The sequence below is a fragment of the Kitasatospora humi genome (genome assembly GCF_020907985.1).
Lineage (GTDB): Bacteria > Actinomycetota > Actinomycetes > Streptomycetales > Streptomycetaceae > Kitasatospora > Kitasatospora humi.
The window spans coordinates 1-53,836 of sequence record NZ_JAJJPA010000032.1; the positions used below are offsets into that span (position 1 = coordinate 1).

The 53,836-nt window shown below is 71.3% G+C and carries 63 protein-coding genes (1 of these 63 cut by a window edge); 5 read left to right on the forward strand and 58 right to left on the reverse strand.

The window, feature by feature from the left end; translation table 11 throughout:
* Nucleotides 1-445 precede the first annotated feature (445 nt).
* The 9 genes from LN042_RS25295 to LN042_RS25335 all read right to left on the reverse strand — a co-directional run bounded on the left by LN042_RS25295 (nt 446) and on the right by LN042_RS25335 (nt 13,919).
* Nucleotides 446-2,287, reverse strand: a complete 1,842-nt coding sequence (locus LN042_RS25295; RefSeq protein ID WP_230053647.1) for a GMC oxidoreductase — start codon at nt 2,285-2,287, stop codon at nt 446-448.
* On the reverse strand, nt 2,284-3,903 hold the full coding sequence (locus LN042_RS25300) for a succinic semialdehyde dehydrogenase (protein WP_230053648.1): 1,620 nt from the start codon (nt 3,901-3,903) through the stop codon (nt 2,284-2,286). Before LN042_RS25300 ends, LN042_RS25295 begins: the two co-directional genes overlap by 4 nt.
* A 61-nt stretch (nt 3,904-3,964) precedes the next feature.
* Entirely contained in the window at nt 3,965-5,797 is a 1,833-nt protein-coding gene (locus tag LN042_RS25305) for a serine/threonine-protein kinase (RefSeq protein WP_230053649.1), read from the reverse strand.
* Between the two features lie 195 nt (nt 5,798-5,992).
* A complete protein-coding gene (locus LN042_RS25310; RefSeq protein ID WP_230053651.1) occupies nt 5,993-7,132 on the reverse strand; it encodes a protein kinase domain-containing protein in 1,140 nt (379 codons plus the stop codon).
* 22 nt (nt 7,133-7,154) lie between these two features.
* Nucleotides 7,155-9,224: a serine/threonine-protein kinase gene (locus tag LN042_RS25315; RefSeq protein ID WP_230053652.1), complete on the reverse strand. Its 2,070-nt coding sequence runs from the start codon at nt 9,222-9,224 to the stop codon at nt 7,155-7,157.
* Nucleotides 9,225-9,418: 194 nt separating this feature from the next.
* Nucleotides 9,419-10,549 (reverse strand): GuaB3 family IMP dehydrogenase-related protein, encoded by a 1,131-nt coding sequence (locus LN042_RS25320; RefSeq protein WP_230053654.1) that lies wholly within the window; start codon nt 10,547-10,549, stop codon nt 9,419-9,421.
* 106 nt (nt 10,550-10,655) lie between these two features.
* On the reverse strand, nt 10,656-12,158 hold the full coding sequence (gene guaB, locus LN042_RS25325) for an IMP dehydrogenase (RefSeq protein WP_230053655.1): 1,503 nt from the start codon (nt 12,156-12,158) through the stop codon (nt 10,656-10,658).
* 231 nt (nt 12,159-12,389) lie between these two features.
* Entirely contained in the window at nt 12,390-13,061 is a 672-nt protein-coding gene (gene shbA / locus LN042_RS25330; RefSeq protein WP_230053656.1) for an RNA polymerase sigma factor ShbA, read from the reverse strand.
* Nucleotides 13,062-13,307: 246 nt separating this feature from the next.
* The gene (locus LN042_RS25335) at nt 13,308-13,919 is read right to left on the reverse strand and encodes a response regulator transcription factor (RefSeq protein WP_014136228.1); all 612 of its coding nucleotides are present in this window, start codon (nt 13,917-13,919) and stop codon (nt 13,308-13,310) included.
* Between the two features lie 422 nt (nt 13,920-14,341).
* On the opposite strand from LN042_RS25335, the gene LN042_RS25340 reads away from it, so the two are divergent.
* Nucleotides 14,342-14,656, forward strand: a complete 315-nt coding sequence (locus tag LN042_RS25340) for a WhiB family transcriptional regulator (RefSeq protein ID WP_230053657.1) — start codon at nt 14,342-14,344, stop codon at nt 14,654-14,656.
* Nucleotides 14,657-14,718: 62 nt separating this feature from the next.
* Here the strand turns inward: LN042_RS25340 and LN042_RS25345 are convergent, their stop codons facing one another.
* The 3 genes from LN042_RS25345 to groES form a co-directional block, all read right to left on the reverse strand.
* The gene (locus LN042_RS25345; RefSeq protein WP_230053658.1) at nt 14,719-15,717 is read right to left on the reverse strand and encodes a LysR family transcriptional regulator; all 999 of its coding nucleotides are present in this window, start codon (nt 15,715-15,717) and stop codon (nt 14,719-14,721) included.
* 231 nt (nt 15,718-15,948) lie between these two features.
* Nucleotides 15,949-17,580: a chaperonin GroEL gene (gene groL, locus LN042_RS25350; RefSeq protein WP_230053659.1), complete on the reverse strand. Its 1,632-nt coding sequence runs from the start codon at nt 17,578-17,580 to the stop codon at nt 15,949-15,951.
* Between the two features lie 132 nt (nt 17,581-17,712).
* A complete protein-coding gene (gene groES, locus LN042_RS25355; protein ID WP_230053660.1) occupies nt 17,713-18,018 on the reverse strand; it encodes a co-chaperone GroES in 306 nt (101 codons plus the stop codon).
* 229 nt (nt 18,019-18,247) lie between these two features.
* Here groES and LN042_RS25360 point away from each other — a divergent pair, with 229 nt between their 5' ends.
* Nucleotides 18,248-19,423, forward strand: a complete 1,176-nt coding sequence (locus LN042_RS25360; protein WP_230053663.1) for a class I SAM-dependent methyltransferase — start codon at nt 18,248-18,250, stop codon at nt 19,421-19,423.
* Between the two features lie 26 nt (nt 19,424-19,449).
* Nucleotides 19,450-20,049 (forward strand): Uma2 family endonuclease, encoded by a 600-nt coding sequence (locus tag LN042_RS25365; protein ID WP_230053664.1) that lies wholly within the window; start codon nt 19,450-19,452, stop codon nt 20,047-20,049.
* A gap of 7 nt (nt 20,050-20,056) precedes the next feature.
* On the opposite strand, the gene LN042_RS25370 is transcribed toward LN042_RS25365, so the two are convergent.
* The 5 genes from LN042_RS25370 to tsaB are packed head-to-tail and all read right to left on the reverse strand — an operon-like array spanning nt 20,057 to nt 23,488.
* Nucleotides 20,057-20,956 (reverse strand): polysaccharide deacetylase family protein, encoded by a 900-nt coding sequence (locus LN042_RS25370; RefSeq protein ID WP_230053665.1) that lies wholly within the window; start codon nt 20,954-20,956, stop codon nt 20,057-20,059.
* Nucleotides 20,957-20,981: 25 nt separating this feature from the next.
* The gene (locus LN042_RS25375) at nt 20,982-21,248 is read right to left on the reverse strand and encodes a hypothetical protein (protein ID WP_230053666.1); all 267 of its coding nucleotides are present in this window, start codon (nt 21,246-21,248) and stop codon (nt 20,982-20,984) included.
* 8 nt (nt 21,249-21,256) lie between these two features.
* The gene (gene tsaD, locus LN042_RS25380) at nt 21,257-22,351 is read right to left on the reverse strand and encodes a tRNA (adenosine(37)-N6)-threonylcarbamoyltransferase complex transferase subunit TsaD (RefSeq protein ID WP_230053667.1); all 1,095 of its coding nucleotides are present in this window, start codon (nt 22,349-22,351) and stop codon (nt 21,257-21,259) included.
* Entirely contained in the window at nt 22,344-22,838 is a 495-nt protein-coding gene (gene rimI, locus LN042_RS25385; protein WP_372495815.1) for a ribosomal protein S18-alanine N-acetyltransferase, read from the reverse strand. Before rimI ends, tsaD begins: the two co-directional genes overlap by 8 nt.
* A complete protein-coding gene (tsaB, locus tag LN042_RS25390; RefSeq protein ID WP_230053668.1) occupies nt 22,835-23,488 on the reverse strand; it encodes a tRNA (adenosine(37)-N6)-threonylcarbamoyltransferase complex dimerization subunit type 1 TsaB in 654 nt (217 codons plus the stop codon). The genes rimI and tsaB overlap by 4 nt, the downstream gene beginning before the upstream one ends.
* Nucleotides 23,489-23,639: 151 nt before the next feature.
* On the opposite strand from tsaB, the gene LN042_RS25395 reads away from it, so the two are divergent.
* On the forward strand, nt 23,640-24,212 hold the full coding sequence (locus tag LN042_RS25395) for a hypothetical protein (protein ID WP_372495816.1): 573 nt from the start codon (nt 23,640-23,642) through the stop codon (nt 24,210-24,212).
* Here LN042_RS25395 and LN042_RS25400 read toward each other — a convergent pair.
* From LN042_RS25400 to glmS, 7 genes are all read right to left on the reverse strand, one after another.
* The gene (locus LN042_RS25400) at nt 24,158-24,346 is read right to left on the reverse strand and encodes a hypothetical protein (RefSeq protein ID WP_230053670.1); all 189 of its coding nucleotides are present in this window, start codon (nt 24,344-24,346) and stop codon (nt 24,158-24,160) included. The genes LN042_RS25395 and LN042_RS25400 overlap by 55 nt on opposite strands.
* A gap of 157 nt (nt 24,347-24,503) precedes the next feature.
* On the reverse strand, nt 24,504-25,007 hold the full coding sequence (gene tsaE, locus LN042_RS25405; RefSeq protein WP_230053672.1) for a tRNA (adenosine(37)-N6)-threonylcarbamoyltransferase complex ATPase subunit type 1 TsaE: 504 nt from the start codon (nt 25,005-25,007) through the stop codon (nt 24,504-24,506).
* Nucleotides 25,008-25,153: 146 nt separating this feature from the next.
* Complete coding sequence (locus tag LN042_RS25410; protein WP_230053673.1) at nt 25,154-26,284, reverse strand: alpha/beta fold hydrolase; 1,131 nt, start codon at nt 26,282-26,284, stop codon at nt 25,154-25,156.
* 7 nt (nt 26,285-26,291) lie between these two features.
* Complete coding sequence (gene alr, locus LN042_RS25415; RefSeq protein WP_230053674.1) at nt 26,292-27,476, reverse strand: alanine racemase; 1,185 nt, start codon at nt 27,474-27,476, stop codon at nt 26,292-26,294.
* A 5-nt stretch (nt 27,477-27,481) separates the two neighbouring features.
* Complete coding sequence (locus tag LN042_RS25420) at nt 27,482-28,996, reverse strand: NAD(P)H-hydrate dehydratase (RefSeq protein WP_230053675.1); 1,515 nt, start codon at nt 28,994-28,996, stop codon at nt 27,482-27,484.
* A gap of 9 nt (nt 28,997-29,005) precedes the next feature.
* Nucleotides 29,006-29,374 carry a holo-ACP synthase gene (locus tag LN042_RS25425; protein ID WP_230053676.1) on the reverse strand — a complete coding sequence of 123 codons (369 nt, stop codon included), beginning with the start codon at nt 29,372-29,374 and terminating at the stop codon, nt 29,006-29,008.
* 19 nt (nt 29,375-29,393) lie between these two features.
* Nucleotides 29,394-31,250, reverse strand: a complete 1,857-nt coding sequence (glmS, locus tag LN042_RS25430) for a glutamine--fructose-6-phosphate transaminase (isomerizing) (RefSeq protein WP_230053677.1) — start codon at nt 31,248-31,250, stop codon at nt 29,394-29,396.
* Nucleotides 31,251-31,371: 121 nt separating this feature from the next.
* Here glmS and coaA point away from each other — a divergent pair, with 121 nt between their 5' ends.
* The gene (coaA, locus tag LN042_RS25435) at nt 31,372-32,370 is read left to right on the forward strand and encodes a type I pantothenate kinase (protein WP_230053678.1); all 999 of its coding nucleotides are present in this window, start codon (nt 31,372-31,374) and stop codon (nt 32,368-32,370) included.
* An 83-nt stretch (nt 32,371-32,453) separates the two neighbouring features.
* Here coaA and glmM read toward each other — a convergent pair whose 3' ends face one another.
* The 34 genes from glmM to rplD form a co-directional block, all read right to left on the reverse strand.
* The gene (glmM, locus tag LN042_RS25440; RefSeq protein WP_230053679.1) at nt 32,454-33,821 is read right to left on the reverse strand and encodes a phosphoglucosamine mutase; all 1,368 of its coding nucleotides are present in this window, start codon (nt 33,819-33,821) and stop codon (nt 32,454-32,456) included.
* A 179-nt stretch (nt 33,822-34,000) separates the two neighbouring features.
* Nucleotides 34,001-34,513: a 30S ribosomal protein S9 gene (gene rpsI, locus LN042_RS25445; protein WP_141635554.1), complete on the reverse strand. Its 513-nt coding sequence runs from the start codon at nt 34,511-34,513 to the stop codon at nt 34,001-34,003.
* A 42-nt stretch (nt 34,514-34,555) separates the two neighbouring features.
* Entirely contained in the window at nt 34,556-34,999 is a 444-nt protein-coding gene (rplM, locus tag LN042_RS25450; protein ID WP_230053680.1) for a 50S ribosomal protein L13, read from the reverse strand.
* A 209-nt stretch (nt 35,000-35,208) separates the two neighbouring features.
* Nucleotides 35,209-36,867: an ABC-F family ATP-binding cassette domain-containing protein gene (locus LN042_RS25455; RefSeq protein ID WP_230053685.1), complete on the reverse strand. Its 1,659-nt coding sequence runs from the start codon at nt 36,865-36,867 to the stop codon at nt 35,209-35,211.
* A 43-nt stretch (nt 36,868-36,910) separates the two neighbouring features.
* Complete coding sequence (truA, locus tag LN042_RS25460) at nt 36,911-37,813, reverse strand: tRNA pseudouridine(38-40) synthase TruA (RefSeq protein ID WP_230053686.1); 903 nt, start codon at nt 37,811-37,813, stop codon at nt 36,911-36,913.
* A gap of 86 nt (nt 37,814-37,899) precedes the next feature.
* Nucleotides 37,900-38,397: a 50S ribosomal protein L17 gene (gene rplQ, locus LN042_RS25465; protein ID WP_230053687.1), complete on the reverse strand. Its 498-nt coding sequence runs from the start codon at nt 38,395-38,397 to the stop codon at nt 37,900-37,902.
* Between the two features lie 126 nt (nt 38,398-38,523).
* Complete coding sequence (locus LN042_RS25470) at nt 38,524-39,546, reverse strand: DNA-directed RNA polymerase subunit alpha (protein WP_101381400.1); 1,023 nt, start codon at nt 39,544-39,546, stop codon at nt 38,524-38,526.
* Between the two features lie 121 nt (nt 39,547-39,667).
* Nucleotides 39,668-40,075, reverse strand: coding sequence for a 30S ribosomal protein S11 (gene rpsK, locus LN042_RS25475; RefSeq protein ID WP_014136257.1), 408 nt, complete (start codon nt 40,073-40,075; stop codon nt 39,668-39,670).
* A gap of 72 nt (nt 40,076-40,147) precedes the next feature.
* Entirely contained in the window at nt 40,148-40,528 is a 381-nt protein-coding gene (gene rpsM / locus LN042_RS25480) for a 30S ribosomal protein S13 (RefSeq protein ID WP_230053688.1), read from the reverse strand.
* Between the two features lie 178 nt (nt 40,529-40,706).
* Nucleotides 40,707-40,820 (reverse strand): 50S ribosomal protein L36, encoded by a 114-nt coding sequence (gene rpmJ, locus LN042_RS25485; RefSeq protein WP_003956441.1) that lies wholly within the window; start codon nt 40,818-40,820, stop codon nt 40,707-40,709.
* Between the two features lie 58 nt (nt 40,821-40,878).
* Nucleotides 40,879-41,100: a translation initiation factor IF-1 gene (infA, locus tag LN042_RS25490; protein ID WP_003956442.1), complete on the reverse strand. Its 222-nt coding sequence runs from the start codon at nt 41,098-41,100 to the stop codon at nt 40,879-40,881.
* Nucleotides 41,101-41,258: 158 nt separating this feature from the next.
* The gene (gene mscL / locus LN042_RS25495; protein ID WP_230053689.1) at nt 41,259-41,684 is read right to left on the reverse strand and encodes a large conductance mechanosensitive channel protein MscL; all 426 of its coding nucleotides are present in this window, start codon (nt 41,682-41,684) and stop codon (nt 41,259-41,261) included.
* A 53-nt stretch (nt 41,685-41,737) separates the two neighbouring features.
* Nucleotides 41,738-42,577, reverse strand: a complete 840-nt coding sequence (gene map / locus LN042_RS25500) for a type I methionyl aminopeptidase (RefSeq protein ID WP_230053690.1) — start codon at nt 42,575-42,577, stop codon at nt 41,738-41,740.
* A 159-nt stretch (nt 42,578-42,736) separates the two neighbouring features.
* Nucleotides 42,737-43,396: an adenylate kinase gene (locus LN042_RS25505; protein ID WP_230053691.1), complete on the reverse strand. Its 660-nt coding sequence runs from the start codon at nt 43,394-43,396 to the stop codon at nt 42,737-42,739.
* On the reverse strand, nt 43,396-44,703 hold the full coding sequence (secY, locus tag LN042_RS25510) for a preprotein translocase subunit SecY (protein ID WP_230053693.1): 1,308 nt from the start codon (nt 44,701-44,703) through the stop codon (nt 43,396-43,398). The genes LN042_RS25505 and secY overlap by 1 nt, the downstream gene beginning before the upstream one ends.
* A 330-nt stretch (nt 44,704-45,033) precedes the next feature.
* The gene (rplO, locus tag LN042_RS25515) at nt 45,034-45,486 is read right to left on the reverse strand and encodes a 50S ribosomal protein L15 (protein ID WP_249801470.1); all 453 of its coding nucleotides are present in this window, start codon (nt 45,484-45,486) and stop codon (nt 45,034-45,036) included.
* Between the two features lie 2 nt (nt 45,487-45,488).
* Nucleotides 45,489-45,671, reverse strand: a complete 183-nt coding sequence (gene rpmD, locus LN042_RS25520; protein ID WP_030300409.1) for a 50S ribosomal protein L30 — start codon at nt 45,669-45,671, stop codon at nt 45,489-45,491.
* Nucleotides 45,671-46,318, reverse strand: coding sequence for a 30S ribosomal protein S5 (gene rpsE / locus LN042_RS25525; RefSeq protein WP_230053694.1), 648 nt, complete (start codon nt 46,316-46,318; stop codon nt 45,671-45,673). Before rpsE ends, rpmD begins: the two co-directional genes overlap by 1 nt.
* A gap of 48 nt (nt 46,319-46,366) precedes the next feature.
* Nucleotides 46,367-46,750 (reverse strand): 50S ribosomal protein L18, encoded by a 384-nt coding sequence (gene rplR / locus LN042_RS25530; RefSeq protein ID WP_230053695.1) that lies wholly within the window; start codon nt 46,748-46,750, stop codon nt 46,367-46,369.
* Between the two features lie 3 nt (nt 46,751-46,753).
* On the reverse strand, nt 46,754-47,293 hold the full coding sequence (gene rplF / locus LN042_RS25535; protein ID WP_230053697.1) for a 50S ribosomal protein L6: 540 nt from the start codon (nt 47,291-47,293) through the stop codon (nt 46,754-46,756).
* A gap of 22 nt (nt 47,294-47,315) precedes the next feature.
* Nucleotides 47,316-47,723, reverse strand: a complete 408-nt coding sequence (rpsH, locus tag LN042_RS25540) for a 30S ribosomal protein S8 (RefSeq protein WP_230053698.1) — start codon at nt 47,721-47,723, stop codon at nt 47,316-47,318.
* Between the two features lie 274 nt (nt 47,724-47,997).
* Nucleotides 47,998-48,183 (reverse strand): type Z 30S ribosomal protein S14, encoded by a 186-nt coding sequence (locus LN042_RS25545; protein WP_030393303.1) that lies wholly within the window; start codon nt 48,181-48,183, stop codon nt 47,998-48,000.
* 3 nt (nt 48,184-48,186) lie between these two features.
* The gene (gene rplE / locus LN042_RS25550; RefSeq protein ID WP_230053699.1) at nt 48,187-48,756 is read right to left on the reverse strand and encodes a 50S ribosomal protein L5; all 570 of its coding nucleotides are present in this window, start codon (nt 48,754-48,756) and stop codon (nt 48,187-48,189) included.
* Entirely contained in the window at nt 48,756-49,067 is a 312-nt protein-coding gene (gene rplX, locus LN042_RS25555) for a 50S ribosomal protein L24 (protein WP_230053726.1), read from the reverse strand. The genes rplE and rplX overlap by 1 nt, the downstream gene beginning before the upstream one ends.
* A 15-nt stretch (nt 49,068-49,082) precedes the next feature.
* The gene (gene rplN, locus LN042_RS25560; protein ID WP_030232481.1) at nt 49,083-49,454 is read right to left on the reverse strand and encodes a 50S ribosomal protein L14; all 372 of its coding nucleotides are present in this window, start codon (nt 49,452-49,454) and stop codon (nt 49,083-49,085) included.
* 99 nt (nt 49,455-49,553) lie between these two features.
* Complete coding sequence (gene rpsQ / locus LN042_RS25565; RefSeq protein WP_030280777.1) at nt 49,554-49,826, reverse strand: 30S ribosomal protein S17; 273 nt, start codon at nt 49,824-49,826, stop codon at nt 49,554-49,556.
* Nucleotides 49,826-50,050 (reverse strand): 50S ribosomal protein L29, encoded by a 225-nt coding sequence (rpmC, locus tag LN042_RS25570; protein ID WP_101381388.1) that lies wholly within the window; start codon nt 50,048-50,050, stop codon nt 49,826-49,828. The genes rpsQ and rpmC overlap by 1 nt, the downstream gene beginning before the upstream one ends.
* The gene (gene rplP, locus LN042_RS25575) at nt 50,050-50,469 is read right to left on the reverse strand and encodes a 50S ribosomal protein L16 (RefSeq protein WP_101381387.1); all 420 of its coding nucleotides are present in this window, start codon (nt 50,467-50,469) and stop codon (nt 50,050-50,052) included. The genes rpmC and rplP overlap by 1 nt, the downstream gene beginning before the upstream one ends.
* Nucleotides 50,470-50,474: 5 nt before the next feature.
* Entirely contained in the window at nt 50,475-51,302 is an 828-nt protein-coding gene (gene rpsC / locus LN042_RS25580; RefSeq protein WP_230053701.1) for a 30S ribosomal protein S3, read from the reverse strand.
* Complete coding sequence (rplV, locus tag LN042_RS25585; RefSeq protein WP_101381385.1) at nt 51,302-51,649, reverse strand: 50S ribosomal protein L22; 348 nt, start codon at nt 51,647-51,649, stop codon at nt 51,302-51,304. Before rplV ends, rpsC begins: the two co-directional genes overlap by 1 nt.
* Before the next feature lie 58 nt (nt 51,650-51,707).
* Entirely contained in the window at nt 51,708-51,989 is a 282-nt protein-coding gene (gene rpsS / locus LN042_RS25590) for a 30S ribosomal protein S19 (RefSeq protein WP_030280772.1), read from the reverse strand.
* A gap of 11 nt (nt 51,990-52,000) precedes the next feature.
* Nucleotides 52,001-52,837, reverse strand: coding sequence for a 50S ribosomal protein L2 (gene rplB, locus LN042_RS25595; RefSeq protein WP_230053702.1), 837 nt, complete (start codon nt 52,835-52,837; stop codon nt 52,001-52,003).
* Between the two features lie 35 nt (nt 52,838-52,872).
* The gene (rplW, locus tag LN042_RS25600; protein ID WP_230053703.1) at nt 52,873-53,190 is read right to left on the reverse strand and encodes a 50S ribosomal protein L23; all 318 of its coding nucleotides are present in this window, start codon (nt 53,188-53,190) and stop codon (nt 52,873-52,875) included.
* Nucleotides 53,190-53,836, reverse strand: the 3' portion of a protein-coding gene (gene rplD, locus LN042_RS25605; protein WP_230053704.1) for a 50S ribosomal protein L4. 31 nt of this gene lie beyond the right edge of the window; 647 of the gene's 678 nt are visible here — the last part of the coding sequence; its start codon lies beyond the right edge, outside the window; its stop codon occupies nt 53,190-53,192. Before rplD ends, rplW begins: the two co-directional genes overlap by 1 nt.

Below are 53,836 nucleotides of genomic sequence, written 5' to 3' on the forward strand. Positions count from 1 at the left end.
TACTTTGGGTTACCGATGAGTAGAGAAACGGCCGGGCGCTGACAACCTGTCAACAAGTGCCGTGGCAGAAAACGAACTGTGCCGAAGTACGCCGAACCGGTTGCAGAGCACGGCCTGTGTCCACCACGATGCAGGGAGACGAGGTTCTCCGGTGACCAGGACCGGCCGGTGACCCCGATGACTTGCTGCCCCTGCCCACCGGTGGTGACAGTGGGTGTTTGCTGACGTTCCGTGATGATGTCACTCGGCGCAACCGCCGCCCGGCCACCTCCGGGCGCCGCCGGTCCGGCGGGCGGAGCGGGCGCAGCAGTGGAACCAACCGAATAGCGGCGGTGCTCCTCCCCCGGTGCCGCCCAGCCGGCACCGGCGCTGCCCTGACGCCGCGTGCTGAGCGACAAAGGGCCCCGTTCCCCCGCGGGGCCCTTTGCCTTGCCCGGTCGCTCCGCTACTCGGACCCCGCCCCCTCGTCGGACGCCGCCCCCTCGGACGCCGCCCCCTCGGACGCCGCCTTCCTGGGCACCGACGGCACCGGCAGCAGCAGCTCACCGAAGGCACCGGCCGGCACCGCGGGCCGCACCGGGGCGACCGCCGCGACCCGGCGGTACGCCTCGCCCTGGGCCGGGCGGGGGTCCGCCTCGCCCTTGTTCGGCCACATCGACATGGCCCGCTCGGCCTGCGCGGTGATCGTCAGCGACGGGTTGACGCCGAGGTTGGCGGAGATCGCCGACCCGTCCACCACGCTGATCCCGGGGTGGCCGTAGAGCCGGTGGTACGGGTCGACCACGCCGTGCTCGGGGCCGTCGGCGATCGGGCAGCCGCCGATGAAGTGCGCGGTCATCGGAATGTCGAAGAGCTCGCCGACGGTGCTGCCGGCGAAGCCGTTGATCTCGGCGGCGAGCGCCTTCGCGCCCTCCTCGGCGGCCGGGAGCCAGGTCGGGTTGGGCTCGCCGTGCCCCTGGCTGGACGTCAGCTTGCCCTTGCCCAGTCCCTTCCGCTTGAGCGAGACGGTGATCGAGTTGTCCACCGACTGCATCACCAGGCCGATGATCGTCCGTTCCGACCACTTGTAGTTGCTCAGCGAACGGGCGAACAGTCCCGGGTGCTTGACCGCCTCGGCGCCCGCCCGCAGCCAGCGCGGGCCCTTGCCGCCGCCGGGCACCTGGAGGATGGAGAGGAACCCCATGGCGTTGGAGCCCTTGCCGTAGCGCACCGGCTCGATGTGGGTGTTCTCGTCCGGGTGGATCGACGAGGTGATCGCCACGCCCTTGGTGAAGTCCACCGGTCCGCCGTAGCGCCGCGAGGTGGTCTGGGCACCCACCAGCGCCTCGGAGTTGGTGCGGGTCAGCTCGCCGAGCTTGTCCGAGATCCGCGGCAGCCGGCCCTGCTCGCGCATCCGGTGCAGCAGGGTCTGGGTGCCGTAGGTGCCGGCCGCGACCACCACCTTGGCGGCGGTCAGGGTGCGGGCGCCGGCCTTGCGGGCCGCCGCCGAGCGGGCGTTGGTGCGGCGCACGTCGACGGCGAAGCCCGCGGTCCCGTCGGCTCCGGCGATCTCGCGGATCCGGGCCACCGTGGTCAGCGGGTGGATCTCGGCGCCGTTGGCCTCGGCCAGGTGGAGGTAGTTCTCGGTGAGCGTGTTCTTGGCGCCGTGCCGGCAGCCCGTCATGCACTCCCCGCACTCCGTGCAGGCCTTGCGACGCGGGCCCGCACCGCCGAAGTACGGGTCCTCGACCTCCGTGCCGGGCGCGGCCTTGGCGCTGCCGTCGGCGTCCTGCCCGTCGCCGAAGAAGACGCCCACCGGGGCCAGGTGGAAGCTGTCGGCGACGCCCATCCGCTCGGCGGCGCCCTTCAGGTGCACGTCCGAGGGGGTGAGCGTGGGGTTGGTCCGCACACCGAGCATCCGCTGCGCCTGGTCGTAGAACGGCGCGAGCTCCGCCTCCCAGTCGGTGATGTGCTGCCACTGCCGGTCCTCGAAGAAGGCCTTCGGCGGCACGTACAGGGTGTTGGCGTAGTTGAGCGAGCCGCCGCCCACGCCGGCCCCGCCGAGCACCAGCACGTTGGCCAGCAGGTGGATCCGCTGGATGCCGTAGAGCCCGAGGGCCGGCGCCCACAGGTAGTTCTTCACGTCCCAGGAGGTGGTGGGCAGTTCGTCGCGGCGGAACCTGCGGCCGGCTTCCAGGACCGCCACCCGGTAGCCCTTCTCGGTCAGCCGCAGCGCCGACACCGAGCCGCCGAAACCCGAACCGACCACGATCACGTCGTAGTCGAACGCCTTGCTGTCGTCGGTCACTTGAATCCCAGCGCTTTCAGGGCCCGCAGGCTCCGGGTGAACAGGGCCGCGAACTTCTCGTCGTCCAACCCGAAGGCCGGCGCCAGCGGCATCACCCGCTGGCTGGCGATGGTCTGCGCCTCGGTGTAGCGCAGGATGCCCTCGGCGCCGTGCCGGCGGCCCAGGCCGGATTCGCCCATCCCGCCCATCGGCGAGGCGACCGAGCCGTAGGCCGCGGCATAGGCCTCGTTGACGTTGACCGTGCCGGTGCGCAGCCGGGCCGCGACCGCCCGGCCGCGCCGCAGGTCCCTGGTCCAGACGCTGGAGTTCAGGCCGTACGGGGTGGCGTTGGCCGTCGTGACCGCCTCGTCCTCGGTGTCGAAGCGGTACACCGAGACCACCGGGCCGAAGGTCTCCTCGGCGCAGACCGCCATCTGGTCGGTCACCCCGTCCAGGATGGTCGGCTCGAAGAAGAGCGGGCCGATGTCCGGCCGGGCCCGGCCACCGGCCAGCACCGTGGCACCGGCCTTGACCGCCTCCTCGACGTGCCGGGTCACGGTGTCCAGCTGCCGCTGGGAGACCAGCGAGCCCATGTCGGCGCCGTAGGCCAGGCCGCCGCCGAGGCGCAGCGCCCGCGTCCGGGCCGCGAACCGCTCCAGGAAGGCGTCGGCGACCGAGCGGTGCACCAGCAGCCGCTCGATCGAGATGCACAGCTGACCGGCGGAGGAGAAGCAGGCCCGCACCGCGCCCTCGGCGGCCTTGTCCAGGTCGGCGTCGGCCAGCACCAGCATGGCGTTCTTGCCGCCGAGCTCCAGCGAGGCGCCGACCAGCCGGGCGGCGGCCCGCTGCGCCACCTCCCGGCCGGTGCGGGTGGATCCGGTGAACGAGACGTAGTCGGCGCGCTCCACCACGGCCGGGCCGATCACCGGGCCCTCGCCCACCACGATCTGCCACAGCTCGGCCGGCAGCCCGGCCTCCACCAGCAGTTCCCGGGCCCAGAGCGCGGTCAGCGCGGTCTGGGTGTCGGGCTTGGTGACCACCGCGTTGCCCGCCACCAGGGCTGGCAGCGCGTCACTGACGGAAAGCTCCAGCGGGTAGTTCCACGGGGAGATCTGACCGACCACGCCCTTCGGCCGGCGGCCCTCCACGGTGTGGGTGAGCACCGGGACGGCGCCGCCGCGGCGGCGGTCCTTCAGGTACCCGGCGGCGGCGCGACCGTAGTGGCGGGCCGCCATCGCGGCGGCCAGCACCTCTTCGAAGGCGTGCAGCCTGGCCTTGCCGGTCTCCGCCTGGACCAGGTCGAGCACCTCGTCCTGCCGCTTGAGCAACAGGTCGTGGAAGCGCAGCAGCACGGCGGCACGCGCCCGCACCGGCCGCGCGGCCCAAGCCTGCTGGGCACCGCGGGCCAGCCGGTAGGCGGTCTCGACATCGGCCACCGTGGACTGGGGCAGCTCGGCCAGCGGTTCACCGGTGAGCGGCGCCACGGTCCACTCCCGCGCGGCGTCACCGGCGGCGGTGATGCCCCGGGCCAGGCGGGTGACCAGGGACTGGGGAACCGCCGAGGCAACCGTTCGACCGGCGCCCGGGGCCACGGGATTGCGGCCGGCGCCGCTGTTTTCTGCCGTGATGTCCGTCATGTGCGCAGCCTAGGCCTTCGCCCGCGTGTTGTGTACCCGTCGGTAACACCTGCTTGGGGTTTCAGCTCGGCGCCACCACGGCGAAGTAGGTGAGGAGCGTCATGAACCGCCGCTCGGTGAGCGTTGTCTCGTCGGACGAGGTGCTCGGACCGGAGACCAGCAACGCGTAGGCGGTGCCGTCCGAGTTCATGAACTCCTCCTCGAACGCCTTGCGCGGGCCCTTGTTCGGGTCCTTGAGGTTGGTGAAGGTGAAGACCCAGCGGGCCGCGTCGTGCCCGTTCATGGTGGCCTGCGCCAGGCTCTCCACCTTGTAGTCCTTGATGGTGGGGTTCTGGCTCAGTTCCGTGGAGAGCTCGGTCAGGTGTTGCAGCGGGGTCTCCGCCTGGCCCACGTTCTTCGCCACCTGGATCAGGTGCCGCTGGCCGTCGGCGCTGTAGTAGCCGTTGTTGGTGTCGTTGGTGGTGCGCCGCCAGGTCCCGCCGTCCACCGGCAGCGGGAAGCGCATGCCGAGCTCGTCCGTCTGCCAGCGGTAGCCGACGGGCGCCGGGCCGGGCGCCGCGTCGGTGCCGGGCACGACGGGACCCACCGACGGGGTGCCCAGGGTGGCGGAGCTCGGCCCGCCGGTGCCGGACGCGGCGGGGGACGTCGGGTCGGCCACCGGGGTGCCGTGGTGCGGGCCGTACATCTGCACCGCGACGGCCGTGCCGCCGGCCAGCACGGCGACGGCCAGGCCGGCCAGCACCGGGCGCAGGGCACGCCGTCGGCGGCGCGGCCGGACGGGGGCGGGCGCCGGGGGGACGGGCGGCACCGGGCCGGGTGCTGCGGGGCCGGCGGCCGGCACCGGGCCGGGCGTCACGGGAGCCGCCGCCACGACCTGGGCGGGTACCACCGGCGTGGTGGGCGCCGTCCCGGTGGGGGTGGCGGGCGCCTGCGGCTCGGGCTCGTCCGCCTCGGCCGCCGGCCGCCGGTCCACCACCGGGACCGCCTGGGTGGGCACCCGCTGCGGCTGCACCGGGAGGCCGATGCCGATGGTCTGACCATCGGTCACCGCGCGTAGCATGAGCATCGCTTCGTCCGCGGTCGGCCGGTCCTCCGGCGCCTTGGCCATCAGCGCGGCCAGCACCGGACCCAGCGCACCCGCCTTGATCGGCGCGGGCAACGGCTCGTCCACCACCGCGGCCAGGGTGGAGAGCGGATTGTCGCGGCGGAACGGCGAGCGGCCCTCGACCGCCGCGTACAGCATGGCACCCAGGCCCCACAGGTCGGACGCCGGACCGAACCGCTCGCCCCTGGCCCGCTCGGGCGCCAGGTAGTCCGGCGATCCGACCAGGTCGCCGGGGCGGGTCAGCTCCGAGGAGCCTTCGAACTTGGCGATGCCGAAGTCCAGCAGCACCACCCGCCCGGTGCCGTGCTCCAGCAGCACGTTGGCAGGCTTAACGTCCCGGTGGAGCACGCCCAGCTGGTGGCCCCGGTGCAGCGCGGCCAGCACCTGGGCGCCGACCTCGGCGGCGGCGCGCGGCGACAGCGGGCCGTCCTGGGACACCACGTCGGCCAGCGAGCGGCCGTCGATCAGCTCCATCACGATCCACGGCCGGCCGTCCTGCTCCAGCACGTCGTGGATGGTGATCACGCCGGCGTGCTTGATCCGCGCCGCCGCCCTGGCCTCCTGCTTCATCCGGGAGTGCAGGATCGCCAGGTCCTCCTCCGGCAGGTGATCGACGGTCAGCTCCTTGACCGCCACCTCGCGGTCCAGCATCAGGTCCCGGGCCCGCCACACGGTCCCCATGCCGCCGCGGCCCAACCGCTCACCCAACTCGTAGCGCCCGGCCAGCATCCGGCGCTCCGGGCCGCTGCCCGCCCCGGTGGCGGCCACGCCCTGCTCCTGTCCGCCCATGGCGACCGTTCCCCCTCTTCGGTGCACCACGAATCTGATCACCGTTCGGACTGTGTTTGAGACCCCAAGCCTAGGCCGCTCCACGCGCGACACGGATTCCGACCCGGCCACGTGATCTGGTCGTGACGTGCCTTCACGTTCCCCGCCTCTCAGGGCGACCAAGTCGGCACCGGTGGTCGTCCCGGCGGCCGCTGCTCACCCCGAGAACAGCACCACCGCGGTCAACGCGAGCACCATCGTCACCAGCACGCCGCCCACCAGCAGCAGCGGCAGCAGCCAGGACGGCCGACCCGCACCGCGGGCGTGCCGTGCGTGCTCCGCCGCCCCGGGGGCCGGTCCGGCCGCGCGCGCCGCCACCGGCCGCCGGGCCCGCCGCACCGGCAGCCGGCGCGGACGCAGCACCGGCAGCGCCTCCGCCCGCGGAGCCGCCCGGTAGGGCTCCGGTGCGTCGGCCAGCAGCTCGGCGAGCCACTCCCGCGCCTCGTCCACCGTCGGACGCGACCGCGGATCGGCGGCCAGCAGCCGGTCGACCAGCGGCCGCAGCGGCCCGCACCCGGCGCTGTCCACCCGGCGGTCCGAGCGGACCGCCGCGAACAGCGCCGTGGGGCTCTGCTCGTCGAACGGGCCCCGCCCGGTCAGCACCCGGTGCAGCAGCACGCCCAGCGCCCAGCTGTCGGCCGCCGGGGAGACCGCCGCCAGATCGACCAGCAGCTCCGGCGGCCAGTGCTCGGCCCGGCTGCCGACCAGCCCCGCCCGGGCCTGGCCCCAGCGCCGCAGGTCGCCCCCGCCGAGCTCCCGGGCCAGCGCCTCCTGCGCCGCGCCCACCGCCAGCCCGCCGAGCAACGCGGCGCCGTCCTCGCAGACCAGCACCTGTTCGGCCGCCACGTTGCCGTGCACCCGCCCGGCCCGGTGCACCGCGCCCAGCGCCGCCACCAGATCCGCGGCCACCTCGGCGACCCGGTGCGGGGACAGCGGTGCGGCCGCCAGCAGCTCGGGCAGCCTGGTCGCGGTCGGGTCCTCGACGGCGAGCCAGACCACGCCGTCCTCGGCCACCGCGTCGAACGACTGGCGCAGCCTCGGATGGTCGGGCACCGCTGCCAGCACCGCCGCGACCTCGGCCAGCACCGGCGCCGGGTCCAGCCAGCGGCTGCCGGCGAAGTCGGTGCTGCCGGTCAGCTCGGGCACCAGCAGCTCGGGCAGTTCGACCGCCTCCAGCAGCACCCGCACACCGGTCCGCCCGTCCACGGCGATCCGGTCCAGCCCCGGCCCGGCGTCCGCCGGACGGTCCGTCACCTGGTACCTGCCGGCCACCGTCTGGCCGGGGCCAGCTCGCATGGCCGTTCCCCTCTCGCCGTACTCAGTTCGCCGGCTGGAAGCTGTCGAAGGCGGTCTGCCGGGCCGCGGTGAAGTCGGCCGAGTTCCAGTCGGCATCGCTGGAGGTCCAGTACAGCGCGTACCCGTACTTGCCGTCGTCCACCACGAAGCCCCGGTTCAGCGAGTGCATCCGACCGGAGGAGCCGCTGTAAGTCCACTCCCAGTCGGCCGCGTTGGTCCACTGACGGTAGGTCACCGCGGCAACCTGGATCTTCTGGTAGTCGGGGAAGTTCTGCGGGCCGTTCGCATCGGAGCTCTGCCAGTCGCCGAGCGCGCTGCTGTTGGCCGGCGACTGCCAGTCCACCAGCAGGGACAAGCCGTGACCGCCGAACTTCCGAGTGGTGGCTCGGTAGCCCACGCCCTGGTCGGTCATCCACTGCGGCAGCACGATCTTGAAGCCGGAGGGGTCGGTGTAGAGCTGGTACCCCGCCGGAACACCCGAGCCGGACGGGGGCTGGCCGCCGCCCGGGGTCGGGTTGGCCGGCGGCGCGGGGTTGGGTGCCGCGCTGCTCGGTGCCGCGCTGCCCGGCGTGGCGGAGCCGGGGGCGGCGCTGCTCGGGGCCGCGCTGCTCGGCGGGGCGGAAGCGGGCGCCGGGCTGCTCGCGGCGGGGCTGCTCGGGGCCGACTTGCCGGGCGCCGACGAGGTCACCGTGGCACCCGCCACCGCGCCCGCGCCGGTCGGGTGGCTCGCGCCCGTCTTGCCGCTGCCGCCTCCGTCCGAGGACTGCGCCGCGGCCAGCCACACTCCGCCGGCCACCAGCAGGACCAGCACCAGGGCGGCGACGAGCAGTTGACGCCGCTTCGACCAGCGGGCGGCGGCGCCCAGGGTGGCGCTGCGGGTCCAGCCGCCGTTCCCGGCGCTCCCGGCGTCCCCGGCGGGCGGCTGCGCGGCGGCCGGGGCGGCTGCGGCGGCCGGCTCGGCTGCCGCCGGTTCCGCCGCGCGGGCCGCGCTGCCCACCCGCACGCTGCTCAGCCCGAGCCCGCTCGGCTTGGCCGTGCCCCTGTCCCTGCTCTTGTCCTTGCTCTTGTCCTTGCCGGCCTTGGCCTTCTCCTTGGCCTTGTCGTCGGCCTTGTCGTTGGACTTGTCCTTGGCCACCGGGATCGCAGAGTCGGCCGAGCCGACTTCCGGCGTGGCAGAGGCCGCGGAGACCTCAGCCGCCTCGGAGGCCTCGTCGACGGCCGGCATCAGCTCGGTCTTGGTGGTCGCCTCCGCCCGCGCCGTCGACTCCGCCACGATCCGCTTGAGCATCGAACGGGTGGTCGAGGCGTCCAGCCGCTTGGCCGGATCCTTGTCCAGCAGGCCCTCGATCACCGGCCGCAGCGGCCCGGCGTTGGCCGGCGGCGGCAGCTCCTCGGTCATCACGGCGGTCAGGGTGGCCAGCGCCGAGCCCTTGTCGTAGGGCGGCTTGCCCTCCAGCGCGGCGTACAGCGTGCCGCCCAGCGACCAGAGGTCGGCCGGCGGTCCGGGCTTCTGGCCGCGGGCCCGCTCCGGGGAGATGTAGGAGGGCGCGCCGACCAGCATCCCGGTGGAGGTGACCGAGCTGTCGCCCTCCACGCTGGCGATGCCGAAGTCGGTCAGCACCACTCGGCCGTCCTCGCCGATCAGCACGTTGGACGGCTTGACGTCGCGGTGCAGGATGCCCTGGCTGTGCGCGGCGCCCAGCACCCCGAGCAGCTCCAGGCCGATCTCGGCGGCCCGCAGCGGGGTGACCGGACCGTCCTCCTTGACCACCTCGGCCAGCGACCGTCCGTCCACCAACTCCATGACGATCCACGGGCGGTCGTCCTCCTCGACCACGTCGAAGACGGTCACGGCCGCGGTGTGCCGGATCCGGGCGGTGGCCTTGGCCTCGCGCAGCGTGCGGACGATCAGCCGGTGGCGTTCGTCGTCGTCGACGCCGCCGTGCATCCGCAGTTCCTTCACCGCCACGATGCGGCCGAGCATCTCGTCCTCGGCCTTCCAGACGGTTCCCATGCCGCCACTGCCGAGCACCGAGTCGAGCCGGTAGCGGTCGGCCAGGACGCGGCCGGAAGTGCCCTGCGACTGGGTCATCTCGGGCGTTCCCCCATGTGCTGCTGCCGGTCGGGTGATGGACCGTCGGATCGGTGCGCCGGGCAACCGAGACGGTCGAGCCCCCATCATCCCCTGTGTCGTGCACTTCTGTTCACTCGACCCCGCAAAAAAGGCGAGCGGGGCACCGTCCTCCGGACGGCACCCCGCTCTGACGGTGCGTCAGCGCACGGCGTTCAGCGGTGGCTGACCGTCACCTCGACCCGCTGGAACTCCTTGAGCTCCGAGTAACCGGTGGTGGCCATCGCCCGGCGGAGCGCGCCGAACAGGTTCATGGTGCCGTCCGGGGTGTGCGACGGACCGGTGAGGATCTCCTCGGTGGTGCCGACGGTACCCAGGTTGACCCGCTTGCCGCGCGGCAGTTCCTCGTGCACCGCCTCCATGCCCCAGTGGAAGCCCTTGCCCGGCGCGTCGGTGGCGCGGGCCAGCGCGGCACCGATCATCACCGCGTCGGCGCCGCAGGCCACCGCCTTGGCGATGTCGCCGCTGTACCCGACACCGCCGTCGGCGATCACGTGCACGTAGCGGCCGCCGGACTCGTCCATGTAGTCGCGGCGGGCGGCGGCCACGTCGGCCACGGCGGTGGCCATCGGCACCTGGATGCCCAGCACGTTGCGGGTGGTGTGGGCGGCACCGCCACCGAAGCCGACCAGCACGCCGGCCGCGCCGGTGCGCATCAGGTGCAGCGCCGCGGTGTAGGTGGCGCAACCGCCGACGATCACCGGGACGTCCAGCTCGTAGATGAACTGCTTGAGGTTGAGCGGCTCGGCGGCGCCGGAGACGTGCTCGGCGGAGACCGTGGTGCCGCGGATCACGAAGACGTCCACCCCGGCGTCGACCACGGCCTTGGAGAACTCGGCGGTGCGCTGCGGGGAGAGCGCGGCGGCGGTCACCACGCCGGACTCGCGCACCTCGCGGATCCGCTTGCCGATCAGCTCGGCCTGGATCGGCGCGGCGTAGATCTCCTGCAGGCGGCGGGTCGCGGTGACCTCGTCCGCCCCCGACTCGTAACGCAGTGCGGCGATCTCGTCGAGCAGCGGCTGCGGGTCCTCGTAGCGGGTCCACAGACCCTCCAGGTTGAGCACCCCGAGGCCGCCGAGGTTGCCGATGGCGATGGCCTGCGCGGGCGACACCACGCTGTCCATGGGGGCCGCCAGGAACGGCAGCTCGAAGCGGTAGGCGTCGATCTGCCAGGCGATCGAGACCTCCTTCGGGTCCCGGGTGCGGCGGCTGGGGACGACGGCGATGTCGTCGAAGGAGTACGCCCGGCGGCCGCGCTTGCCTCGCCCGATTTCGATCTCAGTCACTTCGAGCCTCTCTGCTTGCTGCTCACGAACGTCCTCCAGTATCCCCCGGAAGCAGGCGAAGGCCCGCCACCGGGGCGGTGGCGGGCCTTCGCTCGGTCGGGGCGTCTCAGCGGCTGGCGTAGTTCGGCGCCTCGACGGTCATCTGGATGTCGTGCGGGTGGCTCTCCTTGAGCCCGGCCGCGGTGATCCGCACGAACCGGCCCTTGGACTCCATCTCCGCGACGCTCTCCGCGCCCACGTAGCCCATGGTCTGGCGCAGGCCGCCGACCAGCTGGAACAGCACGGCGGCCAGCGGGCCGCGGTAGGGCACCTGGCCCTCGATGCCCTCGGCGATCAGCTTCTCGTTGGAGCTCACGTCGGACTGGAAGTAGCGGTCCTTGGAGAAGGACTTCGCCTGGCCGCGGGTCTGCATGGCACCCAGCGAGCCCATGCCGCGGTACGACTTGTACTGCTTGCCGTTGATGAACAGCAGCTCACCCGGCGACTCCTCGCAGCCGGCCAGCAGCGAGCCGAGCATCACGGTGTCGGCGCCGGCGGCCAGCGCCTTGCCGATGTCACCGGAGTACTGCAGGCCGCCGTCGCCGATCACCGGCACCCCGGCCGCCCGGCAGGCCAGCGCGGCCTCGTAGATCGCGGTGATCTGCGGCACGCCGATGCCGGCGACCACGCGGGTGGTGCAGATCGAGCCGGGGCCGACGCCGACCTTCACGCCGTCCACACCCGCGTCGATCAGCGCCTGGGCGCCGTCCCGGGTGGCCACGTTGCCACCGACCACGTCGACCGGAACGGCCGACTTGATCTTGGCGATCCACTCCAGCGCGTTGTGGCTGTGGCCGTGCGAGGTGTCCACCACGAGGAAGTCCACGCCCGCCTCGACCAGGGCCTGGGCCCGGTCGAAGGCCTCGGGGCTGGCGCCGACCGCGGCGCCGACCAGCAGCCGGCCCTCGGCGTCCTTGGCGGCGTTCGGGTACTTCTCGGCCTTGACGAAGTCCTTGACGGTGATCAGGCCCTTGATCCGGCCCTGGTCGTCCACCAGCGGGAGCTTCTCGATCTTGTGACGGCGCAGCAGCGCCACCGCGTCCTCGCCGGAGATGCCGACCTTGCCGGTGATCAGCGGCATCGGGGTCATGATCTCGCGGACCTGGCGGTTGCGGTCGGTCTCGAAGGCCATGTCGCGGTTGGTCACGATGCCCAGCAGCTTGCCCGCCGGGTCGGCGACCGGCACGCCGCTGATCCGGAACTTGGCGCAGAGCGCGTCGGCCTCGGCCAGCGTGGCCTCGGGGCCGATGGTGATCGGGTCGGTGACCATGCCCGACTCGGAGCGCTTCACCAGGTCGACCTGGTTGGCCTGGTCCTCGATGGACAGGTTGCGGTGCAGCACGCCGACGCCGCCCTGGCGGGCCATCGCGATGGCCATCCGGGACTCGGTGACCTTGTCCATGGCGGCGGACAGCAGCGGGATGTTGATCCGGACGTTGCGCGAGACCCGGGAAGAGGTGTCCACCTGGTTCGGCAGCACATGCGACTCACCAGGCAGCAGCAGGACGTCGTCGAACGTGAGTCCGAGCATGGCGAACTTCTCGGGTACGCCTGCGGCGTTAAGAGACATGGTGGGGGGTACCTTCCCGTGGCCGGCCGTGTCGATCGCTGCACGCCCGTATGAGGGTCGCCGGGCGTGGTCACCGGCACAGGCCAGGTCTTTGGACGAACGTACGAGGTGACGCGACTCGCCCCGGTTGATCTTTGGCGACCTGTCCAGGCGCCGATACCCCATCGTACTGGCTTCGGAAGTTCTCACGTCGCGCCCTCTTGACAAGGGTGAGGGAGCGCACACTCACGGCTACGCCGACTCCTCGGCGAGCGCGCGCAGCCGGCTGAGCGCCCGGTGCTGGGCCACCCGCACGGCCCCCGGCGACATCCCCAGCATCTCGCCGGTCTCCTCGGCGGACAGCCCGGCGGCGATCCGCAGCAGCACCAGCTCGCGCTGACGGGCCGGCAGGTTGGAGAGCAGCTCGCGCATCCACGCGGCGTCACTGCTCAGCAGTGCCCGCTCCTCGGGGCCGAGCGCCTCGTCCGGCACCTCGGGGAGGTCGTCCGGCGGGATCACGGTGGATCCGGGCCCGCGCATCGCGGCCCGCTGCAGGTCGGCGATCTTGTGCGCCGCGATGGAGTAGACGAAGGCCTCGAAGGGGCGCCCCTCGTCCCGGTAGCGGGGCAGCGCGCAGAGCACCGCGACGCACACCTCCTGGGCCACGTCGTCCACGTGGTGCCGGGCGCCGCCGGGCAGCCGGACCAGCCGGCCGCGGCAGTAGCGCAGCACCAGCGGGTGCACGTAGGCCAACAGCGCGTCAGTCGCCGGGCCCTCCCCGCGCACCGCGGCCGCGACCAGCTCGGCGACCAGCGGCGAGGTGCCGGCGGGGACCTCCTGCCGACCGCGCCCGGCGCTCCGGGGGCCCGCCTCGGCCGGTGGCTGCTCGCTCACGCCGCTGTCACCGGGCTCGTCGTCACGCATCGGTCCATGGTGCCTGGTCGTCCTGGGAAACGCCGCACCGCGTCCGGAGTTGTGCACCGGAACGTTATCCGCAGCCGCGTCGTCCGTCGCCGTCACCGACCCACCCCCGCTCCCGCCGCCATTGCGTTCCACCCCTCCATGGTGCAGCCTCCACCGGCATGGGGCCTAGGCCGCGCCCACGGAGAAGCCGACGCGCCCCTTGCTCCGGCCGGCGGAGGAAGGGGCGCGGCCCGGCTCGGCGACCGCTCAGCGGACCAGGCCCCAGCGGAATCCCAGCGCCACCGCGTGCGCCCGGTCGGAGGCGCCCAGCTTCTTGAAGAGGCGCCGGGCGTGGGTCTTGACGGTGTCCTCGGAGAGGAAGAGCTCGCGGCCGATCTCCGCATTGCTCCGCCCGTGGCTCATGCCCTCCAGCACCTGGATCTCACGGGCCGTCAGGGTCGGCGCGGCGCCCATGTCGGGGCTGCGCAGCCGGCGCGGGGCGAGCCGCCAGGTCGGGTCGGCCAGCGCCTGGGTCACGGTGGCCCGCAGCTCCGCCCGGGAGGCGTCCTTGTGCAGGTAGCCGCGGGCACCGGCGGCGACCGCCAGGGCCACCCCGTCCAGGTCCTCGGCGACGGTGAGCATGATGATCCGCGCCCCCGGGTCCGCGGACAGCAGCCGCCGCACCGTCTCCACCCCGCCCAGGCCGGGCATCCGGACATCCATCAGGACGAGGTCGGAACGGTCGGCCACCCAGCGGCGGAGGACCTCCTCACCGTTGGTCGCCGTGGTCACCCGGTCGACGCCCGGCACGGTCGCCACGGCACGGCGCAGCGCCTCCCGGGCAAGCGGTGAATCGTCGCAAACGAGAACGGAAGTCATGACCGTCCTCCGCAGCTGATCCGCGTCACGTTGAGCCTCCTGGCTGGTACGAACACTCTCCGCACGTCCAACGACCGTCACTCGAATGAGTTACGGCCCTCAGGGCCATGTCCACCACTGTACGTGGCCGACCCATTACGGATCGACCGCATCGCGGAGTGGACGCCGCTCTTTTGCGCTCGGCACCGGCGGAGGGCGCACAACCCAGCGCGCCGCCAGGTGCGGCGCCACCCGATTGCCGCAGCCGGGTCGACATTCCTTCTGTCCGCTTCGTCCGTTTTTATGGCTTTTGTACGATCATTGACTGTTGTGCCGGTCTGTGGGTGACTTGTCCCATAGACAGCCGTAAGTCATATTTCCAGGTGTCCAGCCCGGCACCCCGAAGCCTCGCCGTACGCAACCCTCATCGAAGGGAATGAGTCATGGCCGATTTCTCCCGACTCCCCGGTCCCAACGCGGACCTGTGGGACTGGCAGCTCTCCGCCGCCTGCCGCGGCGTGGACAGTTCGCTCTTCTTCCACCCCGAGGGCGAGCGCGGGGCCGCACGCAGTTCGCGGGAGCAGAGCGCCAAGGAAGTGTGCATGCGCTGCCCGGTCCGCACCGAGTGCGCGGCGCACGCGCTGGCGGTCCGTGAGCCGTACGGAGTGTGGGGCGGTCTGACCGAGGACGAGCGCGAGGAACTCCAGGGGCGGGCGCGCAACCGGGCGGTCGAGGTGCCGCTGACCGTCCGTCAGTAGACGGCGGGCCGCCAACGGCGAAACGTTCCTGCAACGGTGGTCCGGGCCCGCCGCCCGCGGGTTCAGCGGTCGGCCGCCGCCCCGGCGAGCCGGTCCAGCATGAGCGAGACCGCCGGCACCTCGGCCAGGTCCGGCAGGGTCAGCGCCACCACCTCGCGGCGGGCCGGGCCGCCCGCCGCCGTGTGCACCGGCACCGCCGCAACGGTGTCCGGCCGCACCGCCGCCAGCGCCAGCCGCGGCAGCACCGCCACCCCGAGCCCGGCCGCCACCAGGCCGACCACCGCCGGGTAGTCGTCGGTGGCGAAGTCGATCCGCGGCTCGAACCCGGCCTGGCCGCAGAGCTCCACCAGCTGGCCGCGGCACTGCGGGCAGCCCGCGATCCACTGCTCCCCGGCCAGCTCCGCCAGCGTCACCGGGCTCCCCCCGTCCCGCTCGGCCAGCGGGTGCCCGGGCGGCAGCAGGCCGACCAGCGGGTCGTCGAGCAACGGGCGCACCACCAGGTCGGACCAGTCCGAGGCGGCCGCCGATTCGGCCGCCGCGAGCACCGCCTGGGCCCGGGCCGCCCGCGAGGCGCCGTGCGCGGGGGTGGCCGGCGCCGCGGCCCCGTCCGGGTAGCGGAACGCCAGCGCGATCTCGCACTCACCGCCGCGCAGCATCGCCAGCGCCTCGGGCGGCTCGGCCTCCACCAGCGACACGCGCACCCCCGGATGGGCGTCCCGCAGCCGGGCGACGGCCGACGGCACCAGGGTGGAGCTGGCGGTCGGGAACGACACCAGCCGCACCCGGCCGGCCCGCAGCCCGGCGATCGCGGCCACTTCCTGCTCGGCGGCGCTCAGCCCGGCCAGGATCCCGGAAGCGTGCTTGAGCAGCACCTCGCCGGCCTCGCTGAGCTGCATGCCGCGGCCGGAGCGCACCACCAGGGGCAGCTCGACGGCCTTCTCCAGGGCCTTCATCTGCTGGCTGACCGCCGGCTGGGTGCAGCCGAGCTCGCGCGCCGCGGCGGAGAACGAGCCGGTGCGCGCCACCGCGCGCAGAACCCTCAGATGGCGTGCCTCGATCATGCGCCCAGGGTAGACGCCCGCGGGCGCGCGGCTGCCACGGGCGGCGTCGGCGGGCGGCTGCCACGGGCGACATCGGCGCGCGGTTGCCACGGGTGGCGTCGGCGGGCGGTTGCCACGGGTGGCGTCGGCGGGCGGCTGCCACGCGTGGCGTCCCCCGGCGGTGGAAAGGCGGATGGCCCGGCCGCCCCGCCGGAGCGGGGTGACCGGGCCATCGGGCCGACTGCTGAGGCGTCAGTGCGAGTGGCCGTGGCCGTGCGAGTGGCCGTGGCCCGCCTCGGCCTCCTCCTCCTTCTTCTCCACCACCAGGGTCTCGGTGGTGAGCAGCAGGGAGGCGATGGAGGCGGCGTTCTCCAGGGCGGAGCGGGTGACCTTGACCGGGTCGATGACGCCGGCCTTCACCAGGTCGCCGTACTCACCGGTGGCGGCGTTGTAGCCCTGGCCCAGCTCCAGCTCGGCGACCTTGGAGGTGATGACGTAGCCCTCCAGGCCGGCGTTCTGGGCGATCCAGCGCAGCGGCTCGGCCAGCGCCTTGCGGACCACGGCGACACCGGTCGCCTCGTCGCCGGCCAGGCCCAGGCTGCCGTCCAGCACCTTCTGGGCGTGGATCAGCGAGGCGCCACCGCCGGCCACGATGCCCTCCTCGACCGCGGCGCGGGTCGCGGAGATGGCGTCCTCCAGGCGGTGCTTGCGCTCCTTGAGCTCCACCTCGGTGGCGGCGCCGACCTTGATGACGCAGACGCCGCCGGCCAGCTTGGCCAGGCGCTCCTGCAGCTTCTCGCGGTCCCAGTCGGAGTCGGTGTTGGCGATCTCCGCCTTGATCTGGGCGACCCGGCCCGCGACCGCCTCGGCGTCGCCGGCACCGTCGACGACGGTGGTGTTGTCCTTGGTGATGGTCACCCGGCGGGCGGTGCCGAGCACGTCCAGGCCGGCCTGGTCGAGCTTGAGGCCGACCTCCTCGGAGATCACGGTGCCGCCGGTCAGGGTGGCCAGGTCGCCGAGGATCGCCTTGCGGCGGTCACCGAAGCCCGGGGCCTTGACGGCGACCGCGTTGAAGGTGCCGCGGATCTTGTTGACCACCAGGGTGGAGAGCGCCTCGCCGTCCACGTCCTCGGCGATGATCAGCAGCGGCTTGGAGGAGCCGGCCTGCAGGATCTTCTCCAGCAGCGGCAGCAGCTCCTGGATCGAGGAGATCTTGCCCTGGTTGATCAGGATGTACGGGTCCTCCAGGACCGCCTCCTGGCGCTCCTGGTCGGTGACGAAGTACGGCGACAGGTAGCCCTTGTCGAACTGCATGCCCTCGGTGAAGTCCAGCTCCACGCCGAAGGTGTTGGACTCCTCGACGGTGATCACACCGTCCTTGCCGACCTTGTCGATCGCCTCGGCGATCAGCTCGCCGACCTGCGGGTCCTGGGCGGACAGGGTGGCGACCGCGGCCACGTCGTCCTTGCCCTCGATCTCGCGGGCCACCGAGAGCAAGTGCTCGGAGACGGCGGCGACGGCCTTGTCGATGCCCTTCTTCAGGGCGGCCGGGCCGGCGCCGGCGGCGACGTTGCGCAGGCCCTCGTTGACCAGCGCCTGGGCCAGCACGGTGGCGGTGGTGGTGCCGTCACCCGCGACGTCGTTGGTCTTGGTGGCGACCTCCTTGACCAGCTGCGCGCCCAGGTTCTCGTACGGGTCGTCCAGCTCGACCTCGCGGGCGATGGTGACACCGTCGTTGGTGATGGTCGGGGCACCGAACTTCTTGTCGATGACCACGTTGCGGCCCTTGGGGCCGATGGTGACCTTGACGGTGTCGGCAAGCTTGTTGACACCGCGCTCCAGCGAGCGGCGGGCGTCCTCGTCGAACTGCAGGATCTTCGCCATGATTCCGTTTCCTCGGGATGTCTGCGTTACGTGACGTGCGTGGAGCCAAACAGCCGCGCCCCGGGCCCCTGTCACTGGCGGACACGGATCCGGGGCGGGGCCGGTCGACGGACCGCTGGTCCGCCGGGACGCTTACTTCTCGATGATGGCGAGAACGTCGCGGGCCGAGAGGACGAGGTACTCGTCGCCCTGGTACTTCACCTCGGTGCCGCCGTACTTCGAGTACAGGACGACGTCGCCGACCTGGACGTCGAGCGGCAGGCGCTGGCCATCCTCGAAGCGGCCCGGGCCGATGGCCAGGACGACGCCCTCCTGGGGCTTCTCCTTGGCGGTGTCCGGGATAACCAGGCCGGAGGCCGTGGTGGTCTCGGCGTCGAGCGGCTGGACCACGATGCGGTCCTCAAGCGGCTTGATGGCAACCTTGCTGCTGGTGGTCACGTCCGAGCTCCCCTTCGGAGATTACGGGGTTGTCTAACAGGTAGAGGGGCGAGGTGCGGGGCTGCCGTCGCGGGGGTCAGACCAGTACCGTCGCGTTAGCACTCCCCCTGGGGAGAGTGCCAGGAACGACCATAGGCCGCGGTTAGCACTCAGTCAACCAGAGTGCCAACGGCGCGTCCGACCGGTTCCCGGGATCCGAGGCCGGGCCGCGGACCGGGAGAATCGTGCCGTGGACACCGACACCTTCACTGCCCTGCTGACCGGCGAAGGCCGCCGACTCCTCGACGAGGTCCGGGGGTTGACGCCGTCCGACGAGCTGGCCGCGGCCACCCGGCTGCGCCGCGCGCACCCGGCCGAGCTGGTGTCGGCGGCGATCGGCCAGGAGCGGCTGCGCCAGCGCGCCCGCGCCAAGTTCGGCGATGACGCCGAGCGGATGTTCTTCACGCCCAACGGAGTCGAACAGGCGACCAGGCGCGAGGTCGCCGACTGGCGGGCCGCCCGGTTCGCCGCCCTCGGCGTGGCCCGGCTGGCCGACCTGTGCGGGGGCATCGGCGGCGACGCGATCGCGCTGGCCCGGGCCGGGATCTCGGTGCTGGCCGTCGACCGGGATCCGCTGACCTGCGCGGTCGCCACCGCCAACGCGGCGGCCCTCGGCCTGGCCGACCGGATCGAGGTGCGCTGCGCCGACGTCACCGGCACCGACACCGCCGGCTTCGACGCGGTCTTCACCGACCCGGCCCGGCGCGGCGCCCGGGGCCGGATCTTCGACCCCGAGGCCTACTCGCCGCCGCTCTCCTGGGCGATCGAGGCCGGCCGCGCCACCCGCTACGGCGCGCTCAAGGTGGCCCCCGGCATCCCGCACGAGGCGGTGCCCGCGGACGCCGAGGCCGAGTGGGTCTCCGACCACGGCGACGTGAAGGAGGCGGTGCTGTGGTTCGGCACCGGCGCCGGCGAGCCGCACCGCGCCACCCTGCTGCCCGGCCGCCACACCCTCACCGGCGGCCGGCTCCCCGACCCCGCCGCCGGCCCGGTCCGCGAGTACCTCTACGAACCGGACGGCGCGGTGATCCGCGCCCACCTGGTCGCCGAGGTGGCCGAACGGCTGGGCGGCGCCACCCTGCTCGACCCGCACATCGCCTACCTGACCTCCGACACCCTCACCCCCACCCCCTGGGCCACCCCCTACCGGATCACCGACGTGCTGCCCTTCAACGTCAAGAGGCTCAAGGCCCTGCTGCGGGAGCGGCGGGTGGGCACGGTGGTGATCAAGAAGCGCGGCTTCGCGGTGGAGCCGGACGAGCTGAGGAAGAAGCTCCGCCCCGAAGGGGTGAACTCCGCGGTGATCGTGCTCACCCGGATCGGGACGGCCCCGATGATGCTGCTGGGGCAGGAAGCCCCGGCGTAATCTGAGAGCAGCCAAGGGAGGAAGCGATGGCCGCCGACCCGACCACCGAGCCGCTGATGTCGTCCAACCCGATCGATCTGCTCATCGCGTTCGAAGAGGCCACCGATGTGCCGATTCGACCCGAGTACATCGAAGGGGCCGTATGCATGCCGCCACCTCCGGACTACGACCACAACCACGGTGCGATGCAGCTGCTACTCCAGCTCCACGCCGGCGGCTGGCACCAGGTCGGCGTCGGCTGCGGCTTCGCGACCGTGCTGGAGGGCGAGGACGTCCAGACCCTGGTCATCCCCGACTTCTACGTACTGAATCGGGAGCCGACCGAACTGGACGACGCGTTCCGCAAGGTCCACAAGGGCTGGTACCCGATCAACATGCTGGCGCTCGCCGGGGAGGTCACCTCCGGCAACCCAGGGACCGACACCGGCCCCGAGTACCGCAGCTACGCCTCCGCAGGCGTCGCCGTCTACGTCCTCGTCAACCGCGAGGAGAAGCGCGCCCACGCCCACTTCGACCCCGACCCCGCCGCCCGCCGCTACCGCAGCAGCTACGAGGCCCCCCTCGGCGAGAAGCTCCCCCTGCCCGCCCCCTACCCCGCGCTCGACACCTCGGCTTTCCGCCTCTGATCCGCCGTCAGCCCGGCGTCTGGATGTAGTCCTCCAGCCGCGCCACCGCGAAGCCCTGCTCCTGGATGCGGCTCAGCAGTTCGCCGAACATCTGGGTCATGGTCTCGCCCTTGAGGTCCTTGGGGCCGCGGAAGTGGGCGAGGATGATGTCGCCGGGGTGCAGCTTGTCGCCGGACTGGTACTGCATGTCGTGGATCTGCATCGTCTCGTGCCACAGCACGATGGCGCGCGGGCCGCACTGCTGGACGGCGTTGTTGAGGTTGGCGCTGTTGGCACCGTCGCCGTAGGGCGGCCGGAACAGGAACGGCGGGGTGCCGTACTGCTTGGTCAGCACGTCCTGGTCGCCGCAGACCTCCTGCTTCTGCACCCCGGCCGACTTGGTGCTCATCGCCGGGTGGTGCAGCGTGTGGTTCTGGATGTGGTTCCCGAGGGCCTGCAGCGGCTTGAAGTAGTCGTAGTCGTTCTTGATGGCGTCGTCCATCAGGAACATGGTGATCGGGACCTTCAGGTCGTTCATCATCTCGATGAACTTGGGGTCCTTCTCCTCGCCGTCGTCGATGGTCACGAAGACCACCTTGTCGCTGGTGGGCACGGAACTGATCACCGGGACCTTGCCGGTCGCGGTCAGCTTGATCGGCTTGTCGACCGGCGGCGCGGGGGGCGCGGGGAGCGGCTGGAGCTTCCACTTCGCCCAGTCGGCGGCCGGCACCGCGCCGGCGACGGCGCTCGGCGAGGCGGCGGCCGGCGAGCCCACGAGCGAGGGCGAGGCCGCGGTGGCGCCGCCGCCCGGCACCGCGCCCGCGTTGGAGCCCCCACTGCCGCCGCTGCCGGAGCAGCCGCTGACCGTGACGAGCACGGCCAGGGCGCCTGCCGCCGCTGCCGCACTGCTCCAGGTGTTCGTCTTCACGGCGCCGGGCTCCCCAGGTTTCTGATCAGTCGTCGGATGCTGCCGAGACTACATACTCGCTGCGGAACGCCCAGCGGTGGACGGGACGCGCCAGCAGACCATCCGGCGGCTGCGGCACCTCGGCCGGTTCGGCCCGCTCCGGCCACCAGCTGATCACCAGGACCCTCTCACCCGGCGCGCTGAACAGCTCCGTCCGGGCCGCCCCGGCCCCGGCCAGCGCCGGCACCGCCTGCTCCCGGGCCCAGGCCAGCAGTTCGCCCCCGCGCCCGTCGGCCGCGCGGGCCTCCCACATCGCCGCCCTCACGACTGCCCGAGCGCCCGGTAGGCCTCGCCGTGGACGTCCGTGTGCTCCGGAGCCGGCACCGACACCTCGGTGAGCGGCAGCGAGGAGTCGGCGGAGAGGTCGAACGCCGAGGGCTCCCGGTCGCGCCAGACCATCTCGGCGCCGAGCGCGGCCACCATCGCCCCGTTGTCGGTGCACAGGCCGGGCCGCGGCACCCGCAGCCGGATGCCGGCCCGCTCGCAGCGCTGCTCGGCCAGGGCGCGCAGCCTGGAGTTGGCCGCCACACCGCCGCCGATCATCAGGTGGTCGACGTCGTGGTCCTTGCAGGCCTTGATCGCCTTGCGGGTCAGCACGTCGGTGACCGCCTCCTGGAAGGAGGCCGCGACGTCCGCGATCGGCACCTCCTCGCCGGCCCGCCGCTTGGCCTCCACCCAGCGGGCCACCGCGGTCTTCAGGCCGGAGAACGAGAAGTCGTACTCCGGGTCCTTCGGTCCGCTCAGGCCGCGCGGGAAGTGGATCGCCTTGCGGTCGCCCTCGCGGGCCCGGCGGTCCACCACCGGTCCGCCGGGGAAGCCCAGGCCGAGCACCCGGGCCACCTTGTCGAACGCCTCGCCGGCCGCGTCGTCGATGGTGGCGCCGAGCGGTCGCACGTCGGAGGTGATGTCACCGGTGAGCAGCAGCGAGGAGTGGCCGCCGGAGACCAGCAGCGCCATGGTCGGCTCGGGCAGCCGGCCGTGCTCCAACTGGTCCACGCAGATGTGCGAGGCGAGGTGGTTGACCCCGTACAGCGGCTTGTCGAGCGCCCAGGCGTAGGCCTTGGCGGCCGAGACGCCGACCAGCAGCGCGCCGGCCAGCCCGGGGCCGGCGGTGACCGCGATGCCGTCCAGGTCGCTCGCCTTGACCCCGGCGGTGTCCAGGGCCCGCTGGATGGTGGGGACCATCGCCTCCAGGTGCGCCCGGCTGGCGATCTCCGGGACCACCCCGCCGAACCGGGCGTGGTCGTTGACGCTGGAGGCCACCGCGTCGGCGAGCAGCGTGGTGCCGCGCACGATGCCGACGCCGGTCTCGTCGCAGGAGGTTTCGATGCCCAGGACGAGCGGTTCGTCAGCCATGGTCTTCCTCGGTGTGGTTCGTCGTCGGGTGGTCGAGGCGCATCACCAGCGCGTCGACGTTCGCGGGCTGGTAGTAGCCGCGCCGGATGCCGACCGGCACGAAGCCGTGCCGCTCGTACAGGTGCTGGGCGCGGACGTTGTCCACCCGCACCTCCAGCAGCAGTTCGGCACAGCCGCGCCGGGCCGACTCGGTGATCAGATCGGTGAGCAGCAGCGCGCCCAGGCCGCGGCCCTGGTGGTGGTCGGCCACGGCGATGGTCTGCACGTCGCCCTCCTCACCGACCGCCATCAGGCCGGCGTACCCGGCGATGGCGCCGTCCTCGGTGACGGCCACCGTGTAGTGGCGGCTGCCGCCGGGGTGGGCCTCCGCCAGCTCGGACCAGTACATGCCGCGCGACCAGGCGTCCTCCGGGAAGAGCTGGAGCTCCAGCTCCATCACCGGCTCGATGTCCCACCAACGCATCGGGCGCAGCGCGAGACGACTCACGCCGGCAGCACCGCCTTGTAGCCCGCGGGCACCTGGGCGTCCGGGCGGCGCAGGTAGAGCGGCGCGTTGGGCAGCAGCTCGCGCCCGGCGGCCAGCTCGGTGACCGCGAAGTCGGCCAGCGCGCCGGCCGAGAGGTGCTCGGGGCCACGGGCGCCCGGGAAGGCCTCGGGGTAGAGCAGCGCACCCGCGCCCACCGAGACCTCGCGCACCGCCAGGTCGCCGGGCCGGTCCACCGCGGGGCCGGCGGTCCGGCGGCCCTCGGCGTCGTAGTCGGCCCAGTAGACCTCCTTGCGCCGGGCGTCGGTGGCGGCGGTGAACGGACCGGCCAGCCCTTCGGTGCGGGCCTGGTGGGCGATCGCGTCCAGCGAGCAGACGCCGTGCACCGGCAGGCCGAGCGCGTGGCCGAGCGCGGCGGCGGTGACCAGGCCGACCCGCAGGCCGGTGTACGGGCCGGGGCCGACGCCGACCGCGATCGCGGTCAGCTCCCGCTTGTCCACGCCGGCCTCGGCCAGCACCCGGCCGATCGCGGGCAGCAGGAGTTCGCCGTGCCGTCGGGCGTCGACCTGGTAGGTCTGCGCCAGGACGGCCGTGCCGTCGTGGACGGCGGCGGTGACGGCGGGGGTAGCGGTGTCGAACGCGAGCAGCAGCACGGATCCAAGGTTAGAGGGTTCCCGGAGTGAGCTATTCGTACCGGTACGGAACACACGTTCGCAGCTGCTCCGGGCCGGGGCCGGAACCTGGCACGATAGGACGGTCATGGGACGGTCTTGGGACGGTCATTCGCGAAGACGGGAGCGCATGGTGGCGAAGACAGGTCCTGCGGTCACGGTCGCCGCCCTGACCCTGGCCGCGCTGGCGCTGGTCACCGTGCTCGCCGTGCAGGCCGAGGGCACCGCCCGCACCGCCGCGCCCGCACCACAGGCCACGGCGACCGTGACGGCACCCACCCCCTCGCCCACCGCCTCCCCCTCGCCCACCCCGCAGCCGCTGCCCTCGGCGGCCGCGGTCGGCAGCACCCGGCGGGTGGTGTACTCGATCGGCGCCAAGCAGGTCTGGCTGGTCGATCCGAAGAAGGATCCGCAGGTCGTGGCGGCCTTCCTGGTGGAGCCTGGCTCGGTGAACCCGGCTCCGGGCAGCTACACGGTCTCGTCCAGGTCGGCCGCCGCCCGCGGCACCGACGGCCGGGCGGTGGAGCACGTGGTCCGGTTCGGCGAGCACGGCGGTACCGTCTTCGGCTTCAGCGCGGCGGTGGACGGCAGCACGCCGGCCGCCGACCCGAACACCAGGACGGGCGGCATCCGCTCCACCCGGGAAGACGGTCAGGCGCTCTGGGACTTCGCGGGGATCGGCACCCGGGTCCTGGTGCTGCCCTGAGCCTCGCCGGCCTGGTCGGCGGGCGCGGGCGGGGTGCAGACCGCAGCGGCGGCGGCGCAGGAGGCGAGCAACCGGCTCATCGGGACCGGTGCCTCGGTGGACCGACCGGGCTGCTCGGCGGGGCTGCTGGTCATCGCGACTCCCTAGTTAGGCACACCTAACTGCGAGAACCATCCCATCACGGCGACGAGCCCGGCCGCAACACCATGCCGACAGCCTGTCGGCAACCGCCTCAGCCTGTCGGCTGCGGTTCGTCCCGCCGACACCGGGTTCGGCCCGTCGGCGCCCGGTTCAGTCCAACGCCGAGGACAGGTCGACGCCGTCCCAGCGCGGCCCGAACCCGGTCAGCGCGAGCACCCGGGGATCCGCGTCGTCCTCCTGCGCCGCGTCCCCGCCCAGCGCCCGCTCGATGCGCACCTCCAGCCGGCTCTCCGACAGCCCTTCGACCCTGCCCTCGCCCCACTCGACCACGATCACCGACTCGGGCAGCGAGACGTCCAGGTCGAGGTCCTCCATCTCGTCCAGCCCGCCGCCGAGCCGGTAGGCGTCGACGTGCACCAGGGCGGGTCCGCCGACCAGCGAGGGATGCACCCGGGCGATCACGAAGGTCGGCGAGGTGACCGCCCCGCGCACCCCGAGGCCCTCGCCCAGGCCGCGGGTCAGGGTGGTCTTGCCGGCACCCAGCTCCCCCGAGAGCAGCACCAGGTCGCCGGGGCGCAGCAGTGCGGCCAGTCGCCGCCCGAGGGCGGTCATCCGCTCGGCCGACGGGACGGTGATGGTGGCGTGCGCTCCCATGGTTCCTCTTGTCTGCAAGTGGTCGGTGGCCTGTCAGCCAACGGTGCCACATTCACCGTCGAGCCCGCACCGAGCGGTCGTTCCGTCCGGCTCCGGGAACCATCCTCCCCGGTGAGCACCGGCTCCCGGGGCCGGGCCCGGGCCGCTCAGCCCTCGTCCGCCGCCAACTGCCGCAGCCGCGCCGGCAGCGGCAGCCCGGTGCGGCAGAGCAGCCGCGCCAGCTGTCGGTCCACCTCGTCCGAGCTTTCCAGCAGCACCAGGTGGCCGGCCCCCGGCAGCAGCTCCAGTTCGGCCTCCGGCAGCGTCCGGGCGATGGCCGCGCTGTGCGAGGCGGGCGTCAGCAGGTCGTCGGTGCCGGCCAGCACCAGCACCGGCAGCGGGGGCAGCGCGGCCAGCGCACCGGCCTTGTCGTGCGCGCTGAACACCGGGTAGAACTCGGCGACCACGTCGATCGGCGTGCTGTCCAGCAGCTGCTCGGCGAACCGCGCGATGCCCGGGTCCACGTCCTTGCCGCCGTTGCCGAACGAGAACCGGCGGTAGAAGACCGCCGCGATGTCGGCCCCGGCCCGCCGGGTGGCCTCCACCAGGCCGACCTGACTGCCCAGCAGCCTCACCACGCCGGGGCCGAGCCGCCGCCAGACCTTCATCCCGGTCGAGCTCAGGCCCAGGTCGATGGAGTCCCAGTCCCCGGCCGTGGTGCCGATCAGCGCCACCGCCGCCACCCGGTCGACGAACAGCTCGGGGCGCTGCTCGGCCAGCGCCATCACGGTCATGCCGCCCATCGAGTGGCCGACCAGCACGACCGGCCCGGTCGGCACCACCGCGTCGAGGACGGCCCCGAGGTCGCTGCCCAGCTGGTCGATGGTGGCCGGCCGGCCGCCGAGGTAGGAGCGGGAGCGCTCGGAGCGGCCGTGGCTGCGCTGGTCCCAGAAGACCAGCCGCAGACCGCCGCGCAGCACCGCCCGCTGGAAGTGGAAGCTGTCCTGGTTGAGGCAGTAGCCGTGGCAGAAGACCACGGTCGGCGCACCGGGCAGGGCCTGCTCCGGCTCGTCCACCTCGACGTACAGCTCGGTGCCGTCGGCGGCCGCCACCATGCGGGGCCGACCGCGCAGCGAGCCGAACGGGGCGGCGGCGTCCAGCTCCTCCCGGGCCCGCCGCCGGGCCCGGCCAAGGGTGAGCCGCTCGATCGCGACGCCCGCGGCGGCGCCGGCGGCCAGCACGCCCAGGCCGATCAGGCCGGCCCGGCCGACCGCGTTGCCACCGCCGCCCTCGGTCATCCGCGGCTCACCCGTGACTGGCGCCGAAGTAGCGGCGCGGCACCCGGGCGCCGATCCGGGTGACGATCTCGTAGGCGATGGTGCCGCTGGCCCGGGCCCAGTCCTCGGCGGTCGGCTCGCCGCGCTCGCCGTTGCCGAACAGCAGCACCTCCTCGCCGACCTCGGGGGTGTCGCCGCCCAGGTCCACCACGAACTGGTCCATCGCGACCCGGCCGGCCACCGTGTACCACTTCCCGGCGATCTGCACCGGCCCGGCGCTGCTGGCGTGCCGCGGGACGCCGTCGGCGTAGCCGAGCGGGACCAGTCCGACGGTGGTCTCGCCGGGGGTGGTGTAGCGGTGGCCGTAGCTGACCCCGTGGCCGCCGGGCAGCTGCTTGACCAGCGCCAGCCGGGCGCTGAGCGACATCACCGGGCGCAGCCCGAAGTCGGCCGGGGTGCCGACCTCGGGGACCGGCGAGACCCCGTACATCGCCAGTCCGGTGCGGACCAGGTCGTAGTGCGCGCCGGGCAGCAGCAGGGTGGCGGGCGAGTTGGCGATGTGCCGCACCTCGGGCCGCAGGCCGGCCCGCTCGGCGTAGGCCAGCGCCACCGTGAAGGCGTCCAGCTGGGCCTGGATGGACGGGTGGCCGGGCTCGTCGGCGCAGGCGAAGTGCGACCAGACGCCGACCACCCGCAGCTCGCCGGCCGCCTCGGCGCGCCGCGCGGCGTCCACCAGGTCGGGCCAGTCGTGCGGCTGGCAGCCGTTGCGGCCCAGGCCGGTGTCGGCCTTGAGGTGGACCCTGGCCGGTACGCCGGTCTCCCGGACGGCGGCGAGCAGCTCGTCCAGCGCCCACTGGCCGCTGATCGAGATGTCCAGCCGGTCGCGCAGTGCCCGGGCCCAGGGGCCGCCCGGCGTCCACAGCCAGCAGAGGATCCGGGCCTGCTCGGGGCCGATGCCGGCGGCCCGCAGCGCCAGCGCCTCGTCCGGGGTGGCGGTGCCGAGCCACCGCACGCCGGCGGCCAGCGCCTCCAGCGCGCACGGCAGCGCGCCGTGGCCGTAGCCGTCGGCCTTCACCACGGCCATCAGGTCGGCGGTCGGCGTCCGCTCGCGCAGGGCGGCGATGTTGCCGTTCAGCGCGGCGAGGTCGATCGCCGCCTCGGCGCGCACTCCCTCGGCGAGCATGGTGGTCCCGGTCGTGTTCGCAGTTGTCATCACGATCAGTCTCCCAGACCTGTGCTCGCCCGCTGCCGGCCCCCCTGCGACGCGGTCACGTCGCGCCAGGCCGCGGGCAGGGCCGCGGCCACCTCCTGAGCGGTGACGGGGGCCTCGCCCCGGTCACTCACGGTGTCGTTGACGCCGCTGCCGGGCCCCCGGTTCCCGGCGGCGGCCAGCCGCCCGGCCAGCCCGTGCAGATAGGCCGCGGCGGGGGCGGCGTCGAACGGCGGCAGGCCGGCGGCCAGCAGCGCGCCGGCCAGGCCGGCCAGCACGTCGCCGCTGCCGGCGGTGGCCAGCCAGCCGGTGCCGGTCGGGTTCACCCGGACGGCGCCGTCCGGTCGGGCGACCACGGTGCTGGAGCCCTTGAGCAGCACCACGGCGCCGTAGCGGGCGGCCAGCTCGCGGGCGGACCGCAGCCGGGCGGCGGCCACCTGGTCCGCCGTCACCTCGCCGCCGAGCAGCCGGGCCGCCTCGCCGGCGTGCGGGGTGAGCAGGGTGGGCGCGGTGCGGCCGGCCAGCGCACCGGGGCCGCGGCGGGCCAGTTCGGTCAGCCCGTCGGCGTCCACCAGCACCGGCACCTCGGCGGCCAGGGCGATGTCCAGCGCGTCGGGGGTGTCCTCGCCGGAGCCGGGGCCGACCACCCAGGACTGCACCCGGCCGCTGGTCAGCAGCACCTCGGGGTGGTGGCGCACCACCTGCTCGGCGGGCCGGCCGAGGTAGCGCACCGCGCCCGCGCCGCCGTGCAGCGCGCCGGCCACCGCGAGCAGCGCGGCGCCGGGGTAGCGCTCGGAGCCGGCCTGCACGCCGACCACGCCGCGCCGGTACTTGTCGCTCTCCCGGTCCGGGCGGGGCAGCAGCGCCGCCAGGTCGGCGTGCTGGAGCGCCTGGACGGCGGCGGTGGGCGGCCGCAGCCCGATCGGCACCAGCTGCACCGCGCCCGCGTGGCCGGCGCCCGGGTCGATCAGCAGGCCGGGCTTGTAGGTGCCGAAGGTCACGGTGAGGTCGGCCCGCAGCGCGACGCCCGGCACCTCGCCGGTGTCCGCGGCCACCCCGCTGGGCAGGTCCACGGCGACCAGCACGCCGCGGCGCGGCGCGGCGGCGTACGGTGCGGCGGCCGGGCGCAGCCCCCCGCGGCCACCGATGCCGACGATGCCGTCCAGGATCAGGTCCGCGCGCGAGAAGTCGGCCAGGCCGACGTTCTGATCGGTGGTTACCTGACCGCCCGTCGCCCGCAGGGCCGCCAGGCCGCCCGGATGGGCCCGTTCGGGTGAGAGCAGCACCGCGCTGACGGCCGCGCCGCGGCGGGCCAGCGCGGCGCCGGTGAAGAGCGCGTCACCGCCGTTGTCGCCGCTGCCGGCCAGCACCAGCACCCTGCTGCCGTAGACCCGGCCGCGCCGTTCGCGCAGCAGCCGTGCGCAGGTGGCGGCGAGCCCGGCCACGGCGCGGTCCATCAGCGGCTGCCCGGCCAGCGCGGCCTCGGCGGACCTGACCTCTTCGACGGTGTGAGCGTGGCGCATGGGGTGACGCTACCCCTCCGCTATCACCAGCGCAGTGGCCACGCCCGCGTCGTGGCTGAGCGACAGGTGCCAGGAGCGCACCCCGAGTTCCGCGGCCCGGGCCGCCACCGTGCCGCTGACGTGCAGGGTCGGCCGGCCCGACGGTTCGCTGCGCACCTCGGCGTCGTGCCACTCCAGGCCCGGCGGTGCGCCGAGCGCCTTGGCCAGCGCCTCCTTGGCCGCGAACCGGGCCGCCAACGACGCGGCCGAGCGCGGTGCGCCCGAAGGCAGCACCCGCTCGGCCGGGGTGAAGAGCTTGTCCAGCAGAGCCGGGGTGCGCTCCGCAGCAGCGGCGAACCGGTCGATGCCCGCCACGTCGATGCCCAATGCGATGATCACCCCGTCACGCTACCGCGAACTACTCCACGGTCACCGACTTCGCCAAGTTGCGCGGCTGGTCCACCTCGTGGCCCTTGGCGGTGGCCAGCTCGCAGGCGAAGACCTGCAGCGGCACGGTGGCGACCAGCGGCTGCAGCAGGGTGGGCGTGGCCGGGATCCGGATCAGGTGGTCGGCGTACGGCACCACGGCCTCGTCGCCCTCCTCGGCGATCACGATGGTCCGCGCGCCGCGGGCCCGGATCTCCTGGATGTTGGAGACGATCTTGTCGTGCAGGATCGACCGCCCGCGCGGCGACGGCACGACCACCACCACCGGCAGCCCCTCCTCGATCAGCGCGATCGGCCCGTGCTTCAGCTCGCCCGCCGCGAAGCCCTCGGCGTGCATGTACGCCAGCTCCTTGAGCTTGAGCGCACCCTCCAGCGCCACCGGGAAGCCGACGTGCCGGCCGAGGAAGAGCACCGAACGGGCGTCGGCGAGCGAGCGGGCCAGCTCGCGCACCGGCTCCATCGTCCCCAGCACCTGCTCGACCTGCTTCGGCGCGTCGCCGAGCTCGCGGATGATGGTGAAGATCTCGTCGCCCCACTTGGTGCCGCGCACCTGGCCCAGGTAGAGCGCCACCAGGTAGCAGGCGACCAGCTGGGTGAGGAAGGCCTTGGTGGAGGCCACCGCCACCTCGGGCCCGGCGTGGGTGTAGAGCACCGCGTCGGACTCGCGCGGAATGGTGGAGCCGTTGGTGTTGCAGATCGCCAGCACCCGGGCGCCCTGCTCGCGGGCGTGCCGCAGCGCCATCAGGGTGTCCATGGTCTCGCCCGACTGCGAGATGGCGATCACCAGCGTGTGGTCGTTCAGTATCGGGTCGCGGTAGCGGAACTCGGACGCCACCTCGACCTCGCACGGGATCCGGGTCCAGTGCTCGATCGCGTACTTGGCGATCATGCCGGCGTGGAAGGCGGTGCCGCAGGCCACGATCACGACCTTGTCGATCTCGCGCAGCACCGAGTCGGGGATCCGCACCTCGTCCAGGGTGAGCCGGCCGTCGGTGCCGATCCGGCCCAGCAGGGTGTCCGCGACCGCCTTGGGCTGCTCGGCGATCTCCTTGAGCATGAAGTAGTCGTAGCCGCCCTTCTCGGCGGCCGAGGCGTCCCAGTCCACGTGGTACTCGCGGACCTCGGCGGGCGCGCCGTGGAAGTCGGTGACGGTCACCGAATCGGCCCGCAGCTCCACCACCTGGTCCTGGCCGAGCTCGACCGCCTCCCGGGTGTGGGCGATGAACGCCGCCACGTCCGAGGCCAGGAAGTTCTCGCCGTCGCCGCGGCCGACCACCAGCGGCGAGTTGCGGCGGGCGCCGACCACCACGCCGGGAGCGTCGGCGTGCACCGCCACCAGGGTGAACGCGCCGTCCAGCTGGCGGCAGACGGCCCGCATCGCCTCGGCCAGGTCGCCCTGGAACGCCTCGCCGAGCAGGTGGGCGACCACCTCGGTGTCGGTCTCGGAGCGCAGCTGGTGGCCGCGCTCGGCCAGCTCGGCCCGCAGCTGGGCGAAGTTCTCGATGATGCCGTTGTGCACCACGGCCACCCGGCGGTCATCGTCCAGATGGGGGTGGGCATTGGCGTCCGTGGGCCCGCCGTGGGTGGCCCAGCGGGTGTGGCCGATACCGGTGGTGCCGGCCGGGAGGGGGTTCTCGGCAAGGGACTTCTCAAGGTTGACGAGCTTTCCGGCCCGCTTGTCCGTGGCGAGACTCCACTGCCCCTGGGAGTCCGCCGCCTGAACGGCCACGCCCGCCGAGTCGTACCCTCGGTACTCCAGGCGCTGCAGGCCGGCGATCACAACGTCGAGCGCGCTCTGCGAGCCCACATAACCAACGATTCCGCACATATGTGTCAGCATAAGGGCCGGTACCCCCGGCGCAGCTCGTCGACCGGTGCCCCGCGGCCCGCCGCCGGGCCACCACTGGTGACCGACACCACACGTCCCGGCCCCGCCGGGACGGCTCACAATGGACCATGTGCTGACCGAACTCTGTAGCCGGGGCGCCCAGTCGGCGTCCGGCCCGTCGCCGTCACCATACGTCGACCTGTCCCGGGCCGAGTGGAGCGCCCTGCGCGACCGCACCCCGCTGCCGCTGACCGCCGACGAGGTCGAGCAGCTGCGGGGCCTCGGCACGGCGCTCGACCTGGACGAGGTGCGCGACGTCTACCTGCCGCTCTCGCGGCTACTGAACCTCTACATCCACGCCACCCACGAACTGCGCGGCGCCCTGGGCACCTTCCTGGACACCCCCGACACCGAGCGCACCCGCACCCCGTTCATCATCGGGGTGGCCGGCTCGGTGGCGGTCGGCAAGTCGACCACCGCCCGCCTGCTGCAGGCGCTGCTGGCCCGCTGGCCCGAGCACCCGCGGGTCGAACTGGTCACCACCGACGGCTTCCTGCTGCCCAACGACGAGCTGCGCCGGCGCGGCCTGATGGCCCGCAAGGGCTTCCCGGAGTCCTACGACCGCCGCGCCCTGATGCGCTTCGTGGCCGATGTGAAGGCCGGCAAGGCGGAGGTGACCGCGCCGGTCTACTCCCACCTGGTCTACGACATCGTGCCCGACGAGCGGCTCACCGTGCAGCGCCCCGACATCCTGATCGTCGAGGGCCTCAACGTGCTGCAGCCCGCGCTGCCCGGCACCGACGGCCGCACCCGGCTGGCGGTGGCCGACTACTTCGACTTCTCGATCTATGTCGACGCCCGCACCGACGACATCGAGAACTGGTACCTGTCCCGGTTCAAGAAGCTCCGGGACACCGCCTTCCAGGACCCCAACTCCTACTTCCGCCGGTTCACCGAGGTGCCGGAGGAGGAGGCGATGGAGTACGGCCGACAGGTCTGGCGCACCATCAACAAGCCCAACCTGCTGGAGAACGTGCTGCCCACCCGCGGCCGGGCCACCCTGATCCTGCAGAAGGGTGCCGACCACAAGGTCCGCCGCGCACTGCTGCGCAAGCTCTGAGCAGCGCCTGACCGCGCGAGCTCCGAGCACCGCCTGACGCCCCGTGCGCCGATCCGCCGTCAGCGCACGGGCGTGAAGCCGTCTCAGACCGCCAGCTGCTCCCGGACGACCGAGGCCAGCCGCTCGGCGATCGCCCCGGCCTGCTCCTGGTCGGCCGCCTCCACCATCACCCGCACCAGCGGCTCGGTGCCGGACGGCCGCAGCAGCACCCGGCCGGTGCTGCCCAGCTCCGCGGTGGCCGCCTCGACCGCCGCCGTCAGCTCGGCGCAGTCGCCGACCCGGCTCTTGTCCACGCCCTTGACGTTGACCAGCACCTGCGGCAACCGGGTCATCACGGAGGCCAGCTCGGCCAGCGTCCGCTTGGTGGCGGCCAACCGGGCGGCCAGCATCAGGCCGGTCAGGGTGCCGTCGCCGGTGGTCGCGTGGTCCAGCAGGATCACGTGGCCGGACTGCTCGCCGCCCAGCGCGTAGCCGTGCTCCTTCATCGCCTCCAGCACGTAGCGGTCCCCGACCGCCGTCTCCACCAGGGAGATGCCCTCGCGCTCCATGGCCAGCTTGAAGCCCAGGTTGGCCATCACGGTGCCGACCGCGGTGTTGCCGCGCAGCGTGCCGGCCTCGCGCATGGCCAGCGCCAGGATGGCGATGATCTGGTCGCCGTCCACCTCGTTGCCCTCGGCGTCGGCGGCCAGGCAGCGGTCCGCGTCGCCGTCCAGGGCGATGCCGAGGTCGGCCCGGTGCTCGCGCATCGCGCGGCGCAGCCCGTCCAGGTGGGTGGAGCCGACGCCGTCGTTGATGTTCAGACCGGTCGGCTCGGCGCCCAGGGTGTAGACCACCTCGGCGCCGGCCCGGGCGAACGCCTCCGGGGCCACCCGGGCGGCCGCGCCGTGCGCGCCGTCGATGACCACCCGGACGCCGTCCAGCCGGTTGGGCAGCACCGCGACCAGGTGGGCGACGTACTTGTCGAAGCCCTCGGTGTACTCGTGCACCCGGCCGACCCCGGCACCGGTCGGGCGCGGCCGCACCAGGCTGCCGTCCTGGTTCTTGCGGTAGTCGGCCTCGATGGCGTCCTCGACCGCGTCGTCCAGCTTGTGGCCGCCGCGGGCCAGGAACTTGATCCCGTTGTCCGGCATCGCGTTGTGGCTGGCGGAGAGCATCACGCCGAAGTCCGCGCCGAGCGCACCGGTCAGGTACGCCACCGCCGGGGTGGGCAGCACGCCGACCCGCAGCACGTCCACGCCGGAGCCCGCCAGGCCGGCGATCACCGCGGCCTCCAGGAACTCGCCGCTGGCCCGTGGATCGCGGCCGACCACCGCGACCGGACGCCGGCCGCCGAAGCCGCCCGCATCGCCCAGTACGTGCGCGGCGGCCATCGAGAGGCCGAGCGCCAGTTCGGCGGTCAGGCCCTCGTTGGCCACACCACGTACGCCGTCGGTTCCGAAGAGTCGTGCCACAGTCCCGTCCTTCACTGGAGGCCGCCGGTCGGTGCGAGGGGGAAGCCGACCGCCGGGTTCGTCGTCCCTGGCCGCCTGACCGGTCCAGGGAGCACAACGCCCCGAAGCACAGAGTGCTCCGGGGCGTGGGTCCCACCTGCGGGGTGCGCACCAAGGGCGGTACGCACCCCGGGGCGTGATTAGCGCTTGCTGTACTGCGGGGCCTTGCGGGCCTTCTTGAGACCGGCCTTCTTGCGCTCGACGGCGCGAGCGTCACGGGTCAGGAAGCCGGCCTTCTTGAGGGCGCCGCGGTTGTTGTCCACGTCGGCCTCGTTCAGGGCACGGGCCACGCCGAGGCGCAGCGCGTAGGCCTGGCCGGAGACGCCGCCACCCGCGATGCGGGCGATGACGTCGTAACGGCCGTCCAGCTCGAGGAGCTTGAAGGGCTCGTTCACGGTCTGCTGGTGCACCTTGTTGGGGAAGTAGTCCTCAAGGGTGCGACCGTTGATCTTCCACTTGCCGGTGCCGGGGACGATGCGCACGCGGGCGATCGCCTCCTTGCGACGGCCGAGGCCGGCGCCGGGGATCGCCTCGCTGAAGCGGCCGGCGAGCGACTCGGTGGAGTACGAGGTCTCCTCCTCGGAGGTGTACTCGGTGAGCTCCTCGTCGAAGTCGACGTCAAGGGTGGTCTCGATGGCAGCGTTCTCGGCCACGATGTTCCTCAGCTTTTCTTAGTTAAGGGCTTGTGGCCGGAATTACTGCGCGACCTGGGTGATCTCGAACGGCACCGGCTGCTGGGCAGCGTGCGGGTGCTGGTCGCCCGAGTAGACCTTCAGCTTCGAGAGCATCTGACGGCCCAGGCTGTTCTTCGGAACCATGCCCTTGATGGCCTTCTCGACGGCCTTCTCCGGGTTGTTCGCCAGCAGGTCGTCGTAGCGGACCGAGCGCAGACCGCCCGGGAAGCCCGAGTGGCGGTACGCCAGCTTCTGGGTCTTCTTGTTACCCGACAGGTGCACCTTGTCCGCGTTGATGATGATGACGAAGTCACCCATGTCCATGTGCGGCGCGTAGGTGGGCTTGTGCTTGCCCCGCAGGAGGTTGGCGGCCTGGGAGGCCAGGCGGCCGAGCACGACGTCGGTCGCGTCGATGACGTGCCACTGACGCTGGACGTCGCCGGGCTTGGGGCTGTACGTACGCACGGTCGTAGCCTTCGCTTTTCAGTGAGTGAGTCCTGACAGGAGCACCTGAACGAGTGGATCAGCCTGGTTCCGCTTGGACGCAATCAAGAGGAGCCGCTGGTCATCGGCCTAGGTGTCTCCGGCGTACCGACCTCTCACGTGAGATGGAGCGAGCCAATACGCACAACAAGGGCCAACGATACCGGTCGGCCGCTGAAGACGCCAAACGATCAGCGGTCGCGTTCGACCCGCCGCTCGTCCCAGACCGGCTCCGGCGACTCGTAGACCCGCCCGTCGCTGCCGAACACCAGGAACCGGTCGAAGGTCTTGGCGAACCAGCGGTCGTGGGTGACGCACAGCACGGTGCCGTCGAACGCCTCCAGCGCCTGCTGCAGCGCCTCGGCGCTCTCCAGGTCGAGGTTGTCGGTGGGCTCGTCGAGCAGCAGCGCGGTGACGCCCTGCAGCTCCAGCTTGAGGATCATCAGCCGGGCCTGCTGGCCACCGGAGAGCGACTCGAACTTCTGCTCCTCCTGCCGGTCCAGCTCGTAGCGGCGCAGCGCGCCCATCGCGGCGCCGCGGCTCAGCGCGTGCTCCTCCTCGATGATCGAGCGGACCGTGCGGCCCAGCAGCTCCGGGTGGGCGTGGGTCTGCCGGAAGTGGCCGGGCACCACGCGCGCGCCGAGCCGGAACGCCCCGGTGTGCGCCACCGTCTCGTCGCCGGCCAGCAGCCGCAGGAAGTGCGACTTGCCGGAGCCGTTGGAGCCCAGCACCCCGACCCGCTCGCCGTAGAACACCTCCAGGTCGAACGGGTGCATCAGGCCGGTCAGTTCGAGCTGCTCGATGGTCAGCGCCCGCACGCCGGTGCGACCGCCCTTGAGCCGCATGGTGATGTTCTGCTCGCGCGGCGGGGCCTCCGGGCGGCCGGCCTCCTCGAACTTCTTCAGCCGGGTCTGCGCGGCGGCGTACCGGGAGGCCATGTCGTGGCTGACCGAGGCCGCCTGGCGGAGCGTCAGCACCAGCTTCTTCAGCTTGGCGTGCTCCTCGTCCCAGCGCCGGCCGAGCTCCTCGAAGCGGGCGAACCGGTCCTGGCGGGCCTGGTGGAACGAGTCGAAGCCGCCGCCGTGCACCCAGACGCTGGAGCCGGCCGCGCCGGACTCGACGCTGATGATCTTGTCGGCGGTGCGGGAGAGCAGCTCCCGGTCGTGCGAGATGTAGAGCACCGTCTTGGCGGTGGCCTTGATGGCCTCCTCCAGCCAGCGCTTCCCGGGCACGTCCAGGTAGTTGTCCGGTTCGTCCAGCAGCAGCACCTCGTCGGGGCCGCGCAGCAGCGCCTCCAGCACCAGGCGCTTCTGCTCGCCGCCGGAGAGGGTGTTCAGGCCGCGGAACTGGGCCCGGTCGAACGGCATGCCGAGCGCCGCCATGGTGCAGACGTCCCAGTCGGTCTCGAAGTCGTAGCCGCCGACGTCGGCCCAGTCGGAGAGCGCCTGGGCGTAGGCCAGCTGCGACTTCTCGTCGTCCTGCGCCAGCATCGCCAGCTCGGCGGCGTCCACCGCCCGGGCCGCCCCGGCGATCCGGGCCGGCGCCACCGAGACCAGCAGGTCGCGCACCGACGCGTCGGCGGGCAGCGCACCGGGCGAGGCCGACTGGTCCTCGCGCCCGGTGGTGCCGACGAACTGGCGCATCACCCCCAGCCCGCCGCTGACCGTGACGCTGCCGCCGTGCGGCTGCACGTCCCCCGCGATCATGCGCAGCAGGGTGGTCTTGCCGGCCCCGTTGGCGCCCACCAGCGCGACCGCGGAGCCCTCGCCGACCCGGAAGGACGCGTCGTCGAACAGCACCCGCCCATCCGGCAGGTAGTACTCCAGGTGTGAAATCTCGACGTGTCCCATGGGGTGGAATTGTCCTATGTCCGCCGGGCACCGCCCAAATGGATTAAGGGGCCTGCCCGGGCAGGGTCCGCATCCGGCGGGCCTGCCGGCTGCGCTCGGCCAGTTGGTCGTCGGCCGGGTAGCCGACCTCCTCCAGCGTCAGGCCGTACGGGCGGATCACGTTGACCGCGCTGTTGCGCACCCCGCCGGCCAGCACCTCGCCGGGGAACTCCACCGGCCGGTGGCCGTCCCCGACCAGCAGCATCGCGCCGACCAGGGCCCGCACCATGTTGTGGCAGAACGCGTCGGCGCGCACCGTGGCCACCGCCAGGGTGCCCTCCTGGGCGGCGTACGGGTCCACCGGCACCCGGTCCCAGTGCAGCTCCAGCAGGGTGCGGATGGTGGTCGCGCCCTCGCGCTTCTTGCAGTAGGCGGCGAAGTCGTGCTCGCCGAGCAGCAGTCGGGCCGCCGCGTTCATCTTCTCCAGGTCCAGCGGGCGGTCGTGCCAGAGCACGTGGCCGCGCAGCAGCGGGTCCACCCCGCCGGGGTGGTCGGCCACCCGGTAGGCGTACCGCCGCCAGATCGCGCTGAACCGCGCGTCGAACCCGGCCGGCGCCTCGGCCACCCGGTAGATCCGCACATCGGCCGGCAGCCGCCCGGCCAGCCGGCGCAGCAGCTTCTCGCCGTGCAGCGCCCAGAGCCCGTCGGGCAGGTCGACGTGGGCCACCTGGCCACGGGCGTGCACCCCGGCGTCGGTGCGGCCGGCCACGGTGAGCGGGAAGGGCTCCTGGCTGCGGGTGACCACCTGCAGGGCGCTCTCGATCTCCTCCTGCACGGTGCGCCGCCCGCGCTGCCGGGCCCAGCCGGAGAACTCCGCCCCCTGGTACGACAGGTCCAGCCGCAGCCGGGTGTACCCCTCGGCGGGGCCGTCCTGGCGCGGGGCCGGTTCGGCGCAGTCGTTCACCACACATGCCTCTCTTAGCGGAACGGAACGGGCCCGCTCCCCCGCCGAAGCGGTGAGAGCGGGCCCGTGGTGCTGCGAGTGAGCGGGCGTCAGGCCTGCTCGTCCGCCGGGGCGGCGTCGGCCGGAGCCTCGGCGACCTCGGTGGTCTCGGCGGCCGGAGCGGCCTCGGCGTCCTTGGCGGCACGCTTGGTGGCGGCCTCGGCCTCGCCGACGGCGGTCTGGGCCACGGTCAGGGCCTCGACCAGCTCGATCACGGCCATCGGGGCGTTGTCGCCACGACGGGGACCGACCTTGGTGATGCGGGTGTAGCCACCCGGGCGGTTCTCGTACCGCGGCGCGATCTCGGTGAAGAGGGTGTGCAGCACGGCGACGTCGGTGATGGTCTTGCGGACCACGCGACGGTTGTGCAGGTCGCCCTTCTTGGCCTTGGTGATCAGCTTCTCCGCCAGCGGGCGCAGGCGGCGGGCCTTGGCCTCGGTGGTGGTGATGCGGCCGTTCTGGAACAGCTCGCGGGCCAGGCCGGCCAGCAGCAGCGGCTCGTGGTGCGGGCCGCCGCCGAGGCGGGCGCCCTTGGTGGGACGGGGCATGGGTGCGCTCCTTGGTTCTCCGACTGCGGCCGTGTCAGGTACCGCAGCGGGCGCACCGGCACGGTTGCCGGTACGACTTGCATCGAAGGGGGGCGGCTCCAGGGGAGCCGCCCCCGCTCCAAACTCTTAGTACTGCTCGGTCTCGGCGTAGCCCTGGTCGTCCAGGTCGTCGGCGCCGAAGGCGTCGGCGGCCGCGGTCGGGTCGAACCCGGGCGGGCTGTCCTTGAGGGCCAGGCCCATGCCGGCCAGCTTGGCCTTGACCTCGTCGATCGACTTCGCGCCGAAGTTGCGGATGTCGAGCAGGTCCGCCTCGGAACGGGCGACGAGCTCACCCACGGTGTGGATGCCCTCGCGCTTGAGGCAGTTGTAGGAGCGGACGGTGAGCTCCAGCTCCTCGATCGGCAGCGCCAGGTCGGCGGCCAGGGCGGCGTCCGTCGGGGACGGGCCCATGTCGATGCCCTCGGCGTCGATGTTCAGCTCGCGGGCGAGGCCGAACAGCTCCACCAGGGTCTTGCCGGCCGAGGCCATGGCGTCGCGCGGACGCATGGCGGGCTTGGTCTCGACGTCGACGATCAGCTTGTCGAAGTCGGTCCGCTGCTCGACACGGGTGGCCTCGACCTTGTAGGTGACCTTCAGCACCGGGCTGTAGATCGAGTCGACCGGGATCCGGCCGATCTCCTGGCCGGAGGCCTTGTTCTGGACCGCGGAGACGTAGCCGCGACCGCGCTCGACGGTCAGCTCCATCTCCAGCTTGCCCTTGCCGTTCAGGGTGGCGAGGACCAGCTCGGGGTTGTGCACCTCGACACCCGCCGGCGGGGCGATGTCGGCGGCGGTGACCACACCCGGGCCCTGCTTGCGCAGGTACATCACGACCGGCTCGTCGTGCTCCGAGGAGACGACCAGCTGCTTGATGTTCAGGATGAGGTCGGTGACGTCCTCCTTGACGCCCGGCACGGTGGTGAACTCGTGCAGGACGCCGTCGATCCGGATGCTGGTGACAGCGGCGCCCGGGATCGAGGAGAGCAGGGTGCGGCGAAGCGAGTTGCCGAGGGTGTAGCCGAAGCCCGGCTCCAGCGGCTCGATGACGAACCGCGAGCGGTACTCGTCGACAACCTCTTCGGTCAGCGAGGGGCGCTGAGCGATGAGCATGTTCAGTTCCTCCAGTTTGTCGGCGCCCACTATTTGACGCCGTACAGCACCAAGAGTACGGGGTCCCGTGGGAGACGGGACCCCGTACCAGGTCAAGACACCGTTGAAGCGGTGGCCTGCGTCAGACGCGGCGGCGCTTCGGCGGACGGCAGCCGTTGTGCGGGGTGGGGGTGACGTCCTGGATCGAGCCGACCTCCAGGCCGGTGGCCTGGAGCGAACGGATCGCGGTCTCGCGGCCGGAGCCCGGACCCTTCACGAAGACGTCGACCTTGCGCATGCCGTGCTCCTGCGCGCGACGGGCAGCGGCCTCGGCGGCCATCTGCGCGGCGAACGGGGTGGACTTGCGCGAGCCCTTGAAGCCGACGTGGCCGGCGGAGGCCCAGGAGATCACGTTGCCCGAGGGGTCGGTGATCGAAACGATGGTGTTGTTGAACGTGCTCTTGATGTGAGCGTGCCCGTGAGCGACGTTCTTCTTTTCCTTGCGGCGGATCTTCTTCGCGCCGGCAGCCTGACGACCCTTGGGGGGCATAAGTCTGTTCTCCTACTGAGGTGGTCGGTCCGCTAACCCGCGGGCCGGAGGGATGTCCGGTTGACGGGCGGACTACTTCTTGCCCGGCTTCTTCTTGCCGGCAATCGCGCGACGCGGGCCCTTGCGGGTACGCGCGTTGGTGTGGGTGCGCTGACCGCGGACCGGCAGGCCGCGGCGGTGACGCAGACCCTCGTAGCAACCGATCTCGACCTTGCGGCGGATGTCGGCGGCAACCTCGCGGCGGAGGTCACCCTCAACGCGGAAGTTGGCGTCGATGTAGCGCTGCAGCGCGACGAGGTCGTCCTCGGAGATGTCGCGGACGCGGATGGACGGGTTCACGCCGGTCTCGGCCAGCGTCTGCTGGGCGCGGGTGCGGCCGATGCCGTAGACGTACGTGAGGGCGATCTCGATCCGCTTCTCGCGGGGGAGATCAACGCCGGAGAGGCGTGCCATTCAAGGCTCCTGTGGTGTTCCTCAGAGGTCTTACGCGCCGCCTACCCGGACACCTCTCGGTGTGCGAGCCCCGGCCTCTGAACCGGGGGTGGCAGTCCGCTCCACACGGGAGCGGATCGGGCGGCCCGCTTATGACGTTGTGCGCGTCGCGCGAAGTACTACGAGAAATGCTGGACGATCAGCCCTGGCGCTGCTTGTGGCGCAGGTTGTCGCAGATCACCATGACCCGGCCGTGACGGCGGATCACCTTGCACTTGTCGCAGATCTTCTTGACGCTCGGCTTGACCTTCATGTTCCAGGTTCTCCGGGTCTAGATCTGACGGGGCCCCTCGCGGAGCGAGGGGTTGCTACTACTTGTACCGGTAGACGATCCGGCCGCGAGTGAGGTCGTAGGGGCTGAGCTCCACGACGACCCGGTCGTCCGGAAGGATGCGGATGTAGTGCATGCGCATCTTGCCGCTGATGTGAGCGAGGACCTTGTGACCGTTCTGCAGCTCGACCTTGAACATCGCGTTCGGAAGAGACTCGATCACGGTGCCCTCGATCTCAATGGCGCCTTGCTTCTTAGCCATGAACTGCGAGATCCACCCTTCGGGTCCGGCTACCGTATGCGGAACGCTCGTGCGAACCAGCCTTCACCTCAGGCCGCGGGGGCGTTGAGGGCGTGCCGGGGCACGCTACGAGAGAGCCGACGGTCCATCGTACGTTACCGGTCGGCCTTCGCAAAAATTCACCGGGCCGCCGGGAGCGCCACCGGCTCCACCGGGGCGGTGCAGGCGGAGCAGCGGACGGCGGCCTCGGGGATCTCGGTCAGGCACTCCGGGCAGGGGCGCTTGGCGGGCTTGGGCTTCTTCGGCAGGTAGCGGGCGGTGGCCTTGGTGACCGGCAGCACCACGCAGAAGTAGAGCACCGCGGCGGTCAGCAGGAACGAGATCAGGGTGTTGATGAAGTCCCCGTACGGGAAGACCACGCCCGCCACCTTGAAGGTGTTGCTGCTGAAGTCGCCCGTGGCGCCGGTCACGATGCCGACCAACGGCGTCAGGAACGCCTTCACGAAGCCGTTGACCACGCCGGTGAAGGCGGCACCGATCACGATGCCGACGCCCATGTCCACCACGTTGCCGCGCATCATGAAGTCGCGGAAGCCCTTGATCACAATTACCCCTGTTGTCCGGTTTCGCCTGGGTCGCAGCCCTCGACGATACCGGCTCAGCCCAGCGGGTCCGGAGCGGCCGTGATGCCCAGGGCGGCGAGCTGGGCCTTTCCGCCGTCGAAGGCCGTGAGCACCAGCGGGCCCTGCTCGGTGACCGCCACCGAGTGCTCCCAGTGCGCGGCCCAGGTCCCGTCGTTGGTCACCACCGTCCAGTCGTCCTCGAGGACCGAGGTGTGCGGGGTCCCCAGCGAGACCATCGGCTCGATCGCCAGCACGGTGCCGGGCACCAGCTTGGGGCCCTTGCCCCGGCCGCGCTCCACGTAGTTCAGCACGTGCGGCTCCATGTGCATCGCGGTGCCGATGCCGTGGCCGCCGTACCCCTCGGTGATGCCCCACTTGCCCTTGGGCGGCAGCGGCTGGCGGCGGATGAAGCCCTCGATCGCCTTGGAGACGTCGACCAGCCGGTTGTTCTTCTTCATCTGCGCGATGCCGGCCCACATCGAGCCCTCGGTCACCCGGCTGAGCATCTCGACCTCGGGGGCCACCTCGCCGACCGCGACGGTGATCGCCGCGTCACCGTGCCAGCCGTCCACGATCGCACCGCAGTCGATGGAGACGATGTCGCCCTCCTGCAGCACCCGCTCCCCCGGGATGCCGTGCACCACCTCGTCGTTGACCGAGGCGCAGATCACCCCGGGGAACCAGAGACCGCCGTGGTGGGCGCGGAAGTTGGAGGTGGCGCCGTGCTCCGTGATCACCTTGTCCGCGATGTCGTTGAGATCCTGGGTGGTCACCCCGGGCGCCACCGCCGCGCGGCAGGCCTTGAGCGCCTCGGCGACGACCAGCCCGGCGACCCGCATCTTGGCGATCTGCTCGGGGGTCTTGATCTGCACCATCTGGCCAGTGCCTTTCGTCCGAAATCGCGCCCGGTCCTTGCCGGGCGCCCGTGTCACTCCCCCACGGTACGACGCCGCACGGCCGCGGCACCCCGGGCGGGGTGCCGCGGCCGTGCGGCACGCGGAGGACTCTGTTCAGCTGTGCCGGGGCGGGCTGGATCAGCCCTGCTGGCCGGCCTTCAGCGCGTCCACGGCGCGCTGGGTGACCTCTTCGACCTTGCCGAGCGCCGAGATCGTGGTGACCAGCTTCTTGTCCTGGTAGAAGCCGATGATCGGCTCGGTCTTGGAGTGGTACTCGTCCAGCCGGACCCGCACCGACTCCTCGGTGTCGTCCGAGCGCTGGTAGAGCTCGCCACCGCACTCGTCGCAGACGCCCTCGGTCTTCGGCGGGTTGTAGACCACGTGGAAGACGTGGGCGCCGTTGTTGCGGCAGAGCCGGCGGCCGGCGATCCGCTTGACCACCTCGTCCTCGGGGACCTCCAGGTCCAGCACGCCGTCCAGCGCGATGCCCTGCTCGGCCAGGAAGACGTCGAGCGCCTCGGCCTGCTCCAGGTTGCGCGGGAAGCCGTCGAGCAGGAACCCGGCCGCGGTGTCCGGCTGCTGGAGCCGGTCCTTGGCCATCCCGATGGTCACCTCGTCCGGCACCAGGAGGCCCTGGTCCATGTAGCCCTTGGCCTCGACGCCGAGCGGGGTGCCCTGGCTGATGTTGGCCCGGAAGAGGTCACCGGTCGAGATGTGGGGAATGGACAGGGTCTTGGCGAGCACGTGCGCCTGAGTACCCTTCCCGGCCCCGGGAGGTCCGACGAGGACGATACGCATCAGCGGAGGAACCCTTCGTAATTACGCTGCTGGAGCTGGCTCTCGATCTGCTTCACAGTTTCGAGTCCGACGCCGACGATGATGAGGATGCTGGTGCCGCCGAACGGGATGGTGGTGCTCGCGTTGAGGGCGACCAGGCCGATCATCGGGATAAGAGCGATCAGGCCCAGGTAGAGCGAACCCGGCCACGTGATGCGGGTGAGCACGTAGTTCAGGTACTCGGCCGTCGGCCGGCCGGCCCGGATACCCGGAATGAAGCCACCATACTTCTTCATATTGTCGGCAACTTCTTCGGGGTTGAAGGAGATCGCAACGTAGAAGAAGGCGAAGAACACGATCAGCACGAAGTACGCGATCATGTAGATCGGGTGGTCACCCTTGGTGAAGTTCGTGTTGACCCAGTTCGCCCAGCTCGCCTTGCTGCCGGTCAGCTGTGCCACCAGCGACGGGATGTACAGCAGGGAGGAGGCGAAGATGACCGGGATGACGCCGGCCTGGTTCACCTTCAGCGGGATGTAGGTCGAGGTGCCGCCGAAGGCCCGGCGGCCGATCATTCGCTTGGCGTACTGCACCGGGATCCGGCGCTGGGCCTGCTCCACGAAGATGACCAGGACGATCACGACGATGCCGGTCGCGATCACCGCGAAGAACTCGAACCAACCGCCGGCGATCTTGCCGAGCTTCTTGATGGTCCAGACGTTGCCCGGGAAGCCGGCCGCGATCGAGGTGAACATCAGGATCGACATGCCGTTGCCGATGCCGCGGTCGGTGATCAGCTCACCCAGCCACATGATGACCGTGGTGCCCGCCGTCATGGTGATGACCATCAGGGCGATCCGGAACACGCCGGTGTCCGGCACCACCTGGTTGCCCACCGGGCAGCTGGAGAACAGCGCGCCGTTGGACGCGGTCGCCACGATGCCGGTGCCCTGGAGGATCGCCAGCGCGATGGTCAGGTAGCGGGTGTACTGGGTGATCTTCGTCTGGCCGGCCTGGCCCTCCTTCTTCAGCGATTCCAGTCGCGGGATCACGACGGTCAGCAGCTGAAGGATGATGCTGGCGGTGATGTACGGCATGATGCCGAGGGCGAAGATCGTCAGCTGCAGCAGCGCGCCGCCGCTGAACAGGTTGACCAGGCCGAACAGCCCGTTGCCGCTCAGCTTCACGCACTGGTTGACGGCCTTGAAGTTCACCCCGGGGACGGGAATGTGCGCGCCCACCCGGAAGATCACCATGATGCCCAGCGTGAACAGCAGCTTCTTGCGCAGGTCGGGCGTCTTGAACGCCCGCGCGAACGCACTGAGCACGGTGCCTCCTGCGCCTCCCGCGCGTCGTCGGCGGAAGGGTCGGTCCTGTCGGACGGGGTGTGTATGTCGGTTGCCGTCCCCCCGTCGACACAGTCGGCTGTGCCTGGCTACAAGGGAACTCCAGGGACTCTAACAGTGTGTGGCCACTCGGCAGAAGCGCACGGCGCCCAGGCTTGCCGAAGCCGGACCCAGATGCCCGGTTTTGAGCGGGCTTGGCCACGAAACCCGTGGCGATCAGCACACGAATGAGAAGAGCCCCGTCCCTCGAAGGAGGGACGGGGCTCTCGGCACTGACGCGCCGTCAGATCGCGCTGCTCACCCGGGTGCGGGTCAGACCAGCTCGGTGACGGTGCCGCCGGCAGCCTTGATCTTCTCGGCGGCGGAGCCGGAGACGGCGTCCACCGTCACCTGCAGCGCGACCGAGACCTCGCCGGTGCCGAGCACCTTGACGAGGGAGTTCTTGCGAACCGCGCCCTTGGCGACCAGGTCCTCGACAGTGACCTCGCCACCCTGCGGGTAGAGCTCGGCCAGCTTGTCCAGGTTGACGACCTGGAAGGTCACCTTGAACGGGTTCTTGAAGCCCTTCAGCTTCGGCAGGCGCATGTGGAGCGGCATCTGGCCACCCTCGAAGCGCTGCGGAACCTGGTAGCGGGCCTTGGTGCCCTTGGTACCACGACCGGCGGTCTTGCCCTTGGAGCCTTCACCACGACCCACGCGGATCTTGTCGGTCTTGGCACCGGGGGCGGGACGCAGGTTGTGGATCTTGATCGGGTTGTCAGACATGATCAGTCCACCTCCTCGACCGTGACGAGGTGACGCACGGTCTGGGCCATCCCGCGGATCTCGGGACGGTCCTCCTTCACGACCACGTCGTGCATGCGCTTGAGGCCAAGCGAACGCAGCGTCTCGCGGTGGTTCTGCTTGCTACCGATGTAGCTCTTGGTCTGGGTGATCTTCAGGCGCGCCATCAGACACCAGCCCCAGCCGGAGCGGCGGCAGCGGCGGTCCCGGCGGCGCGGGCGCGCAGCAGGGCGGCCGGAGCCACGTCCTCGAGCGGCAGGCCACGACGGGCGGCGATCTCCTCGGGGCGAACGAGGCCCTTCAGAGCAGCCACGGTGGCGTGCACGATGTTGATCGCGTTGTCCGAGCCGAGCGACTTCGACAGGATGTCGTGGACGCCGGCGCACTCCAGGACGGCACGCACCGGACCACCGGCGATAACACCGGTACCCGGGGACGCCGGCTTCAGCAGCACGACGCCGGCGGCCTTCTCGCCCTGAACGGGGTGCGGGATGGTGCCCTGGATGCGGGGAACCTTGAAGAAGTTCTTCTTGGCCTCCTCAACGCCCTTGGCGATGGCGGCCGGAACCTCCTTCGCCTTCCCGTAACCGACACCCACGGTGCCGTCACCGTCGCCCACCACGACCAGCGCGGTGAAGCTGAAGCGACGACCACCCTTGACAACCTTGGCGACACGGTTGATCGCGACGACGCGCTCGACGTAAGCGGTCTTCTCGACGACCGGGGCGTTGCCCTGACCGTCACGCTTACGGTCGCGCCGCTCGCCACCCGTGCCGCGACCGGCGCCGCTGTCGCGGCGCTGGGGTCCAGCCATTGGAATTACCTCTCTCGTTTACGTCCGTCGACAGAGCCGACGAGCGGCTTAGAAGTCGAGCCCGGCCTCACGGGCCGCGTCCGCCAGGGCGGCGATGCGGCCGGCGTACCGGTTGCCCGCGCGGTCGAAGACGACCGACTCGATGCCGGCGGCCTTGGCGCGCTCGGCGACCAGGCTCCCGACCTTCTTGGCCAGCTCGGTCTTGTCGCCCTCGGTGCCCTTGATGGACACGTCGAGGGTGGACGCCGACGCCAGGGTGTGACCCTTGGCGTCGTCGATGACCTGGGCGACCATGTGACGGTTCGAGCGCGTCACGACGAGGCGCGGACGCACCTCGGTGCCGACGACACGCTTGCGAACGCGAATCGCGCGGCGCTTGCGAGCGGCGTTCTTGTAGCCGTCGCCCTTGCCGATCTTGACAGAGACGCTCATCGCTTACTTACCACTCTTTCCGACCTTGCGGCGGATGACCTCGCCCGCGTACTTGACGCCCTTGGCCTTGTACGGGTCGGGCTTGCGCAGCTTGCGGATCTTCGCAGCGACCTCGCCGACCTTCTGCTTGTCGATGCCGTCCACGTGGAACTTGGTGGGCGACTCGACGACGAAGGAGATGCCCTCCGGCGCGGGGACCAGGATCGGGTGGCTGTAGCCGAGCGAGAACTCCATGTCGGAGCCCTTCGCCGCGACGCGGTAACCAACACCGCTGATCTCCAGCGACTTGCGGTAGCCCGCGGTCACGCCGGTGATCATGTTCGCCACCAGCGTGCGGGTCAGGCCGTGGAGGGCCTTCGACTGACGCTCGTCGTTCGGGCGGGTGACGAGCAGAGTGCCGTCCTCGCCCTTGCCGATCTCGATCGGCGCGGCGACGACGTGGGTGAGGGTGCCCTTGGGACCCTTCACCGAGACCGTCTGGCCGTCGATGGTGACGTCCACACCAGCGGGAACCTGGATGGGCAGCCGTCCAATGCGCGACATTGCTGTACCTCCGTTTCCCGAATTACCAGACGTAGGCGAGAACTTCTCCGCCTACGCCCTTCTTGGCGGCCTGCTTGTCGGTCAGGAGGCCGGAGGACGTGGAGATGATCGCCACGCCCAGGCCGCCGAGAACCTTCGGCAGGTTGGTGGACTTTGCGTAAACACGCAGACCCGGCTTGCTGATGCGCTTGATGCCGGCGATGGAACGCTCGCGGTTCGGACCGAACTTGAGCTCGATGGTGAGCTTCTTGCCCACCTCGCCCTCAGCCGGCTCCTCAACCTTGTAGGAGGAGATGTACCCCTCCTGCTGCAGGATCTCGGCGACGTGCGCCTTGATCTTGCTGGCAGGCATCACGACGGTGTCGTGGTACGCCGAGTTGGCGTTCCGCAGACGCGTGAGCATGTCTGCGATGGGGTCGGTCATGGTCATGGTGGCCTCAGGCCTCTCTCGCCGTGGTTTCTCCGCGTAGGGTCCCCCCGGCGCACACGACGGAGCGGTGCGGCAGGGGCACAAACGCAGGGGACCTGCGACGTAGTAAGACTGGGTTGCGAGCCCTTCGGAGAAGAGCCGCACGCACCCATGGGGATGCGGCGGCAGGGGGCCCGACCCCACTACCTTACGGGGAAACCGTATGGTCGCCCAAATCCGGGCGTTGTGGGGTCGGGCACCTCTGCTTCGCTATGCGTTCACCAGGAGCGCTGGATTACCAGGAGCTCTTGGTCACGCCCGGCAGCTCGCCGCGGTGCGCCATCTCACGAAGGCAGACACGGCAGAGGCCGAACTTGCGGTACACCGAGTGCGGACGACCGCACCGCTGGCACCGGGTGTAGGCCCGCACGCCGAACTTCGGCTTGCGCTCGGCCTTCGCGATGAGGGACTTCTTCGCCATGGCTCACGCCTCCTTGAACGGGAAGCCGAGAGCGCGAAGGAGCGCCCGGCCCTCATCGTCGGTCTTGGCGGTGGTCACAACGGTGATGTCCATACCGCGCTGACGGTCGACCTTGTCCTGGTCGATCTCGTGGAACATGACCTGCTCGGTCAGACCGAAGGTGTAGTTGCCACGGCCGTCGAACTGCTTCGGGGAGAGACCACGGAAGTCACGGATACGCGGCAGGGCCAGCGTCACCAGACGGTCCAGGAACTCCCACATGCGGTCACCACGGAGGGTGACGTGGGTGCCGATCGGCTGGCCCTCGCGCAGCTTGAACTGCGCGATGGACTTGCGAGCCTTGGTGACAGCGGGCTTCTGACCGGTGATCGCGGTCAGGTCCTTGATGGCACCCTCGATCAGCTTGCTGTCACGAGCGGCCTCGCCGACACCCATGTTGACCACGACCTTGACCAGGCCGGGGATCAGCATGACGTTCTCGTACGAGAACTGCTCCTGCAGCTGACCCTTGATCTCGGAGGCGTAGCGCTCCTTGAGACGGGGGGTCACCTTCTCAACAGTCGTCTCAGACATCAGATGTCCTCACCGGTCCGCTTGGCAACGCGGATCTTGTTGCCCTGCTCGTCGAAGCGGTAGCCAACGCGGGTGACGACCTTCTTGCCGTCCTTCTCCACGACCAGCTGCACGTTGGAGACGTGCACCGGGGCCTCGACGGTGACGATGCCACCGGCGGTGCCCTGGCCGGGCTTGGTGTGCTTCTTGACCCGGTTCACACCCTCGACGAGGACCTTGTTCTCGGCCGGCAGGGCCTGGATGACCTTGCCCTGCTTGCCCTTGTCCTTGCCGGTGATGACCTGAACCAGGTCACCCTTCTTGATCTTCATGCTGTTCGCCATTGGTTAGAGCACCTCCGGCGCGAGCGAGATGATCTTCATGAACTTCTTGTCACGCAGCTCGCGGCCCACCGGGCCGAAGATGCGGGTACCACGGGGGTCACCCTCGGTGTTCTTGAGAACGACGGCGGCGTTCTCGTCGAAGCGGATGTAGGAACCGTCCGGACGACGGCGCTCCTTCACCGTGCGGACGACGACGCACTTGACGACGTCGCCCTTCTTCACCGAACCACCGGGGATCGCGTCCTTGACGGTGGCGACGATGACGTCCCCGATACCGGCGTAGCGGCGACCGGAGCCACCGAGAACGCGGATGCAGAGAATCTCCTTGGCACCCGTGTTGTCGGCGACACGCAGTCGCGACTCCTGCTGGATCACAGCTTTCTCCTGATCGTCAACGAGAGTCGACGGGCCGGCCGCTGCTCACACCAGCGTCCTCGGACCTGGTGCACATACGGCCGTACCTCATCGGCTTCGTTACTTGGCCTTCTCGAGGATCTCGACGACGCGCCAGCGCTTCGTCGCGGACAGCGGGCGGGTCTCCGCGAGGAGCACCCGGTCGCCCACGCCGCACGCGTTCTGCTCGTCGTGCGCCTTCAGCTTGTTCGTACGGCGAATGACCTTGCCGTACAGAGCGTGCTTGACGCGGTCCTCGACGGCGACGACGACGGTCTTGTCCATCTTGTCGCTGACGACGAGACCCTCACGGGTCTTGCGGAAACCGCGCGTCTCGTTGGTGTTCTCAGTCATCAGGCGTTCTCCACCGTCTCGATGCCCAGCTCGCGCTCGCGCATCAGGGTGTAGATCCGCGCGATGTCCTTACGGACGAGGCGAAGCCGTCCGTGGTTGTCGAGCTGTCCGGTCGCCGCCTGGAAGCGGAGGTTGAACAGCTCCTCCTTGGCCTCACGAAGCTTGGCAACGAGCGCCTCGTTGTCCAGCTCGCGCAGCTCAGCAGCCTTGGTGCCGGCCGACATCAGCTCTCACCGTCCTCGCGCCGGACGATCCGGCACTTCATCGGCAGCTTGTGCGCGGCACGGGTGAGCGCCTCGCGAGCCACCTTCTCGTTCGGGTACGACAGCTCGAACATGACCCGACCCGGGTGCACGTTCGCGATCCACCACTCCGGCGAACCCTTACCGGAACCCATGCGGGTCTCGGCCGGCTTCTTGGTGAGCGGGCGGTCCGGGTAGATGTTGATCCAGACCTTGCCGCCACGGCGGATGTGACGGTTGATCGCGATACGAGCGGACTCGATCTGGCGGTTGGTCACGTAGGCCGGGGTCACGGCCTGGATGCCGAACTGGCCGAACGCCAGCTCCGTACCGCCCTTGGCGGCGCCACCGCGCTTGGGGTGGTGCTGCTTGCGGTGCTTGACCCGACGGGGGATCAGCATGAGGGTCAGGCCTCCGTTCCGGTGCTCTCGGCAGCCGGCGTCTCGGTCACGACCGGGGCCTGGGCCTCGGTGTTCGCGGGACGACGACCGCCACGGGCGCCACCACGCTCGCCGCGGCCGCCACGCTCGCCGCGCGCGGGGCGGGCGTCGTTGCGGGCCGGACGGTTGCCCGAGCGGGCAGCGGCGTTCTCAGCGCGGACCTCGGCGATGTTCTTGACGTCGCCCTTGTAGATCCAGACCTTCACGCCGATGCGGCCGAAGGTCGTCTTGGCCTCGAAGAAGCCGTAGTCGACGTTCGCGCGAAGGGTGTGCAGCGGCACCCGACCCTCGCGGTAGAACTCCGAACGGCTCATCTCGGCGCCGCCGAGACGACCGGAGCACTGGACCTTGATGCCCTTGGCGCCGGACTTCATGGTGCCCTGCATGCTCTTGCGCATGGCACGGCGGAACGACACGCGGGAGGACAGCTGCTCCGCGACGCCCTGAGCCACGAGCTGGGCGTCCAGCTCGGGGTTCTTGACCTCGAGGATGTTCAGCTGGACCTGCTTGCCGGTCAGCTTCTCGAGGTCGCCGCGGATGCGGTCGGCCTCGGTGCCACGGCGACCGATCACGATGCCGGGGCGGGCGGTGTGGATGTCAACGCGGACGCGGTCGCGGGTGCGCTCGATCTCCACCTTGGAGATGCCGGCCCGCTCCATGCCCTTCGTCATCATGCGACGAATGGCGACGTCTTCCTTGACGTAGTCCTTGTACAGCTTGTCGGCGTACCAGCGGGACTTGAAGTCCGTGCTGATGCCGAGGCGGAACCCGTGCGGGTTAACCTTCTGGCCCATTACCGGGTCCCTTCCTTGCTGCTGACGACCACGGTGATGTGGCTGGTCCGCTTCCGGATCCGGTAGGCGCGGCCCTGGGCGCGCGGGCGGAACCGCTTCAGGGTCGGGCCCTCGTCAACGTACGCCTCGGAGATGACGAGGTCGTTCTCGTTGGAGTGGTTGTAGTTGTGCTTCGCGTTGGCGATGGCGCTCTCGAGCACCTTGCCAACGGGCACGGTGGCGGCCTGCGGCGAGAACCGCAGGATCGCCCGGGCCTCCGTGGCGTCGACGCCACGGATGAGGTCCACCACGCGGCGGGCCTTCATGGGCGTCACGCGGATGTACCGCGCCTGAGCCCTGGCTTCCATGGTTGTCCCCTTAATGGAGTAAGTCACTTAGTCGTTCTGGCGCTGAAGCTCGGAGGCCTTAGCGGCGCTTCGACTTGCGGTCTTCCTTGACGTGGCCGCGGAAGGTGCGGGTCGGAGCGAACTCGCCGAGCTTGTGGCCGACCATCGACTCGGTGACGAACACCGGGACGTGCTTACGGCCATCGTGAACCGCGATCGTGTGGCCGAGCATGCTCGGGCTGATCACGGAACGACGGGACCAGGTCTTGATGACGTTCTGGGTACCCGCCTCGTTCTGAGCGTCCACCTTCTTGATGAGGTGGCCGTCGATGAAGGGGCCCTTCTTAAGACTGCGCGGCATCTGACCTGCTCCTAGCGCTTCTTGTTGGTCTTGCGGCGGCGCACGATGAGGGCGTCCGAAGCCTTGTTCGGCTTGCGGGTGCGACCCTCCTTCTGGCCCCACGGCGAAACCGGGTGGCGACCACCAGAGGTCTTGCCCTCACCACCACCGTGCGGGTGGTCGATCGGGTTCATGGCCACACCACGCACGGTCGGGCGGACGCCCTTCCAGCGCATACGGCCGGCCTTACCCCAGTTGATGTTCGACTGCTCGGCGTTGCCGACCTCGCCGACGGTGGCGCGGCAGCGCACGTCGACCAGGCGGATCTCACCGGAGGGCATGCGCAGGTGCGCCATGCGGCCCTCACGGGCGAGCAGCTGGATGCCGGAACCGGCGGAGCGGGCCAGCTTGGCACCGCCACCCGGACGCAGCTCCACCGCGTGGATGGTGGTACCGACCGGGATGTTGCGCAGCGGCAGGTTGTTGCCCGGCTTGATGTCGGCGCCAGCGCCGTTCTCGATCCGGTCACCCTGCGCGATGCCGCGGGGGGCGATGATGTAGCGCTTCTCGCCGTCCGCGTAGTGCAGGAGCGCGATGCGCGCGGTGCGGTTGGGGTCGTACTCGATGTGCGCGACCTTGGCCGGCACGCCGTCCTTGTCGTGACGACGGAAGTCGATCACGCGGTAGGCGCGCTTGTGACCGCCACCCTGGTGGCGAGCGGTGACACGACCGGCGTTGTTACGGCCGCCCTTGCTGTGCAGGGGGCGAACCAGCGACTTCTCCGGCGTGGACCGCGTGATTTCGACGAAGTCGGCCACGCTGGCGCCACGACGGCCCGGCGTAGTCGGCTTGTACTTGCGGATACCCATTTCTGTCCTCGTCTTGATCGACGGTCAGGCCCCGGTCAGGAGACCGGACCACCGAAGATGTCGATGCGGTTGCCCTCGGCCAGCGTCACGATGGCGCGCTTGGTGTCCTTGCGCTTGCCGAAACCGGTGCGCGAGCGCTTGCGCTTGCCCTGCCGGTTCAGAGTGTTGACAGCCGTGACCTTGACCGAGAAGACCGCCTCGACGGCCTGCTTGATCTGGGTCTTGTTGGCGCCCGGCGACACGATGAACGTGTACTTGTTCTCGTCGAGGAGCGCGTAGCTCTTCTCGGAGATAACCGGCTTCACCAGGACGTCACGGGGGTCCGTGAACGTCTTGCTCGTGACGTCGCTCATCAGGCGGCGCTCCCTTCGAGCTCGCCCTCAGCGGCAACGGCCTTGGCGGACGCGGCCGGACCGGCCACGAAACGCTCGAAGGCGGCCTGGGTGAAGACCACATCGTCGGAGACGAGCACGTCGTAGGTGTTCAGCTGGCCGAAGTCCAGGATGTGCACGTTCGGCAGGTTGCGAGCGGACTTGACGCCCAGCTCGTCCGCACGCTCGACGACCAGGAGGACGTTCTTGCGGTCGGTGATCTTGCCGAACAGGCCCTTGGCGGCCTTGGTCGACGGCGCCTCGGTCGCGGTCACGCCGGTGACGACGTGGATGCGGTTGTGACGGGCGCGGTCGGTGAGCGCACCGCGGAGGGCGGCGGCGATCATCTTCTTGGGGGTCCGCTGCGAGTAGTCGCGCGGAACCGGACCGTGCACAACGCCACCGCCGGCGAACTGCGGCGCGCGGGTCGAGCCCTGACGGGCCCGGCCGGTGCCCTTCTGGCGGTACGGCTTCTTGCCGCCACCGCGGACCTCGCCGCGAGTCTTGGTCTTGTGGGTGCCCTGACGGGCCGCAGCGAGCTGCGCCACGACGACCTGGTGCATCAGCGGAACGCTGACCTTCGCGTCGAAGATCTCGGCCGGCAGCTCGATGCTGCCGGTCTTGTCGC

What these genes read in the sequence shown, in the direction of transcription:
- rpsS (WP_030280772.1), bottom strand. Translation starts at nt 51,989, where the DNA reads ATGCCGCGCAGTCTTAAGAAGGGCCCCTTCATCGACGGCCACCTCATC.
- LN042_RS25315 (WP_230053652.1), bottom strand. Translation starts at nt 9,224, where the DNA reads ATGACCCAGTCGCAGGGCACTTCCGGCCGCGTCCTGGCCGACCGCTAC.
- rpmC (WP_101381388.1), bottom strand. Translation starts at nt 50,050, where the DNA reads ATGTCGGCCGGCACCAAGGCTGCTGAGCTGCGCGAGCTGGACAACGAG.
- LN042_RS25335 (WP_014136228.1), bottom strand. Translation starts at nt 13,919, where the DNA reads ATGACTTCCGTTCTCGTTTGCGACGATTCACCGCTTGCCCGGGAGGCG.
- rplF (WP_230053697.1), bottom strand. Translation starts at nt 47,293, where the DNA reads ATGTCGCGCATTGGACGGCTGCCCATCCAGGTTCCCGCTGGTGTGGAC.
- LN042_RS25375 (WP_230053666.1), bottom strand. Translation starts at nt 21,248, where the DNA reads ATGTGGGAGGCCCGCGCGGCCGACGGGCGCGGGGGCGAACTGCTGGCC.
- rpsQ (WP_030280777.1), bottom strand. Translation starts at nt 49,826, where the DNA reads ATGACTGAGAACACCAACGAGACGCGCGGTTTCCGCAAGACCCGTGAG.
- LN042_RS25400 (WP_230053670.1), bottom strand. Translation starts at nt 24,346, where the DNA reads ATGACCAGCAGCCCCGCCGAGCAGCCCGGTCGGTCCACCGAGGCACCG.
- rpmJ (WP_003956441.1), bottom strand. Translation starts at nt 40,820, where the DNA reads ATGAAGGTCAAGCCGAGCGTCAAGAAGATCTGCGACAAGTGCAAGGTG.
- rpsC (WP_230053701.1), bottom strand. Translation starts at nt 51,302, where the DNA reads ATGGGCCAGAAGGTTAACCCGCACGGGTTCCGCCTCGGCATCAGCACG.
- LN042_RS25505 (WP_230053691.1), bottom strand. Translation starts at nt 43,396, where the DNA reads ATGCGTATCGTCCTCGTCGGACCTCCCGGGGCCGGGAAGGGTACTCAG.
- rplV (WP_101381385.1), bottom strand. Translation starts at nt 51,649, where the DNA reads ATGGAAGCCAGGGCTCAGGCGCGGTACATCCGCGTGACGCCCATGAAG.
- alr (WP_230053674.1), bottom strand. Translation starts at nt 27,476, where the DNA reads ATGACAACTGCGAACACGACCGGGACCACCATGCTCGCCGAGGGAGTG.
- rpsH (WP_230053698.1), bottom strand. Translation starts at nt 47,723, where the DNA reads ATGACCATGACCGACCCCATCGCAGACATGCTCACGCGTCTGCGGAAC.
- rplO (WP_249801470.1), bottom strand. Translation starts at nt 45,486, where the DNA reads ATGTCTGACAACCCGATCAAGATCCACAACCTGCGTCCCGCCCCCGGT.
- LN042_RS25340 (WP_230053657.1), top strand. Translation starts at nt 14,342, where the DNA reads ATGGCCGATTTCTCCCGACTCCCCGGTCCCAACGCGGACCTGTGGGAC.
- LN042_RS25420 (WP_230053675.1), bottom strand. Translation starts at nt 28,996, where the DNA reads ATGCGCCACGCTCACACCGTCGAAGAGGTCAGGTCCGCCGAGGCCGCG.
- LN042_RS25410 (WP_230053673.1), bottom strand. Translation starts at nt 26,284, where the DNA reads ATGACCGAGGGCGGCGGTGGCAACGCGGTCGGCCGGGCCGGCCTGATC.
- rplQ (WP_230053687.1), bottom strand. Translation starts at nt 38,397, where the DNA reads ATGCCCCGTCCCACCAAGGGCGCCCGCCTCGGCGGCGGCCCGCACCAC.
- LN042_RS25365 (WP_230053664.1), top strand. Translation starts at nt 19,450, where the DNA reads ATGGCCGCCGACCCGACCACCGAGCCGCTGATGTCGTCCAACCCGATC.
- infA (WP_003956442.1), bottom strand. Translation starts at nt 41,100, where the DNA reads ATGGCTAAGAAGCAAGGCGCCATTGAGATCGAGGGCACCGTGATCGAG.
- LN042_RS25455 (WP_230053685.1), bottom strand. Translation starts at nt 36,867, where the DNA reads ATGGGACACGTCGAGATTTCACACCTGGAGTACTACCTGCCGGATGGG.
- rplX (WP_230053726.1), bottom strand. Translation starts at nt 49,067, where the DNA reads ATGAAGATCAAGAAGGGTGACCTGGTTCAGGTCATCACCGGCAAGGAC.
- glmS (WP_230053677.1), bottom strand. Translation starts at nt 31,250, where the DNA reads ATGTGCGGAATCGTTGGTTATGTGGGCTCGCAGAGCGCGCTCGACGTT.
- LN042_RS25470 (WP_101381400.1), bottom strand. Translation starts at nt 39,546, where the DNA reads ATGCTCATCGCTCAGCGCCCCTCGCTGACCGAAGAGGTTGTCGACGAG.
- rplB (WP_230053702.1), bottom strand. Translation starts at nt 52,837, where the DNA reads ATGGGTATCCGCAAGTACAAGCCGACTACGCCGGGCCGTCGTGGCGCC.
- rpmD (WP_030300409.1), bottom strand. Translation starts at nt 45,671, where the DNA reads ATGGCGCGCCTGAAGATCACCCAGACCAAGAGCTACATCGGTAGCAAG.
- map (WP_230053690.1), bottom strand. Translation starts at nt 42,577, where the DNA reads ATGGTGCAGATCAAGACCCCCGAGCAGATCGCCAAGATGCGGGTCGCC.
- coaA (WP_230053678.1), top strand. Translation starts at nt 31,372, where the DNA reads ATGGACCATGTGCTGACCGAACTCTGTAGCCGGGGCGCCCAGTCGGCG.
- LN042_RS25545 (WP_030393303.1), bottom strand. Translation starts at nt 48,183, where the DNA reads ATGGCGAAGAAGTCCCTCATCGCGAAGGCCGAGCGCAAGCCGAAGTTC.
- tsaD (WP_230053667.1), bottom strand. Translation starts at nt 22,351, where the DNA reads ATGGCTGACGAACCGCTCGTCCTGGGCATCGAAACCTCCTGCGACGAG.
- tsaE (WP_230053672.1), bottom strand. Translation starts at nt 25,007, where the DNA reads ATGGGAGCGCACGCCACCATCACCGTCCCGTCGGCCGAGCGGATGACC.
- rplR (WP_230053695.1), bottom strand. Translation starts at nt 46,750, where the DNA reads ATGAGCGTCTCTGTCAAGATCGGCAAGGGCGACGGCTACAAGAACGCC.
- rplW (WP_230053703.1), bottom strand. Translation starts at nt 53,190, where the DNA reads ATGAGCGACGTCACGAGCAAGACGTTCACGGACCCCCGTGACGTCCTG.
- LN042_RS25300 (WP_230053648.1), bottom strand. Translation starts at nt 3,903, where the DNA reads ATGACGGACATCACGGCAGAAAACAGCGGCGCCGGCCGCAATCCCGTG.
- shbA (WP_230053656.1), bottom strand. Translation starts at nt 13,061, where the DNA reads ATGCGTGACGACGAGCCCGGTGACAGCGGCGTGAGCGAGCAGCCACCG.
- rpsK (WP_014136257.1), bottom strand. Translation starts at nt 40,075, where the DNA reads ATGCCCCCCAAGGGTCGTCAGGCTGCCGGCGCGAAGAAGATCCGCCGC.
- rplP (WP_101381387.1), bottom strand. Translation starts at nt 50,469, where the DNA reads ATGCTGATCCCCCGTCGGGTCAAGCACCGCAAGCAGCACCACCCCAAG.
- groL (WP_230053659.1), bottom strand. Translation starts at nt 17,580, where the DNA reads ATGGCGAAGATCCTGCAGTTCGACGAGGACGCCCGCCGCTCGCTGGAG.
- guaB (WP_230053655.1), bottom strand. Translation starts at nt 12,158, where the DNA reads ATGTCTCTTAACGCCGCAGGCGTACCCGAGAAGTTCGCCATGCTCGGA.
- rplE (WP_230053699.1), bottom strand. Translation starts at nt 48,756, where the DNA reads ATGTCTGAGACGACTGTTGAGAAGGTGACCCCCCGTCTCAAGGAGCGC.
- rpsE (WP_230053694.1), bottom strand. Translation starts at nt 46,318, where the DNA reads ATGGCTGGACCCCAGCGCCGCGACAGCGGCGCCGGTCGCGGCACGGGT.
- LN042_RS25345 (WP_230053658.1), bottom strand. Translation starts at nt 15,717, where the DNA reads ATGATCGAGGCACGCCATCTGAGGGTTCTGCGCGCGGTGGCGCGCACC.
- LN042_RS25305 (WP_230053649.1), bottom strand. Translation starts at nt 5,797, where the DNA reads ATGGGCGGACAGGAGCAGGGCGTGGCCGCCACCGGGGCGGGCAGCGGC.
- LN042_RS25310 (WP_230053651.1), bottom strand. Translation starts at nt 7,132, where the DNA reads ATGCGAGCTGGCCCCGGCCAGACGGTGGCCGGCAGGTACCAGGTGACG.
- rpsM (WP_230053688.1), bottom strand. Translation starts at nt 40,528, where the DNA reads ATGGCACGCCTCTCCGGCGTTGATCTCCCCCGCGAGAAGCGGATCGAG.